The sequence below is a fragment of the Pseudoalteromonas porphyrae genome (genome assembly GCF_001298125.1).
Classification (GTDB): Bacteria; Pseudomonadota; Gammaproteobacteria; order Enterobacterales; family Alteromonadaceae; genus Pseudoalteromonas; species Pseudoalteromonas neustonica.
In genome coordinates, this window is sequence record NZ_LHPH01000006.1 from 1 (window position 1) to 57,671 (window position 57,671).

Consider the following 57,671-nt stretch of genomic DNA (forward strand, 5'->3'; position numbering starts at 1 on the left):
CAATCACCTCTAGAAAAATTAGCGCCATTTGATGATATTGCAGAGTGGCTCATACACGATAATACTATTACTGTTCCTGCTAAGATTAATTTTTTCATTTTTATTCCATTCCTTAAATTATAATAATATTAGATACTAAATTAGTATCTGTATTAGATACTAGATTGTAAATGATGGTAATTCAAATTGTTTTTTTGTCAGTGATTTTTCGAGGTAGTACCAGCTTAAATTTAGGGATAACGAAGCGACTAAAGGTAAGTAAAAACGTAAAAGCTATTAATACCAATCTGCATAAATATTTGAACAATTTAACTAATTAAATCAAGACTATAACTTCGTTAAAAAATTTTTGTTTAGAACAATTAGATATACAATTTTTTGCCTAGGGCGTGTTGACCTTTGTGGATTGAAATTTGTTCAATCTAGGGGCGATTTAATCGCGGCGCGAGGTTTGTAACCTAGCGGGCTCGATAACTGCTCCTGCGTTATTCTACTAGCTCACATCCATGTGAGAATAAGTAAAAACCGAGCAAAGCTTGTGCGTCCTGCTCACGCCCCTAGGAACAACCCTTTGGGCAGCGCATGTGCGTTATCGCCTATTCATGGGGTACAACCACATACACAGGCTCTGCCTTGCCTAAATACCAAATAGATTATTGCTGCAAAATTAATCACGAAAGGTCAACAGGCTCTAGTTATAGCGCAATTTTTTTGTCATTATATAGACTCCATATCTATCCAGATTGGTATAAGTTATTGAACCCAAATAGCAACTCAGCTATGGTTTGCTTATCAACAAGGTAAAATAAGTCATTCTAGTGGCTTATTATGAGGCTCAGGATTTATAATGAACTACGAAGAGTTTAATCAGTTTTGCAGATCCTTTCCAGCTACTACCTATATAATTCAATGGGGTAATTGCCATGTCTGGAAAGTTGACGGTAAAGTATTTGCTATAGGTGGCTGGTCAGATAATCAATCACCAGCTTTTACATTTAAAGCTTCAGAGCAAAATTTCGTTTTTCTAAGTGAAAGTGAAGGCTATAAACCAGCCCCATATTTTGCTAATCGTGGAATGAAGTGGATTCAGCAGTTTAATAATACAAACAAAGAAGATCTGCAATATTACCTTAAAGAATCATATCGCTTAGTTTCTTTAGGGTTAACTAAAAAAAGGCAGAAAGAGCTAGGTTTAAATCAAGAGGTAAGTGCATTGTGATCCGCAAAGTTAGAGGCTTCTAGTCAATAGCTTCAGTATAATAAGCATAGCGATATAAAATGTAGGATGGATTTGGTTTTTATACCAATCGTGTTGAGGTAATGACCATTTATAGCGAAAGATAAATACAGTGATAACAAGGCTGAAATTTTGACATGGTGTTGTTTTCGGCAATTGCTCCTGCATTGCTCTACCTCCTGAATCCATGCAGTCGTACATGAAAAATTACTAACGCAGTTAGCGCTTTATTTAGTCCGATAGAATGGTTAAATATTTAAGTCGATTGGTGCTAATCGTTATGTCTAAAAATAAAGCTGAGGTGCATTAAACTGGTTAGCTTGAGCGAACACCAAGTATAGTAGTTTAATTGCTCTTATCATAAAAGTCAGGATTGCCGACTTTTATGATTTATTCAAAAGCGGATTTATAATTATAAGGGCTTAGTTACCCCAAGGGTTACTTGCATTTGAGCGATTTTTACGGGTGCGAGCGCGGTCTTTCGCTTCTTTTTTAGCCTGAATACGTTTTGCATCACTAAAGCTTAGTTCACAAGGTTCACCAGGCTTATCACCTTCAGGAATAATACGATCACGGGGTGGGAGCTCATACTGTACGTCATCAGGCTTTGGTAGATTTTTTAGACGATAAAGATAAAAGTTATCAACTTTATCTTGGGCCCACTGAGTTTTTCGTAAAAACTTAACAGCAGATTTAATATCTGGATTATTTTTAAAGCAATTTAGTTGTAAATAAGCGTGTAAAAGTTCCCAACCATATTGCTCGACTAACTCTGATACAACTTGCTCCAGTTTTACACCTTGCAGTGGGTTATTTCCGAATAAATCTTCATTGCTCATAAGTACATTCTTTTCAAATATCTAATAAAGTAATTATAATTTTTATGAGCAAAATTTGATACAAGAAAATTACTAATATCTAAAATTGCGATTTTACAAACGTCAGAGGAATGGGTAAGCTTACGAAGCTTTAATAAGATTAGGCATGACGCCAACTACATCGGATGATAGATTTAAGGAATAGTATACATGGGACTTTTCAACAAAATTAAAACACAAGCTACATCAATTGGTTCAAATATCAGCGAATCAACGTCAAAATTAAGCTCAGATATGAGTACATCACTTAAAGAAAATTCAAAATTATCAGCAATTCGCTCAGAAATAACATCAATTGAAGGGCAACTCAATATTGGTTATCAAGATATTGGTAAAAAATATGTTGAGAACCTATTAGAGAATGAAGGTCAAAATATAGACGCCGCATTACAAGAATCATTGAATCGCGTAGAGCCTTTACTTGAAAAGAAACTAGAGCTTGAAGATGAAGCGATAGAAATCGAAAAAAAGCTAAAAGACCAAATTATAATCCAAGAAAAAGCACTTTTTCAAAAAGAATATGACCAAGAAAAAGAAAAGCTTGAAAAAGCAGTAAAGCTTGATGTGATTTCTGTAGATGAAATGACTGAGAGACTAGCTAAAGCACGCTTCAAATTAGATAATTTTGATACTATCCGTAAAGTTAAAAAGCAACACGAAATGAATTTGATATCAAAAGAAGAGCTTAAAGAAAAGCTAGCCGCTTTAGGTGCATAAACACGTTGAGCTAATTTATAAAAGCCGCGATTATCGTATTGCGGCTTGTTAGTGTTAGGCTTGGCAATTAACTACAACTCGACCTCGTATTGTTCCTGCCATTAAGTTATTAGCTGCTTCAATGACATCAGGTAGGCTAATTTCGGTCGATATTTTATCTAAGTAGCTACTTTCTACAAGCTCAGCTAAACGTTGCCATGCTTCTACTCTGTCAGATTTTTGGCGCATAACACTGTCAATACCCATTAATGAAATCCCGCGCAAAATAAATGGGGCTACGGACGCAGGTAAATCCATACCTTGTGCCAAACCACACGCTGTCACAACGCCGCCATATTTTAATGATGCACAAATATTAGCAAGTGTGTGGCTGCCAACAGAGTCAATAGCCGCGGCAAATCGTTCTTTAGCTAACGCCTTACCTGGAGTTGATAATTCATCACGATGAATTACTTGTTTTGCTCCAAGTTGTTTTAAGTAATCTGTTTGTTCAAGGCGCCCAGTCGCAGCAACTACGCTGTATCCTAATAGGTTTAATAGATACACGGCAAAGCTTCCTACGCCACCGTTTGCACCTGTGACGAGTACATCACCAGAGTCAGGTGTTATGCCTTGTTTTTCAAGTGCAATAATACTGAGCATAGCAGTGTATCCTGCTGTGCCTATCTGCATCGCTTGTTTAGGTGATAATTTTACGGGGAGTGGAATAAGCCACTCTGAGTTTAACGATGCTTTCTGTGCAAGCCCACCCAAGTGTTTCTCACCCACACCAAAACCGTTGAGCAAAACGAGTTGACCGTTTTGGAATTCATTAGACGTAGTTTTGGTGATTTTACCTACTAAATCAATCCCGGGGATCATTGGAAAAGTACGTACAACAGGGCCTTTTCCTGTAATGGCTAAGCCATCTTTGTAGTTAAGGGTACTAAAAAGTACGTCTAACTCAATATTATTGTTGGGTAATAGATCTGTTGTTATTGTTTGCAACGCGGCTGTATAGGTATTATCAATGTTATTAATAACAATGGCTTTAAATTCATTTTTCATGTTGAATCCTTTTAGACCGATCGTCTTTTAATTGGGAAATAAAATGCGCAATTACCTAAGCAATGCGCGTAAAAACATTTCTGTGTAGAGCGTTAGTGGGTAGGGGGTTTTGGTTAGTTTTGCACGCATTACTGCACCTTCCCAGCCTATCCAAAAATACTCACTCATTTGGTGGGTATTAACAGTGCTTGAAATGACATTATCTTGCTGGGCTTGATCTAAACAAACCTGTATAAGGCTTTGCCATGATTCGTAGCATTGTACTAGTTTAGTGTTAAATTCATTATTTAAATGGTTTAACTCTTGATTTAGGTTACCAATTAAGCAACCTCTATTATAATCGTATTTATGCATCGAACGTGCAGCACTTTGTGTGAAATTAACAATGCGCTCTAAATAAGGTGCATCACTTTGCGATAAGTAGCGATTGAGTTTGGCTATAAAGTAGCTGTTATAAGCATCAACAACCTCCAGTCCATAAGCTTCTTTACTGCTAAAATAATGGTAAAACGATCCTTTAGGCACACCTACTTTCTTTAAAATTGTATCGAGCCCTGTTGCACTAAAGCCAAATTCAGTGAGAGTTTCCACGCCTGCTGAAATCAATAATGCTTTTGTGTCGGCATTACTGCGATTAGCTTTTGGTGGGCGACCACGTCGCGGTTGCTGTTCGGTATTTTTTATCATATTCATATATTAGACCGATCGTATTTATATGTGCAAGTATTAATTTTATTCGTAAAAATATTGCGATTGTTAACTTAGTGATTATGTTTTTTTCGATAAAGTAAGAAATATAAGAACTTCTTTAGATTTAAATAGTTGAAATAAAATTGTCATAATTACATTTATTTTAGGAACTATCAGAGATATTGACTGGTCATAATTAAAGCACATGAGTACCTCTGATTGATTAGATTGCCGTAATTTATGTATGAATATAAATCGCTGAGTCAGTGGTATGACCATATTGCTTTTTAAAATGTTAATTCATTTTTGCATCAGCAGCTTAGTTAATGTCAATTTATTTAATTGCATTTGTGATTTGAATTTAACAGTTTTATTAACTATTCATTAAATGTAGATGTCATAAACGCTACAAATATATAAATATAAAAGGTGAGGATTTACCTATGAAGAGACAGAAAAGAGATCGGTTAGAAAGAGCTCATTCTCAAGGCTTTAAAGCAGGCTTAGCAGGTCGTTCAAAAGACCTTTGCCCTTATCAACAAATAGATCCTAAATCAGAATGGTTAGGTGGTTGGCGTGAGGCGATAGATAGTCGTAACTTGTATAAGACCTAAAGGTTAGATCAAATTTAAGCAAAAACGCCTCGCTAAAATAGCGAGGCGTTTTTGCAGCAATGTTTTAAAATTAAAACGCGCTAGTATCTTGAAAAAGGCCTACTTTAAGATCTTTTGCTTCATAGATTACACGGCCATCAACTTCAACGGTGCCGTCAGCCATTCCCATGAATAAACGTCGTTTAATTACGCGCTTCATCGTTAAACGATAGGTAACTTTTTTAGCGGTAGGTAACACTTGCCCAGTAAATTTAACTTCACCTACACCTAAAGCACGACCAAGACCAGGACCACCTGACCAACCAAGGAAAAAGCCAACTAATTGCCACATCGCATCTAAACCAAGGCAGCCAGGCATTACAGGGTCACCTTTAAAATGGCAATCAAAAAACCATAAGTCAGGGTTGATATCTAGCTCTGCAACTATTTCACCTTTACCGTGTTCGCCACCATCATCAGTGATCGAAATGATGCGATCCATCATTAACATGTTATCACTTGGCAAGCGGCAATTGCCTTCACCAAACATATCGCCTTGACCACATAGGATCAAATCTTCTTTTGTATAGCTATTTTTAGGTTCCATAACACTTTTTCGTCGCTTAGAAATTGCAGAGTACTTTAGCGTACACTTGTACGCTAAACAACTCTGAGCAGTTAAAAAATAGTTGATTAGCACGTAAATCAATCTAAAAAGATAAATAACATGTTAATTTCACGTTTAAAATAAAAGAATTTTTATCAAATTCTGTCATCAAGACCTCAAAAAAATAGACGAAAAATTAAGGATATGCTTAAACTTAATGTTGCATATATCTAATTACGTCTTATTTTCATTAATGCGTTAGTTAAATGGCTTTTAATTCAAACCTAAACTCGCTTCTTGAGGTGGTTTGGGTATAATTAGCCTGATTTTTTAACCAGTATAAAGGAAGTTTATGATCCTTTTTGTTAACGCACTTACAGTAATTGATTTTTCTTATCTGTGTAATAAACGAGGCGCAGTTGGCGAAAGCTGGATTGTTGATTTAACGTTGCACGGTCAATTAAATGAAGAATCGATGGTTCTCGATTTTGGTTTAGTTAAAAAACAGATCAAAGGTATTATTGATGATTGTATTGATCATAAGCTAGCGATACCGTCAATTATTCAAGGTGAAGTAGTCGCATATGATGACTATAGAACACTTGATTGTACTTTTGGTGACGGCCATCACTTAGCGATGAGTGCGCCGCATCAAGCATTTTGTATGATCGATGCACCTGTTATTAATGAGCAATCAGTCATCGACTTTTTAATCGCTACAATTATGCCGCAACTGCCTAGTAACATAGACAAAATCGAGATTGAACTAAAGCCTGAGCATAGTAAAAGCTTTTATTATCATTACAGTCATGGGCTTAAAAAGCATGACGGGAATTGCCAGCGTATTATTCATGGCCATCGGTCACAAATTGGTATTGCATTAGATGGTATGGCTATGCCTCGTTTACAAAAACAATGGGCTGATAAATGGCAAGATATCTATTTAGCGACCGCTGAAGATGAAATTAAAGCAGAGCAATTAATTCACATCACAGCAAAAAAAGATGATTTATGTTTTGCATATACGGCTGCCCAAGGTTATTTCGAAATGGTACTGAGTAAGGTTCGTTGCGATATTTTACCCGTAGATACAACCGTTGAATGTATAGCAGCTTACTTAGCTGAACAAGTTAAATTAGTACACCCTGATAATGATGTAAAGATTACGGCATATGAAGGTGTCGCTAAAGGGTCAATTTGTTATGCGTAATTTTATTTTAGTAGGCGCATTATCAACATTAAGCTTTTTTAGCCAAGCAGTCGAATTAAAAGGCCATTTAACGCAAGGTGGTTTAGTCACCGGGCAGCTTGAAGACGCTACTTTGATAAAGTTTAATGGTGAGCCATTAAAAGTAACAAAGGAGGGTTTTTTTGCATTTGGCTTTGGCCGTGATTCGCAGCTTAAGCACACTTTATCGTGGGTTGATAGCAACAGCAAGGCACACGAGCAACCTATATTGATCACCAAGCGTGATTATAATATCGATAAAATCACCGGTGTTGCTAAAAAATATGTATCGCCACCTAAAGAGGTGAGTGCACGTATCAGCCGTGAAGCTGTTGCTGTTCGTAATGCACGAAAAGTAGATTCAGAACTAACCTACTTTTTAGATCCTGTTTATAAACCTGCCGAAGGGAGGATTTCGGGTGTTTATGGTAGTCAACGTTACTTTAATGGAGAACCCCGCAGGCCTCATTTTGGCTTAGATATTGCCAATAAAACGGGTAGTCCAGTGTATGCGCCTGTAAGCGGTACTGTTGTTTTTGCTGATGTTGATTTGTATTATTCTGGCGGGACCTTAATTTTAGATCATGGGCATAGCGTTACATCAACTTATATTCATTTGAGTAAATTAGATGTAAAAGTAGGTGATAAAATTATCCGTGGGGAAAAAATAGCTGAAATAGGCGCTACAGGACGAGTGACTGGCCCGCATTTAGATTGGCGTTTTAATTGGAAGGGCGAACGCCTTGATCCAGCTCTTATGATGTTAGACACATTAGCAAACAAAAAGTAGAAACTATGACAACTGAAGTAAATCGTGAAAAGATTATTGCACAGCGAATTATTGATTCAACAACATCTGTTACTAAAACGGTATTCCCTGGACGGACAAATCACCACAATACTTTATTTGGTGGTGATGCATTAGCATGGATGGATGAAGTCGCATTTATTGCAGCGACTCGTTTTTGTCGAAAGCCACTAGTCACTATTTCATCTGATCGAGTCGACTTTAAAGAAGCAATTCCTGCAGGAACGTTTGCTGAACTAATATCAAAAGTTGTTCACGTTGGTAATACAAGCTTAAGAGTCGATGTTGAAATATTTTTAGAGACTATGCATAAAGATAACAAACACTCAGCAATTACAGGAAGTTTTACCTTTGTGGCTGTTGATGATAACCATCGTCCGACACCTGTTGTATGTGACAAAATGATTTATGGTTTCGATAAATAAAAAGTATACGAATAAGCTTAAATTGGGCTTATTCGTAACACAAATAAGAACACATCATACTTGATTTTAAATAAATAATAATAAGCACCTTTGATAATCTTTACTAAAATAATTATCAAAGGAGGGGTTATGGCAATATTTCTCGGTGGGGTTTATATTTTTGTATTGTTCTTGGCTTTTAACAAAATAGATAACTATGTGTTGGATTTAATAGCCTCTTTTAGAGGCCAGCTAATTTATTGCTTGGTCTTAATTAGTTTACTGCTATTTTTGAAGATTAAAAAAACGGCTATGGTTTTATTAAGTATTTCTTTTGTTTTGCTGTTAGCTCACTATGCACCATTTCAAAGTAAATTTAACATAACAAAAGAAGATAAAATCACGGTTAAATTAATAAACCTGCATTACTATAATCAGCATATTAAAACTGTGCTACAAGATTTTTATGAAGAAAATACATGGGACATTTTAGTTCTTCAAGAGTTTAATGATACACATCGTAGTGAATTAACTAAGTTTAATGAACAATTTTCACTCTACGGGTATGACTCAGTAGAAGGTTCCCCGTTTGGTATTGTGGTTGTTTCTAGACTGCCAATTATATTTCGATATTTAAATACACAGGAAAATCGAAAGCTTGGTTATATTAAGTTAGGTTTTTTAAAAAATGACGAAGTACTGTATGGCTTTTTTTTACATCCACCTTCACCTCGTTCAAAAAAGCTTTGGATGCAACGAAACCAGTTACTTCGTGTGTTAACTACAGCTGTTACAAGTACTGATAGTAGTTGGTTTATAACAGGGGATTTAAATACAGTTAGCTGGTCTCGTTATTTTCCAAGTGATCTCGGTGAAACATGCGTTGACGCCTACGGTATTTATTCTAGCTGGTCTCCTTTTAGTCAGTTATTTAGTGAAGTTACAGGGGTACCGATTGATCACTGTATTGTAAGTGAAAACATTAAACTTAGAGAGGTCTATTTATCAACAATAAAAGGTAGTGATCATCGTTCTTTAACATTTAAAATGATAGAAAGGTAGATAATGTTCACAGCATTTTTTTGCGTAAACAACTATTTTCAATTAACAACCTAATAAGCATCACTAATTCAAAATTATCCCATGGTTTGGATGTTATCAAATGAGCAATGTTTTGTTTAATCGCAGACTTAGATGTTTCTAAATCTGCATAGCCTGTGAGCAACATTCGTGAGCAGTCAGGTTGGATCTGTTTAAACTGCTCTAGCAAATTCAAGCCATCAATATTTGGCATAAGCAAATCAGAAATAACCAGATCTATTTCATTTTCTTTCGCATACTTAATCGCCTCTAAAGGATTAGTAAATAGAATAAGAATAAAGTCTGCTTTGAGTAAGCGATTTAAAGCTCGTAAAATCGCTTCGTCATCATCGACTATCACAATAGTATGTGACATTATTTATTTCCTACAAGGCTTTTAAGATCATAAAGTAGGTGTTTAAAATTTCGTTTATGAGGAAATAAATAAAATGCTTTTTGAGAACACATTAATGCTTTGCCTCGCTTGCCGACTTCTCTGTAAAACTCGCCATAACATTCATTAATTCTAGCTTTAACTTTAGCATTTTCTAAAAAACTTAAGTTTTTGATATTACGATTAACAATTTCAACCATCGCGGTCAGTCTGTTAAGTCTATTTGCCGTGATTGAATTACTTCTCATTAAGTAATGCATAGCACATTGTTGTGAATAGGCAACATTTCCAATATTCGCTAGTTTTAACCAGCAATCTAAATCACTTGCGCTGGTTAGTTTATTATCAAAACATCCAGCCTCTATAATTGCGCTTCGACGGACCATGACTGTTGATGTGCCGACTACGTTTGCGTACATTAATTTACTCAGCGCATCATCAAAGGTTTTGTAATCATTTATAAGAGACTTACTTTTAGAAAAATTAGCTTCAGGCCAATACTCAAAGCACTTAATAATCTCTTTGCCATCTTCTGTTATGTGCATGTAATCTGTAAACGAGAGAACACAATCAATATTTTTTTTCATATAATTAAATTGTGAAAATAACTTATCCTCACACCAATAGTCATCAGCATCCAAAAAAGCTATATATTCTGATTGTGCTTTTTCAATTGCTAAGTTTCTAGCATTAACAACTCCTTGTCTGCTTTGTTTGATCAGTACAATCTGAGGGACAGTTTTTTGTTCATGTTCTATCCAGTCAACGCTACCATCTGTTGAACCGTCGTCGATAATAATAATCTCTACTAATATGTTTTTTTGCATAACAATACTATCGATACATTTAGCTAAGTAATCTATACAATTGTAATTTGGGATTATAACGCTAACATCAGGTTTCATATCCATTCTCTCTTTAATTACCTTAAGTAATACTACGCAATTACGAAGCCAAGATTTAATGCCCATTTAAACACTGTTTTTAAGTTTTAATTTGTTAAACGCATTGCATTTTGCAAGTATTTTGCAAAGCGGTGATAATATGAGCGGTTTTAGTGGTTTTTTATAAGGCACGGATATTGCCACTTAATAGTTAATATATATTCTTTGGGAATTAACTATGAAACACATTGGCATCCTTGTACCAAGCTTTCCAATTGCATCTGAAACTTTTGTAATCACTGAAATTAACGCATTAGTAGCTACGGGTCATAAAGTGACTGTTATTACGTTTGAAAAAACAAAGCTGGTAACAGCTTTAGATATCAATGTTAATGTTGTAACAATAGATAAACCATCAATTATAAGCATCTCGAATTTTACTACAAAATTACCTACGCTTTTTAAAGCACTGAATTATTCAAATAAATTTAAATCTATTTCAACACCATCATTATTAGCTTATGGAAATGAGATTGCTCGTTTAATTAATAAATTCAATATAAACCATCTGCATTGTCACTTTATGCATGGTCCATTAGCTTATGGGATCATCGGCGCTAAAATTGCTGGGATCACTGTATCGTCTATAGGTCATGGCCACGATGTGTATGTTAATAAAGCTGATTTAGAGCAAAAAGTTGCATTGTGCGACTTCTCTGTTGCTGTATGCAAAGACATGGCTGACCAATTTAAGGAATACTCAAAAAACTCTATCAAGTTACTTCATTGTGGTATCAGCCTTGAGCAATTTAGGTTTTCACCTAGATCACTTAATGAGTCTGTTAAGTTATTATTTATTGGTCGTTTAGTGGAGAAAAAAGGCTTACAATTTTTATTACCTGCTTTAAAGCAACTGCCTAATGAATTCAATATTACATTGGATGTAGTAGGGGACGGCCCAATGTTAAATGATTTGATTTATATGGCTGAGAAACTAGGAATTCGAGATCAAATCAAATTTTTAGGCAAAAAGTCTCCTGATTGGATCGCTCAAAATACTATCCAATACTCTGCACTTATCGCTCCATTTTGCATTGCTAACAATGGCGACCGTGATACAGGTCCCGTTGTATTAAAAGAAGCTATGGCCTGCGGTGTACCTGTACTAACTACTAGCCTTATGGGGGCGAATGAAATAGTAACTAATCAAGTAGGTTATAAATGCTTACCAGGGAGTATTTCTGATATCACAAAAATGATCTATAAGTTTTACTTGCTAACACCACATCAACGCTTTGAGATGGGCCAAAATGCAAAGAAACTTGTTGCTAAACAATTTAATGCAACGCATCAGGCAAAAAAACTCTCACAATGGGTGCAAGCCCTATAGGAGAGCCTATGACAGGCTTAAAGCAAATACTATATTTTGGTATATCTGTTGTCGTTGTTAAAGGACTTGGGTTTTTATTACTGCCAGTAACGACAAGGCTTTTAGATTTAACAGAGTTTGGGGAATTAAACTTTTTGGTTTCTGTCTCCTCGGTGTGTTCACTTTTGCTATGTTTAGGTTTGCCAGAGCTTTTATTTAAACAACAGTATAATGACAACCGATTAAAGCTTGCTTTGTTTAGAGATTGTTTAGTTTTAAGCGCTGTTGTTTGTAGTTTATTTATTGTAATTGCTTTGATTTTTACACATAAAATTATTGTGCATTTACCTGCTAATGTGGCACCACTTGATTTTCAACTGTTATGTATTAACTTGTCCTTATCCGCTTTACTAGCAATACCTTATACATATTTTAGAGTTTACAATTTAGCTAAACATTATTGCGTATTAGCCGTCTGCCATGGTTTATTACAAACTGTAGTTACGATCTCATTATTACTTTTGGGAAAAGGCATCACCGGTGTCATGTTTTCAGGAATGATCAGCACGTTACTGATTTTGCTCATTGCGCTATTTTTTGTAATAAAAAAATTAACAATTACCTATGCATCCATTTCATGGCGACTCAATAAACAACATAGCGCTTTTTTATTGGCTATCATAGTATCGTCACTATGTGTGTACGCTGGCAATGGCGCTGAAAACTGGTTTATTGTTGCGCATGAGGGAGAAGCCGTCTTAGCCCAATATTATGTTGCTGTACAGTTTGCAGTTATGACTTCTTTCACGTTCGAACCAATTAGAATGTGGTGGTTTGCCAAGCGTTTTGACTTTATAAAAGAAGACAAAGTTAACTACAGTTTTAGTGCGGTGCGCAGTCTTAATATTGGTTTAGCGTTATGCGCTATTATGTTGATACTAGCTCCAATATTATTCAATCTGGTTTTACCTTCAGCATATCAAACAAACACTTGGTGGTTACCCGCCTTAATAATTATTGTTGCAATAAGGCATCATAGCGATATTTTAAATATAGGCTGTTTTATGCATAAAAATGGCTTGTACGTAACATTAATAAATGCATGTGCAGCAGTAATCGCAATGATTGGGTTATGGTTGTTGGTTGCAAATGAAGGTGTTAACGGTGCAATTTTAGCATTGTTAATAATGCAGTTATTTAAAGCAGCCAGTTTTTTTGTGATAAGCCAACGACTTGAAAAAATACAAATTAACGTCAAAGACTTAATAGTGAGTTGGATTTCACTTGCTTGTTTGTTCTGTAGCGTAGTCTTTTACCCACAATGGTTTGTTTTACATATTGGTATCCTCACTGCATTTTTAGTTTTTCTTTCATTACTCTATAAAACAGATATTCAGCGAGTAATTAAAGCTTTCCCTACAAGGCATGTTGATGCATCAATTTTATAAAAATAATAGTCATCTTATTAATGCAAGCTTAGTTACATTTTTAGTAGTTGGGTTGTATCTTCAACTGGGTCCTATTGCTGTATTTGCTTTTTTGATTCTACCTTTTGCCGCATTTACAGCAGTTAAAGTAAGTGTGGCCTTTATTATTTTATTTATTTTATTTAGTTATTTTAGACTACACGAAGCATTCCCTGTGCTAATGCCTCTGAAGATCCCCAAGCTTTTAGCATTGGCGTCTATTTTAGGGATCGTGTGGCATTTATTTATTTCAAAAAAACTTAAGCCACATTGGAGTACAACTCATCTAATTTTTGTAATTTGGTTTGTGTGGCTCACAGTGTGTGTATTTAGTGCTTCAAATAAAGGGATCGCAATAGAATATTGGTCAGGTGTATTGGTCAAAGTGCTAATTATGGTTTTCGCTATTAGTTGGTGGATGACATCTCTTTCTCATTTTAATAGTGTTCGCCTAGGTATTATGGTGTCGGGGGTTACCATAGCAATTGTTGCTTTAAGCAATAAAATCAATGGTATTGGCCTAGTAGAAGGCACTCGGGTTACGATTTCTCGCGATATTCGCTCTCAATTAGGCGACCCAAATGATTTGTCTTTAGTATTGATGTTTCCAGTCTCTTTTTTAGCCGCCGAGATGTTTAACACAAATGCACACTCGTTGCGTAGATTGCTAGCTGCAATCGGTTTGCTATTAGCAATATCAGGAGTTATAGCAACACAAAGCCGAGGAGGGTTACTCGGTATTGCTGCAATTATATGTTTTTTCTTATACCAAAAAATTAAAAATCCGCTAATCGTTGCAGGTATCGGCGTAGTGGGGATGTTGGTACTTATGATTTTTGCCGGTATTACTGATCGTCAAAGCGGAGGGGCTCAAGAAGGCGGCGTTGATGAGTCGGCAATGGGACGTATTTATGCATGGCAAGCGGCTATTAATATGGCGCTTGCTAATCCTTTAACAGGGGTTGGAGTGAATAACTTCTTTGTTAATTATTACTTTTACAGTCCGCATTGGGATGGCAAGAATCATGCAGTGCATAGTACATGGTTTCAAGTATTAGGAGAAACGGGCTTTGTCGGACTATGTATTTTCATTCTAGTTATAGTCAGCATTAATAGAAGTTTGTCGCGAGTTTTTACGCTTATAAAAATTAACCGTAACGACAACATTGCAATAAATGCTTCGGCACTAAAAGCCGGTTTAATTGGCTTTATGGTATCTGGAACCTTTTTAACTCAAGCATTTACTTGGCCTTTGTACATAATTTTAGCACTGACAATTGCATTAGAAAAGCTTGCACTTGAAAGTCAAAAGGAGTTATAGCATGATTTTAAATTTCAAAATGTGGTTAAAAAATAGTGATAGTTCATTAGCTAAGTCACTTTTTAAAATCGCAAAAACCATTCGAAATCCGCAAATGTTCGTCATTCCAGGTTTGCATTTTGCGATCTATAAATTACATAATTTTCTCATTACAGTGATGAGTGAATTAATGCGCATTTTTTATTTTACGCCACTTTTCAAAAGCCAAATTAAGGGTTCAAAACAAGGGCTCTTCCTTTATTCCGGTATGCCGCAACTACTGGGTAATATTGAAATTAGTTGCGGTAATAATAATCGTATTTCGGGAATAAGTACGTTTTGTGCAAGAGGGAGTGACGGTATGACGCCGAAACTTATTATTGGAAACAACGTTGATATTGGATGGCAAAATGCATTTTCAGTAGGTCGATTAATAGTGCTTGAAGATGATGTACGCCTAGCTGGACGTGTCTTTTTAGCTGGTTTCCCAGGGCACCCAATTGACTGTGATAAACGCGCAGCAGGCTTACCCGATGATGAGTCTCAAGTAGGTGATATAGTCATAAAACAAGGCGCATGGATCGGCACAGGCGTTACTATACTCGCTGGCGTAACAATAGGTCGCGGGGCAATAATTGGGGCAGGCAGTGTAGTGACCAAAGATGTTCCAGCAATGACTATCGCTGCGGGTAATCCAGCTAAAGTCGTAAAAAATATAGAGGGCTGATATATGAAGTTTGTTGTTTTTGGAGAAGATTGGGGGAGACACCCAAGTAGTACTCAGCACCTGTTTAAAGAATTATCTGAAAAGCATGAAGTGCATTGGATAAATTCAATCGGAATGAGGAAACCAAGCATAAAAGTTGCTGATATTAAAAGAGTTTTACAAAAGCTGATGCAACTCTGTAGCAGCAATACGAACAAAAAAAATCAAGCAACGTCTGCTGATAACGATAAGTTAATGAAAGTGTATAATTTATTTATTTTACCATGGCATGACTTTAATTTAGCGAGGATGTTTAACCGTTATTTATTTTCACGCTGTTCATTCTTAAATGAACAGCCTATTATTTATTGGTTAAGCGTACCCACTGCCATTTCTCTAATATCCCCACGAAAAGGAATCGATCGTGTTGTTTATTATTGTGGTGATGATTTTAGCGCATTAGCGGGGGTTGATCATCAAATGGTTGAGCCATTTGAATCTGCATTGATAAAAAAAGCTGATTTAATCTACGTTATTAGCGATTTTTTGGCTAATAAAATGCCCAAAGAAAAAGTAGAATTACTAACTCATGGTGTTGATTTTGATTTATTTCATAACAGAGCAGTAAAAGCAATTGAGCTCAAAGGCATAAATAAACCAAAAATAGGCTTTTATGGCTCTTTAAATGCTTGGCTAGATAAAGCGCTATTATACAAATTAGCTACCAGTCGTACTCAATATGAGCTGGTTCTTGTTGGAAATATAAGCGATGATTTTAGCGACTTGTTGGCGCTTTCCAATGTGACGCATATAAATGCTGTTGATCATGCTAGGCTTGCTCAATTTTCACAACATTGGCAAGTTTCGTTACTCCCTTTTATAGATAATGAGCAAATAAGAGCTTGTGATCCCCTCAAACTAAAGGAATACCTTGCATGTGGTACTCCGATCGTAGCCACCAGTTTTCCTGCTGTAAATAAATACCAAGAAACTATTTTAGTTGCTCATGATCATGATGGATTTATAACACGCGTTGATATAGCCGTTCAATTAAGCTGCGCAACTGAGTTCTCTTTCAGCGAGATACAGTCAAACTTAGCAAGTAACCACAGCTGGCAATCGAAAGCATCATTAGTGGAATCCCATTTAGTAAATCTCAGCGACTAAATTTGCCTGATTTAATCTGAACCTCAAATTTTACTGTTGGTGTGCTTATTCCTCTAAATTTTTCATCATTGTGGCTCACAACCTGCAGCTATTAATTTAATAGTTTGTTTTAGAGATGAGTTTCTCAAAATGCAAATAGATTCGAGAAACGAATTAGCAAAATGCGAAATATCGGTGGTAAATAGATGTTGGTAAAAGAGCAAATTAAAAGGTTACTTTATTTGGCGCTGTACGCTCTGTACACCCGCGCTAAACTATTTATGATCCCACTATGCATTGTACCTATTGTCGTTTTCGTTATGTCAGCAACTGCACAAAAGCAATACATGAATCATGCAACAATTTTAATTGAAGAATCTGCATTACTAAATCCTTATTTAGATGATTTATCTTTTTCTTTTCAATTGTCTGACCGTATGGCCGCACTTCGCACATTAGTAATAAGTCGTAAAGTCTTGATTACTGTAGCAAGGGAAACTGAACTAATTAATGAAAACTCAAAGCCAAAAGAAGTTGAAGAAATACATCAAAAATTAGCAAAAGCGCTGTCATTATCCTTAATTGGCGATGAATTAGTACGTGTTAATTTTACTTGGCATGACCAGACACAAATGAAAGCAGTACTGGAAAAAATCGTTGAGAAATTTATAGAAAGCTTGCTTGCACCAACTAAAGCCTCACTTGATACATCTGAGCAATTTTTTTATCAACAGCTAGTGAGTTTAAGAGATGAACTGGAACTATCTGAAGAGTTGCTTGCTCAATTTAAAGCTAAAAATAGCAGCACGTTACCAGCCGTTTTACACAGTAACCGTCAGACATTTGATAAATTACTATCAGATCAGCAGCAGAAATCTATCGTACTTTCAGGGGCTAAAGCTAAACTTAAAGCACTGATGAACAAAATGGGACAAGCAAATCCCATTCTTGGACGAATTGAAGAGAAAATAATTAGAACTGAATCAGAACTGAGTACATTAAGATCACGCTATACCGACAAACACAGTAAAGTTGTTGAAAAAAAAAGGGCACTTACGAATCTTAAAAACCGACAGCAGGCTTTACTTGAAACCAGTAAAGAGGTTGATATAGAGAACATCGATCAACTTTGGCAAATGGTTAATACCTTACCCACAGATAAAAATAACGAAACCAGTGTTTTAGTTTCACAACTTTTAGCACTTGAAGAGGCAAAGAATCAAGTACTTCAGCAAGAGCAGGAATTCGAGATGCTTTCTGAGCAAGTTGAACTGGTTAGCAATCGGCTATTAGTAACGAGCGATGTTGAAAAGCAATTAAGAAAATTAGAGCGTGACTATGACGTGAAGCAGTCACTTTATAAAGACATGCTGAGCCGTTACGAAATGGCCAAAGTCACGGGTAAGTTAGTTAAATATGAAGGCCCGGATAAAGTTAAAAATATCGAGCGGGCATATAGTCCTACTCAGCCAATTAATACTTCACTTATTTTATCAAGTATCGTGGGAGTGTTTCTAGGCATTTTTACAGGTATAGCGAGTGTGTTCGTTGCTGTACTTTGTGATAGTAGATTGAAGGATATACAGACAATTGAAAAGCTAGCATGTTGTGAAGTCGTTACAGTATTACCAATTATTGATAACGATTTTGAGTTTGAACACAGTGATCAAAATATGGTGAAAGAGGGTGAATTATCATGAGGGTTATGCACTTAGTACAACATCTTAAAATTGGTGGTCTTGAAAAAATGGCTGTCACTTTATTACAAAAAAGTCGTTATAGCCAAAGTAGTATTATTGTCTCTTTAGAAGGAGATAAAGACACCGCTATAGCTTCGTGGCCTGAACTTGCTGAGCTTAATCAACAAATAATCTGTTTAGACAAACAACCTGGCTTTAAACTGGATGTTGTAAACAAACTAGTTGAGTTAATTGAGCAATACAATATTAATGTTATTCATAGCCATCATATTGGACCAATGCTTTACGGAGGTCTTGCCTGTGTTTCTGCTAAGAATAACCAACTTAAGCACCTATCGACAGTACATGATGCATGGTATTTAAATAACTTTAAACAACGTTTTATTACTAAAGCGCTAAATAGTTTATCAAATGTACACTGGGTTGCCGATGCAAAAGTTGTTGCTGATGACTTCCATTCAAAAACAGCCATTAACACAGACTCAACTATTTTAAATGGCGTTGATTGCTGTAAGTTTTCATCAATTGACAGTGATCATGCACGATATGAATTCAGCTTACCTAAATTTGCAACACTCATTGGATGTTCTGCACGTTTAGAGGAAGGTAAAGGACATAAAGATCTAATCATGAGCTTGCTGGATCTTCCTAGCGATTATCATTTAGTTTTTGCCGGTGATGGGAGTTTAAAAAGCACATTAAATGCTTTGACTTTGAAAATGGGTTTACAAGAACGGGTTCACTTTCTAGGGAACGTTCAGAATATGGAAGTCTTTTATTCCAGTATTGATGTTATGTGTTTGTTTTCACAACGAGAAGGACTGCCATTATCTATATTAGAAGCTATGGCATGTGGTAAACCTATCGTTGCCTCTGATGTAGGTGGTATTCATGAAGTAGTAACTCCAGAGCAAGGTATTCTAGTGTCTGCATCAGAGCCTCATAATTTAGCTCCCGCGTTGATTAAAGCAACAACTCTAATAAGTGGTATGCCAATTCGAAATCATGTTATAGCTCTTGCAGATGCTAAGGGAATGAGTAGCCAATACGATAACTTATATGCAGGTTTGACAGTTTAAGGAATAAAAAATGGAAATATTTATGGTTATCTTCATTTTGTTGGTGAGTATCGTATTATACCACCACTTAGGCTATCCATTACTACTCAGGTTATTAAAACCAGAGCTTGCTTCGCAGCCTCAAGATAAAGCGACAGACAATACTGCGGTAAATACGGATGAATTACCCACTATTGCAATATTAATGTGTGTTTATAATGAACAGGCACATATAAGTGAAAAGCTGCATAACCTTGCTTCTTTACTTTATCCGACAACAAAATTTGATATACATGTCTATTTCGATGGTTGTACAGATAATAGCTTTGATTTAGCGCAGAAGGCTCAAGCATCTCTTTTTGATCAACAAGTAAACTGTTTTTTTCATGTAAACCCAGATAACCAAGGGAAAATTAAAGGTATTAACACCTTAATAAATATTGCTCGTTCACAATACGATATTTTATTGTTTTCAGATGTTAGTGCATTACTAAGCATTGATGCATTAAATAAAATCGCAAACCAATTTGAAGACCCTGATGTTACCGTGACCACCGGGCTATATACACTTGATGAAGCAGCGACAAATGAACAAAAAGGTTACTGGCAATATCAAAATAAACTTAAACAGATGGAATCTGAACGTGGTGCTGTAATTGGAGTGCCTGGTGCAATGTTTGCGATGAGATCTGATCATGCATTTGAGCTTGAGAATGGAACAATTAATGACGATTTTGTCTTATCTATGCGAGCTATGCAAAGTGGCGGCAAAGCAGTCATCGATAAAGATATTGTTATATATGAATTGGACTCGGATCAACAAGCACAAGACTATGCTCGTCGCGTGAGGTTGGGGGCTGGTAACTGGCAGCAAATAAAATCTTTAATGTCATTGCTCAACCCTAGGTTAGGCTGGACGTTTATTAACTTTTTTTCGCATAAAGTACTGCGCGGGGTGATGCCGCTAATCTTAGCTGCAATTTATATTACCGTTTTTTGTGCTGCAATAGTTATCCATGCACCTTGGGCTATATTAATAAGTACTGGAATAATAACGATACATAGTATTGACTTTATAAAACGCCTTTTTAATGTGCAAAAAAAAATCCCTATTGTCGACAAAGCTATCTATATCATCAATAGCTATTTTATGGCGCTCTTAGGTATTATTAAATATGAATTTGGTAGTTTTAATAAGCCATGGCGACGTGTAAATACATTATCGAAACAAAAATTTCCGGTAGTTAGAGTTATTAAGCGAGTAATTGATATCATCGGGTCAATTGTTGGGTTAGTTCTTGTGCTTCCTATTCTGCTTACTACAGCCATCGTTATTAAATCAACGTCGAAAGGGCCTGTGCTATTTAAACAATTTAGGGTTGGTGAAAGCACAGATACATTCGTCTCTTTATTCAATGTTTATAAATTTCGCTCGATGGTTGTTGATGCTGAAGCTGTAAGTGGTGCTGTCTGGGCTTCGAAAGATGACCCTCGGATAACGCCGGTTGGTCGCTTTATTCGTAAAACCCGAATTGATGAATTGCCGCAATTGTGGAATGTATTACGAGGCGATATGTCTTTAATAGGCCCAAGACCAGAAAGGCCTATATTTTACGGTAAATTAGAAAAAGAGATCCCATACTTTTGTCAACGAACATATGGCATCAAACCCGGCATATCAGGCCTTGCGCAAGTAATGAATGGTTATGATGAAACCTTAGAAGATGCAAGAAATAAAATAGGGTGGGATTATGCCTATGTACTCAGTTTATCGTCGCCAATGTCCTGGTTAAAAATGGAAATATCAATTTTAACTAAAACTTTTATCGTTGTTTTTACTGGGAAAGGGCAATAAAGCCGACAAACAAGTTCGCAAAATGCAAAGGATGACTATAGTTATGTTGCATTTTGCGTATTTATTTTCATTCCTTAATCTTTATCATCTATATATCAATAAGTTAAACATTGGCACTTAAGTTGTACTATATTTAATTAGCTAACAACATAAAGGTTAATATTATGACTTCATCAATTAATGCAAATAGCGATATTCAAATTATCGCACTCCCCACAGATTTCTCAGGCCTAACCGTCGATACATTTAAAGATCAATTTGAGCAATTAGCTCACAGTCCTGAACCGCAGATTATTTTAGACTTCTCTAAAACTGAATTTATTGATTCATCAGGTATTGGTGCGATGGTCTTTTTATATAAGCGCATTGAAAAAAATGGACAAAAACTAGCTTTGCTAAACGTATCAGGGCAACCCCATAAACTGATGAGCTTGTTACGTGTAGATAAAACAATTCCATTTATCGAGCAGTCTGACGTAATTTAAGGACAAACTATGAATTTGAAGCACATAATATGTTTAGTTTTAATAATATTAATGGGAGGCTGTGCTTCTTGGCCAGATGAAGGGCAAGGTGGATGGGCTGAAAGATATCAAAATTACCCGTTAACGGATGAACAAGAAGATAGGATCTTCCAATCAGAAGAAACCCTCGTTATTAGTGAATTTGAGCACCAAGTACTAAAACTTGATTTACTTAAAGCTCAAGGGATTCAACAATGCATGCCAGGACAATTGCTTAGAGCACAAATCTATGAAAATCGTATTAGAAGATTAGTGTCTGCACAAATGTGGCAAGACGCAGAGCATGATTTATTAATACATCATCATGCTCTAACACAGTTGAGTAATCATTTTGAAACTGTAAGCAAAATGACATCTTGTGCGGGTGTAAAAGTTGAGGCTCAAGAAAAAGCAACACGGTCAATTAGAGATCAAATTAAAAACCTACTTAACAGTGATAATCAATTTGCTGTTGATGATTTTCAAATTACGCCTAAATACATGGCCCAGCTAGCACAGGCATCAGACTTAATTAAACAAGTTAAAAATATATCACTATTACTAATTGGTCATACTGATGAATCCGGCACTCGGAATGATAATTTTGAACTGGCACTCAAAAGAGCAGAAACAGTAAAGCATTGGCTAGGTATTTATGGTGTGAATCCTGAATACATAACAACCCTAACTCAAGGTAATCTAAAGCCTTATAGTAGTGATGCTGATTCATTTGCTAAACGTCACTCTGACAGAAGAGTCGAAGCGATTGTGATTGATATTACAGCAGATGATGAATCTACCAATCCTAAAGCTAAATCTTTATCTAATTGGACCAAAATATTAAATGGTCCGAAGGAGTATTAGTATGAAGTTTATTGTGATCATTTTAACTATTCTATTGAGCTATTCTAGTGTTTGCTTAAGTAATGAAAATGCTGAAAATAACACTAGAAATATTGAAGTGGGCAATAAATTATTTTTGTATTTACCTGGAGAACCTGAATTCGAAAATGTATTTGAAGTTAATAAAGACGGCACCATTTTATTACCTGAAATTGGTAAGGTGGTTGTTATTAATAAACAAGTAAGTCAAGTTGAAGGTGAGTTAAAAACGCTCCTAAGCGATATTTATGTGGCAATGGAAGATTTTTACGTGGAAGTAAGATCTCGTGACATTATTATCAATGTATTAGGTTATGTTAATACTCCCTCACAAGTGAGTATCCCATTTGATGGAAATATTCAAATGGTTATATCTGCGGCGGGGGATTTAAAACCAGGGGCTCAGTTAGATCGTCTACAAATTCGTCGAGGTGAAGAAGTTATAGAGTTTAATTACAAAGCGTATCTTGATTCTGGTAATAGCAAATTACTGCCGAAACTTAAAAGTGCAGATACAGTATTTGTGCCAGTATCGCCATTACTTGGTAATGTACAAATTGACTTTGACGCACAAACATTAAGTGCATCTGGTGACGCAAGCGATAACAGTGCAATTACATTATTAGGAGAGGTTCATAATCCAGGAAGTTTCTCTTTCAAAGAACAGATGAGCGTACTAGACGCTTTAATGAGAGCTGAAGGGGTAACACGTTACGCTGATGTAACTAAAATCCGTGTAATTAATGATAAAACGCCCATAATTTTTGATTTAAAAGCGTATCTTGATAAACCTAATAATGACACCATGCCTAGGTTAAAATCAGGTTCCACTGTATATGTTCCTATTATGGTTGATGATGTAAATACAACTTCACGCACTGTATATATAATGGGTGAAGTACAAAAACCTGGCGCTTATGAGGCAGCTGACAGCACTAATTTTTTGGATATATTAGCTAATGCAGGTGGACCAACTCGTTTTGCTGAAACTCGACAAATTAAAATATTAACACCTGATGGGGAAAGTATTCTTTTTGACCTTCAAGGTTATAGTGAAGGCTTAACGTCAGTAACAGTACCAGATTTGAACCCAGGTGATGTAATTTTTGTTCCAGAAAAAACAGATCAAAATGAAAAAAGCTGGCTTAAAATCCCACCCAAAAGAGCAATCAAAATTATTGGTGCTATTACATCCCCAGGTCGCTATGAATGGAGCACAGAGATGGACTTCACCGATTTACTAGCGCATGCGGGGGGGCCGACTAAAGGCGCAAACATTAATGATATAAAAATTGTCCGAAATGGTGATGTGACACAGCGCTTCGATTTAGAAAAATACACAATCACAGATGGCCAATTAACATTACCTCAATTAATTGCTGGTGACACAATTATTGTTGAAGAGTTACCCGTCGATCCTGGAAACAATAAGTCACAGTGGATACGTCAAGAATCTAGCAAGTCTATTTATATAATGGGTCAAGTTGGCTCTCCGGGTCGCTACGCATTTAATGACAACATGCACTTTATTGATATTTTAGCTGCGGCGGATGGTCCAAACGCAAACGCTGATCTTCGTAACATTAGAATCACCCATCGAAATGGCAATACAGCACGTGTTAGTAAACTTGACCTAGCCCTGTATTTTGAGACTGGCGATGAAACATTGTTTCCGCACGTTTTACCAGGCGACACCATATTCGTTCCAGAAAAAGATAAAGATTGGTTGCGTACTCCCAAAGAACAAGTAGTTAGAATTATGGGGGCTGTTCAAAAACCTGGGCGTTATACTTTTAATGACACAATGAGTATTCTTGATGCACTAGCCGAAGCTGGCGGTCCTTCAAGTTCGGCATTAATTGATAAAATAGTCGTTGTAAATCACTCTTGCTGCAAGGAGCAATCTAGGGTATTTGATTTAGAAGCTTTTGTTAAAAACCCAAACTCCGTAAATTTACCTGTATTGCGAGCGGGCGATACGTTATACGTACCTGATAAAGGTCAAGACTTACTTAGCCAGTTTAGATCCAACTTTCTTGATTTTGTAACAATAATTGCATTAGTGGTTGGCCTATGAAACTAATTCCTGTTCAATATCAAGAGCTCGAAGAGGTGTGTAATGAAATTAATAGCCACCAAGCCCGATGCATAACTTTTATGTCATTATCTGGCGAAGAAGGCTCATCATCACTATGTGCAAGTATTGCAAGACGTCTTAATGCACAAGGAGCAAAAGTTTTAATCATTGATTTAAACCCGTTACATCCTTTTCAAATAGGGAACTCCTTACCATCTCTTAGCAACGAATGGTGCTTCAGCGATATTTCATGCCAACTGAACATTGTTAAGTATCAGCATGTTGACTTGTTGACGATGCAAAATTTAAGTGAAACTGAATCAGTCAAAAACAAGCAAATATTAAACGATGGAATTGATAGACTAAAACAAGAATATGACTATATTTTACTTGATATGTCACCTGCATTAAAACGAAACAGAGGGAATGTTCCATTGCATGCGCTTAGTTTATGCTCTGACTTAACACTTCTTACAGTTGCTTTAGGTGTGAATGATGAAGAATCATTATGCAGTGCTGTTAAGAATTTAAAACATGCGGCGCATAAACATATAAGAATAATTATTGGCCAGCATAAATTTGCACCACTAGGCGTTAGAATGATCGCTTCCTTAAAAGCAAGGCAGCATAAATGGCCACGACTTACACGTTTTTTAATTAATAAAATTAACCGCCAGCAATGGTTATTTCATCCCTATTGAGCCAATTATGGATACATTATATCAACGAAAGTTCACATTACAGTGGTCAGCAGTAAGCGAAATACGCCAAGTACTTAAACATGTTTTAACTGCTTTATCGGTACGTAATAGCGATATAGATTCTGCAGGTTTGGTGAGTACGGAATATTTAACAAATCTAATTCGTCATAATATGAGTGATGTAATAGAAAGCCTGACTTTAAAGATATATCGCAGCGATGATAAAAAAATTACTTTAGAGTTCATTGATAATTTAGAGCCATATGATTTATTCGCTAACAATGATTCAAACTGGGATATAGGGAGTTGGGAACTTGTTGAAGGGGGCATGGGAGTTGCTCTTATAAGGCATTACTATCCTAAAGCGTCATATCGTAATTATGAACAATACAATTATTTCTCATTTACATTACAGAATATAGATAAGCGTCCTACGCTTATTTATATAGATGATGATAAAAGCCAACTCGCTTTGTTAGAGGCCTACTTAACACCTTATTTTCAGGTTATCACCTGTCTTGATATTGAATCAGGTTGGCAAGCAATTTTAACATCGGGCGCCACTATTTTATTACTCGATCACAAGCTAAAACAAGGCACATGTGAGCCGCTGCTAAAGAAATTAAACCAATCAAATTTAAAAATGCAACTATCAGTAGTGATGCTTACAGGGGATGATAGTGAAGAAGTTATAAGAACAATTAATCACCTTGGTGTTGATGATTACTTAATTAAGCCAGTAAAAAAGATGCGCCTATTACAAAGTATTGAGCGCGTTATACATCGTTTCTCGGCTTTAAAATATTATACATCCGATAACCAAACACCAGCAGTAATTGATATTGAAAATAATAGAAAAGCCCGTGTTTTTGGTTCAATAACGACCAATAATGGGGGGGATTTTTGTATGCTACCTGAACATGAACTACAGCCAATTGTATTGGGTGATATGATGGGACATGGCCTTCAGGCACTAAAAGAAAGTTTTGCTGTTAAAGGGTTCATAAGTGGTTATTTATCTAGTAATCCATCTCTTACCTCATTATTACCAAGTTTAAACAAAGCGCTTTATGATCAAAAAATATGTAAATCAAGCATAGTTACATTACTGATCGCCTTTATTAACAATAATCGCTTTTACTGGCTAAATGCAGGCCACCCATCACCAGTTATAATTACTAAAAAAGGGGAGATAATTGATTTAAAAGGCACAGATCCATTATTAGGTTTGTCAAAAGATCATCATTATAAGTTGTTTGATTATCCCATGGACGATATTGAGCATATATTACTTTACACTGACGGGTGGCTAGAGAATAGAGAAACTCAGCAAGATGATATTACTTCACTGCGTGTAAATTTGCCTGGGGGGGAATTAGCGCATAATGAATACGCAGAACAGCTTTGGCGTAGTACACAAGTATCGTTAACAAAAGAGATAGATGATGCGTCTTTGATAGTAATTAGCTAGCATTTTACTATTAGTGTTTACAAATCTACCTAATACACACTAAGCTGTAGTAAGAGATCCTATATTCTGTAGTTGGTTGTAACCAAAAGGAAGTACTTTATGCCCCCTAAAGTTTTAATAATAGAAGATACAGAATCTTTAGCACTTATGTACCAATCTTATTTAATTCCGACAGGTGTTAATACAAAGATTGCTCATACGGGTCAACAAGCGTTGGATGCCCTCGATGAATTTCAGCCTGATTTAGTTATTTTAGATGTAATGTTACCTGATATGAATGGCTTAGATATTTTATCTTCTTTTAGTACGGAAAATTCACCTCAAGTTATTGTGTTAACTGGCCATGCGACAAAAGAAATGGCTATACAAGCGATTAAGTTAGGTGCTAGTGATTTCTTAGAGAAACCTATTGAAGCAGATCGTTTTCGAATCACAGTTAATAATGCATTAAAGTTAAAAGCATTAAAACAAACAGTCAAAACTTATAAGACAACTTATGAAAATGGAAAATATTTCGATTTAATTGGTAGCTCTCGTGTTATGCAATCTGTTTATCAGATAATTAATTCGGCATCGGTAAGTAAAGCAACGGTATTTATAACTGGCGAAAGTGGAACTGGTAAAGAATTATGCGCAAAAGCCGTACATTTAGCATCGCCTCGATCAAATAAACCTTTTGTAGCGTTGAATTGTGCTGCAATACCGAAAGATTTGATCGAAAGCGAAATTTTTGGCCATTTAAAAGGTGCATTTACCGGCGCAATATCGAATAGAGAAGGTGCAGCTGGCCAAGCGAACGGCGGAACTCTATTTTTAGATGAACTTTGCGAAATGGATATCAATCTGCAGAGTAAATTATTACGTTTTATTCAGACTGGATGCTATCAACAAGTTGGCAGTGAGAAAGAGACAAAAGTAGATGTACGTTTTGTTTGTGCAACGAATAGAGATCCATTGCTTGAAGTAGAAGCTGGGCGTTTTAGAGAGGATTTATATTATCGCTTACATGTAATTCCAATTTCATTGCCACCTTTAAGGGACCGTGAGAATGATGTAATAGAAGTTGCAGATGCATTATTTAAAAAGATCAGTAAAGAAGAAGGTCGCGTTTATAAAGGTATGTCTGCTGAAGTTAAAAGCTTATTTGAACGCTATGAGTGGCCTGGAAATGTAAGACAACTCGAAAATACTATTCGTAATATAATAGTCTTGAATAATGCCGAGTTTATTGAAATAAGTATGATCCCAATTTTTCCATCTACATCGCCTATTCATAACGCGGTTAATAAGCTTAACAGTGTTTCGCCTTTCAATCAGCATGAGCACATAAATGAAGAGCTAAACAAACCGGCAAAACTAAATGATAAAAACCAGATAGAGCCGTTATGGGTTGTGGAAAAACGCTACATCGAAACTGCAATTTCAATTTGCAATAACAATATCCCAAAGGCTGCTGCATTGTTGGATGTGAGTCCATCGACTATTTATAGAAAAATTAAAGGCTGGGAAGAGTCCGCGGTAAGCTAGTTTTATACGCCTGTTGTAATAAGTTAAATTGTAGATCGCCACAAAAGCGCGGTTTAGCTGATATTAATGCTGCGTTTTTTATTTTATTAATTTCCACTGAGCTCTGCTTGCTTATTAAGTTCAATACTCGATACATCTCTTGAACTGTATGATTCTTGAGTAAATAACCAGTAATGTTATTTTCAATAATGTTAGGTACTTCACCAACTGGCGTACTGACTACGAGAACATTATTGGCAATGGCTTCAATCAATACCATAGGTAAACCTTCTTCCAAAGAACAAATTAATAAAACATCGATAGTTTTCCATATTTTATCCTGGGGTTGTAAGCCATGGTAAGTTAGATAGCTAAGGTTCAGTTTGTCTTTCATTGGGCCTTCACCAAATAGATGAAACTGCACACCTAAGTTGTTTTTAAACATCTCTGAAAGTTGAGTAAATTTATCTGGTGCTTTTTCGTAAGATAAGCGCCCAACATAGCCAATATTCAAAATGCCGCCATTCATTTTTTGTACGTTAGATGACTTAAATTCAATAAAATTTTCGAGTAATTGTGCTTTATATATTTTGTTTTTTATAAGTGAAGATACAGCAAAATTGATGGAAAAATAGCTCATAAGGGTATCAAACTGATTATATAACCATACTTTACCTTTACCAGCTTCTCCTGCATGATAGGTAGAAACACAGCGCTTACCATGTAATTTGCAAATTAACTTACCGTATATACTCGCTTTGTAACCATGTGTATGTAAAACCGTATTTATATCTATTTGATTTACTAATCTGGCTGTCGTAGTGTAGCTGCCGTCCGAAAATGTATAGCTGATGTTAGCGTCATCTAGAAGCGCGTAAAAAGGTTCATTGTTATGATCTTGAATAAATAAAACTGTCGATGTTATCTGGTTTTTTTTTAAAAGTTTGTTAAGCTCAATTATATGGGTTTCTACACCACCTAACAGTGAAGAATCTATTAACAACAACACTTTATAATACATAACACCTCCAAGGAGTAGGAATGATCGATAACACTGTATTCTCGCAGCTCGAACAAGATGTTGGCCCTGAACTGGCAAAAAAATTATTACAAGTCTATGTTACAGAGTCTAAAAAAGTAATCGATAACCTAATAGACCCAACAAAACAGCAAGAAATAGAAATTAATGCGCACAGCTTAAAAAGCAGCAGTCTAAGCTATGGTGCGCTCGAATTAGGCAAGCTTTGCGGCCAAATTGAGGTCAAAGCAAACGAGCGACAATTCGACTCTCAATTAAGCAACCTGATTTCACAAGCTGAGCATCAAAGTATTACCACCTTTAAACACGCAGAGCGACTAATTAATGGTAGTTGATGTACTGTGATCGTGCATAGGTATCTTTAGAATCTCTGAAAATACCTGACTCAGCTGGCTAATATCATGCTGTTGGTCGTTTACTTTAATTTCTTCATTAAAATGGAGCAAAATATCGTTAATTGCTTCCGCAGAAATACTTAAGTCACAAAACTGATAATCAAGTTGGGTTTCTAGCCAGTCTACGCCATTTAATGGTATATTTTTCATAACACTTTTTTCTGTAGTGATGTTTTCAATAAATATTCTGCATGCCGATGTTTTTTTAATTGCATCGGCTATTTCAGGAATTAGCAAAGAAGGCATAACACTTGTTATTAAGCTACCTGGACCAATTAGAACAAGATCAGCTTCCATAATTGCATCTACTGAGCCTGGGGCTGCTTTTATGTTTGATGACAAACTGATGGTATTCGGTATCTCTGTAAGAGCATCTATTTCACATTCACCGACTATACGTTCACCGTTTTGTAGTGTTGCGACTAAATCTGTTGGTTGATCTGACATTGGATAAATTGTCTCAGCATTTCCTAACATTGCATTAAACCAAGCTACCGCTTCAGTTGGTGATTCTGTCAGCTGAGTCAGCCCTAATAAGGTTAAGTTACCAAGACTATGGCCATCTAATTCACCACCATCAAACCTATGTTTGAAAATAGAATGAATAAGAGACTGATCATCCGTCAATTGTAAACAACACCTACGAATATCGCCTAATGCTACACATTTTTGGGCCTCTCGTATCCGTCCAGTGCTACCACCATTGTCTGTAGTAGCAACAATTGCTGACAACTGACTGCATAATGGTCTTATTGCACTTAATACCTGCGCTAAACCATGGCCACCACCTAAACATACTATCTTCATAATTTAATCACCTTAATAATGTTGTTTATATACAGCATTATTTATTCCATGATTAAGTTACTTTGTAAGCTAATGAAAATTAAAGAACAAAATTATTAAACTTAGTGGATAAAAACAACAAGAGCATCTATATTTGCAATGTGCAATGCATATTATAAATAGGTGATAAGTGCAAATAAAAAACAACTATAGCTCAAGTAGACTCAAAGACGATTTAGCACTTTTAACAACCAGCAAGGATGAACAAGATGCATATGACAACTTAAAAAAAATTCTTTGTAATTATATAGATTATGATGAGTGTGCCATATTAGGAAAACAAGGTAACAGCTACTCTGTACTTTATAGTAATTCTACCGTTCTTAAGGTTAATGATTTAATAGATAGCTCCGAATTATTTTATCCAAAAGGATCACGAATAAAAGCTGACGCTGTGAAAGTTAATGCACTTTATGAGGTTACACATCGTGATTTTTTAGTCTTTACTTGTGTATTAAAAGAATGCTGGTATCAATTTATTGAGCTTCAGCTTATCGACATTTTATTGCAACAGTTTTTTTTATTTATAAAGCACTCTGCAAGTACAAAAGTAAAAATGGATATTTCACAATCCTTGCTTCGAGATTACTCACTACGCAGCGACTTATTTAAAGATTTTGCAAGTGAGTGGTTCTGGCGTACTGATACCAAAAATATATTTTTAAATGTACTGAGCAATGATAATTATCATAAGATTTATCATAAAAAATTTACTAATAAAACCTTTGATGGAATTGTGACTGGAAATGAAAAAAAACAGCACAAAAAATGGCTTCAGTTTAATCACTTATTAGTGTGTAAAGAGGAGTTCCTTGACTTCGAATTCGAGATAGATAGCGACCCAAATGCATGGGTTTCCTTAAGTGGAAAGCCACAATACGATCAGCAAGGAAATTACATCGGCTATTTAGGTATCGCTAAAGATATAACCGTTGCTAAAGATAGAGAGCAAGCTCTGCAGCAAGCCAAAGAAAGAGCCGAAGAAGCGAGCACAGCTAAATCTCTTTTTTTAGCTGTGATGTCTCATGAAATCAGAACACCCATGAATGCTATTTTAGGAATGCTAGAGCTGCTGTCAGATACTGAGTTGACCCAAAAACAAACACGTTGGTTAAACTACGCCAATAGTAGTGCAGACTTATTATTAGGTATTATTTCTGATGTCCTTGATTTTTCAAAGATAGAATCAGGAACCGCAGAGTTGGAGCTTAGACCTACGAATGTTGCATCATTAGCAAAAAATATTGCGGCGCAATTTTTAATTACCGAGAAATCTTCATGTATTGTTTTTAATACAGATATCTCACCTACACTACCTAAACTCGTGTTAATTGATGATATTAGATTAGGACAAATTTTATTTAATATTCTAGGCAATGCGTTTAAATTTACAAAAGTAGGTACTATTCACTTACATGCATTTTGTGCTGAGAACTATTTAAAGTTTGAGGTGAGTGATACTGGACAAGGTATTTCTAATGATAAGATAGATTCAATTTTTGATGCATTTAATCAAGCTGATAACAGCGTAAACCGAGGGCAACAGGGCATAGGCTTAGGCCTAACCATAACGAAGAGTTTGATTGAATTAATGAATGGAACTATTAATGTTGATAGTGTTTTAAATATAGGAACAACTTTTTCAATTAGCATACCTTACCAGATATATGAAGAAGTTGACCACAGCACAGATAAGGAGTTCACATTAAAGTCGCTGTCTATTTTAGTCGTCGAGGATAATACAACAAACCAAGTTCTTGTTAAGGCCTTTTTAGAAAAGTTAAATCATGATGTTACACTAGCGGATAATGGGCAAGTGGCATTAGATAAATTAAATGATCAGCAGTATGATTTAATTTTAATGGATATGATGATGCCTATCATGGATGGGATAACTGCGACAAAAATAATTCGCAATAAATTGGGGCTAAATATACCTATATTTGCCTTAACTGCCAATGCATCTAACCAAGATAAGGTGACTTGCTTAGATGCTGGAATGGATAAGGTGCTTACTAAACCTATACGCTTTCATGATTTAAATAAAGCGCTCAAGACGTACTTTACTCAGTAATATATGATAACGGTACTATTTAAGGAACTTACTATAACAACATGGCTGCAATCCAACCAAATATAAGAAGTGGAATATTAAAGTGAATGAAGGTTGGAACCACTGAATCCCAAATATGATCATGTTGTCCATCAACATTCAAACCGGATGTTGGCCCAAGTGTTGAATCTGAAGCAGGCGAGCCGGCATCGCCTAAAGCACCGGCAGTTCCCACTAATGCAGCTGTAGCCATAATTGAGAAATCTAACTCTAAGCATAAAGGAACAAATAAAGTTGCAATGATTGGCACGGTCGAAAATGAACTACCAATTCCCATTGTGATCAATAAACCAACAAATAAAATTAAAGCAGCGGCTAATGGTTTATTTCCATCTATAATAAGGGCTGCACTTTGAACTAAACTGCCAACATCCCCCGTTGCTTTCATAACAGCAGCAAAACCTTGAGCCGAAATCATAATAAAACCAATCATGGCCATCATAGCAACACCTTTACTAAATACGTCGCTATTTTGTTCCCACTTAACCACCCCGAATAAACTAAAAATCATTACACCAACAAGCCCGCCTAATATCATCGAACCACTGACATTTTGAGCCAGAAGAGAAGCTAAAACAGCAGTGACACCCACGATCAAAACTTTTTTAGGATGCTCTATAATAACGTTTACTGCATTTTCTTCATCTTGTTTATAAATACGGCGCTTTTTATAACTGAAGAACACCGCAATGAGTAAGCCAAAGAGCATACCGCAAGCCGGTATAATCATTGCCATTGGCACTTGGGTATTAATAATTTCAAGGCCATTATCTACAAGATTTTTATGCAAAATAGAATATAAATAAATACCACCAAATCCATAGGGTAGAACCATGTAAGACGTCGCTAGACCGAATGTCAAAATACATGCAATTGCGCGTCTATCTAGTTTTAATTTATTAAATACCACAATAAGGGGAGGTATCAAAATTGGGATAAAGGCTATATGAACAGGTACAAGGTTTTGTGATGATATCGCGCAGACCAATATGATAAATAAGATAAAATAGCTAAGTAGATTTTCACTTTTGCCGCTGTTATCGTTCACTTTTTGTAATAGTTTTGCTGCTAAAATCCTTGTTAATCCAGATTTAGATATTGCAACTGCAAATGCTCCGAGCATCGCATAGCTCAAAGCTATTTCTGCGCCGCCAGAGAGGCCAGCATTAAAAGCATTCAGTGTATCCGTTAACCCAAGACCCGCAGTTAGGCCTGCCACAAGAGCACTTAAAGTCATTGCAACAATCACATTCACCCGCGCTAAAGTTAGGCCTAGCATCAAAATAACGCCAATTACGACTGCATTCATTGTTTTCTCTTTGTTTTTGTTTTAATTAATTTTACCAGATCTGAGCTTCGTTTTTTACGATAAGCGCTAAATACTAATTGGCGATAACGGACATCACTATATAGTTGCTTGAACTGCTCTATATAGTTGCTTTTTTCAGGAAGTGCATATGAAGCGCGTTGTAAATACAGTAATGGGGTCTCATTTGACTCAGGTTTAATATTTTTTTTAATAAGCCATTGCTCTATTTTCAGATAATCATTAACAATAGGATGGGTGGATGACTTAGATGAATAAGGCCAACTTAAATAAATAAAATAGCCAATAAATATCAAGGTAACAGTTGCTAACGCTATCAATGCAATTTGCCAAAGCTGCTTATTACCAAAAATGTCTTTTAGGAAAGAAGATTGCTTTTGTTGATCAAAGCCTAACACCCAGCTTGTCCATTGATAATCGAGGTTTTCAAGTTTTAACCTTAACCAATTAAATCCGGCAATATTACTTAAACGCAGTAAACCAAACCCTAGATTACTGGTAAATTCATCACTAAGTGATTGATGTTGCGAGAGAGAGCCATTTAATCGTTCTGGTGAAACAACAGCAGTAGCATCAAAAATGGTCCAACGATTTTTGATATAAACTTCAACCCAAGCATGCGCATCATATTGGTAAACACTCATATAACCACTTTTTATATTATATTCACCACCTAAATAACCGGATACAACACGTGCAGGTATGCCTATAGATCTAAACATAAATGCAGCAGAACTCGCGTAATGCCCGCAAAATCCGCGCTTATTCGAGAATAAGAATTGATCGAGCGTGTTATCTCCAGTCATCGGATCCGGTGTTAAGGTATAGCTAAACCCATTACTGGAAAAGTAGTTATACATTGCACTGTAAAAGCGTTGTGGATCATTGTCATTAGCAGAAAATAAATTTTTAGCTAAAGATTGAGTCTGCTGGTTTGTATTTTCGGCTAAATCAATTTGTATATTTTGCAAGCGTTGCCAGCGAGATATAGGCATTGATGATAGTGGGGCGCTTTTAACGCTGTAATTTATACTGTTGCTTAAAAATTGGCTACGAAGTAATAGGCCATCTTCAGTAACTTTAATATCGCCGTGCTCAGAGGTCGCCACTGCTAATCCATATAACCAAGGCTGCGAAGACGGTTCTGCGAATATCTGATAGCGCTGTAATGACTCATTCGCTACATTATGCTTAATCGGTTTATGAGTTTGTGTTTGTTTTAAAGTATCAGATATCAGCCACGTTTTACCATCAAACTCATCATGGATAATTGCCCGCCAATAATAGGGGCCTTGTGGTGGCTTTTCATCATTAAATTGAGCTCTAAAAACGAGTTCATCTGAATTTGATAGCTTAGCAATATCGAAAGGATTTACGCTTTCAGACAAACCTGTTTTAGCCAATTTAGGTCCAGGCAATTGCCAAAAAGCGGGAAGTTTAGGTAAAAATAAGAGTAAAAAAACAGCGATAGGTAATGCTAAAAGCAGCAATTTAGCACTCTTTTTTGATGCTACTTTCAAGTTATGCTTAGATTCAATAAGGGCTAAGACAGAAAAATTTAGAATATAAAGTGTACTAATTATCAAGGTAGCTAAAATACTTTGTGAGAATAAATAAACGGTAGATAAACTAAAAAAGCTTAGCAATGTGATGGTTTGATAATGCTTTTTAGTTGTGGCTTGCAACAGTTTAAACAAGCTAGATAAAATGAGCATTGCGACAAAAAGCGTAACGGTATCGCTAAAACCCACATCATAAAAAAGTACAAATAAGCTCAACGCTGCAAGTATATTCGCAATAACAGCGTTAGGTTTATTTCTATTGGATAGAATGGTTACCCCATTCCAGATACATAAAGCCACTAATAATGAATTGAATACCGGTGGCAACTCCGGAAAAATAAAACATAAAACCACGCTGTAGATGACACAAAGCGATAAATTGATCGCTTTGTGATTAGGAATTATGTTCATTTTCAGCCTTCGTCAAGTTTGAAAAACGACTAAGGGCTTGTAAGCAATTTTGCATATGCTCTTTACCTTGGCTAATGGAATAGTGTGTTGAGGCTAATTGTAATCCAAAGGGCACACCTGAATCATGCGCGTTGCTAATTAAAAAACTTAATTGTTGTAGCCGAAATTCGGTACTTCCTTTAAGTTGGTTAAAATCAAAAATTTGGCTGTCGGATGAAAAGCTAACAAACTCCTTCATCATAAGCTGTTGAGTTTTTGCATAATGCTTCCAAGAAATTCGTTGCATCCCCATGCCAACTTGATGAGTGATTAAACTATCAAATTCATCAGCACCATTTAGATGTTTATTATTCCCATCATTGGGGGTTTGATTATTTGTCACTACAACGTCTTGCTGTGGCTTTTGCTGTTTGGGATAAACAAAAACATTTAACGAAACCTGCATATAACTCCAGACTGATACTAAGCCAAAAGGGTAGCGACTTAAAAACTTCAAACGATTAAGTGAGTATTCGCCTCGTGTATTAAGGCCTAAGTCTAAGTGAGTTATGCATTTTTCAGAGGTAACTTCATCAATTGTAGAAAGCAGTTTACCTTCGTAAAAAATCTGTAGCGCTTGGCAATTTTTTTCAGTATGGATTTGTAAAAGGAGTAAAGCAGAGGAGGGAGCATAACTAGAAATATTTTTTATATATTCAACGGTTAACCCTTTTGCATTACTGTAAGCCATTAATAATGAAAGTACCATAACAACGAGCATAAGATAAGCCATTGCTAGTATTAGGTTATTTTGATAATTAATACCAAGCACAAAGTTAAGTAACGTTACTAATAAAAAACCAGCCCCCATTTTAGAGGGCAAAATATAAATAGTATTATGTTTTAGTATTAAACGCTCGGTGTTGTGTTTTTTCTTTAGCAATGCTTTAAATACAACCGCTTTTAGTTTATACCAAATTGAAATACGTTGATTTTTTTTATTCTTCATAAATTAAAGTGGCACATTAACAGCATTTAATAATTGGCTAATTTGTTGATCACTCATATCATGTTGCAGACCTAAGCGGTGCTGCGCAACACTTGCAAAAATAGCTTGAACATCATCTGGTGTAACAAAATCTCGGCCATCAATAAAAGCCCATGCTTGCGATGCTTTTCCAAGTGCAATGCTGGCTCTAGGAGAAAGTGCGTTTGCAAATTTATTATCTGTTCGTGTATAAGTTACCAATGCTAAAATATAATCAACTACAGGCGCACTTATCGTCACAGCTGTTACTTGTTTTTGTATCTCTATTAACTGTTGTGGAGCAATACGTACAGGTAAGCCATCATAATCTCGATTGTTAGTACCGAGAATTAATTTACGTTCAGCTTCCTTTGGTGGGAAACCTAAGCTTATTCGCATAAAAAAACGATCTAATTGAGATTCAGGCAACGGATAAGTACCTGATTGATAAGAAGGGTTTTGAGTTGCTATAACAAAAAATGGTATGGGTAGGGCATATTTCTCACCATCAATAGTAACTTGGTTTTCTTCCATTGCTTCTAATAAAGCACTTTGTGTTTTTGGTCCAGCACGGTTGATTTCATCGGCTAAAACTACCTGGCTAAATATAGGTCCTTTATGAAAAGTAAAAACGTGTTCGTTGGCATTAAATATACTTGCACCGAGTATATCTGAGGGTAGTAAATCACTCGTGAATTGGACTCGCTGATACGATAGACCAAGTACCGTAGCAAGCGCGTGTGATAACGTTGTTTTTCCCATACCGGGTAAGTCTTCTATCAACAAATGTCCTTGGCTAAAAAGACACGTTAATGCCAATTTAATTTGTCGTTGTTTTCCAAAAATAACCTGTGATAAATCTTCAATAATTTCGTTTACAGAGCTTTGCATAATAACCTTAAATTAGTTCCAAACGTTTCATTACCGTATCTACTTTTTTAGCGTTGAAGGGTTTTGCAATAAAACCTTTTGCGCCAAGTTCCCACGTATTTTGTACATTTTCGAGACTATTGTGGCCAGAGCACATAACAACATGAGTGTGCGGATAATGATCATTTAGGTACTCAAGTATTTGTGTACCATCTGTATCTGGAAGCTCAATGTCGAGGAAAATAACATTAGGGGACTTTTCATCAATGACTGATTTTGCTGATTCAAAATCTCTACTTTCAAGGATATCTTCAAATCCTAGTTCAGTTAAAATTTGATTTAAGTAGTTACGAATATCCTGAACATCGTCAATGATTAGGATTGGTTCTAGCGGGCGCACAAATTCCATATTGTTTACTTCTTATTACGTACAGCTCAAATTGTATTTTCAATACTATGCTAAGCGATAGATAACCTCAAGAAAGATACGCTAATAAAGTAACTTTAATGAAATAGGACTAATTATAAATCAGTCCTATTTAAGTGATTATAGTAAACAGAAGTGTGAACTTATGGTCTAGAATAATAACAGTAACTAATAAATAATTTTTAGTTCAACTAATATTATAACTATTGAGTTGATGTTATTTAAAATACATTAAATGTCCGATACCGCCTAGTATTGGACATATCACTAGATAATGCATTAGTTTACAGGAGGTAATCACCAAATTATTAATACCCTATAATTTATATTATGTTAAATAAAGGAATTTACAGGATATTACTGATGATGACCCATTGTAAGGGGTTGTTCGTTTGTAGAATAATAAAGATATGGATATTTTCGCCCTTGCCTTGCGGAAACCCTCGCCGTTACTGGGTTTGTACTGATTTTGGCGTGTAAATCCTTAACTTTGAATTACGCTTGTTTTTAGACAAACCCGTTCAAAATGACCCAAAACCCGCTTATTCCTGCTCATTTTACGTTTAAAACTAGATATTTTTTGATTGTTAACGTGCTTAAAACCAAGTTTAAACGCCATAAAACCACTTATTCCTGCTTATTTGGCGTTTTAAACGGGATATTTTGAGCGTTAACATGCTTAAAACGGAGTTTAAACACCATTTAAACGCTCTTTAAATCTTCAAAACGTGGTTATTTAAACCTTTTCGGCAAATATAATCGTATTAAACTGTGGTCCTAGTTCAATTGTGACCATGTAGCCTTGATATGATAATTTTATTTGGTTGCCTATATAAGCAAACGTATTTGGTTTTTGAACTGCGTTCATTAGATCATGTATTTGTTCAAGACTAAGTTGACCCGCTAAAAGTTTTTCAATTTGAGTGCTGCCAACTGTAACGGCGCTACTATATATAGGTGCGTTTTTACGTGACAATTCATTTAATAAATTTGCAGGCAAGTGCCCTAGCGTAAATTGCTGGCCATCAGCTCTGGATTTTTTAAGCGCTAACTTTGCTGCGTGTAAATTTACCTGCTTTATATAGTACTGCTGAGATTTCAAAACGGCTTCGTTAAATTGTGGGATTGCTAATTTTTGTAAGTCCGTTGATAAATTTATAACTGATTTTCCTGCTGCTATATCTGCACCTAACCATGCTTTGCCCGGATTATAATCCCAGCCTAAATCTATGCCTGGCAATTTATTAAGTTCTTCACCTGTTGATGAATCTACAACTTTGAATGACTCCATAAATTTATTAACTTTTTCAGGTTTGCTAACTGATAAACCCATGCGTGCAATATCTCGCGCATTAAGTGATACCACCTTACACCTGCAGTTATAACCATTTGGTGGATAATGCGTATCCCAAAACGGATGATCGACTGGTAATAAAATGTAATTCCACTTGCCATGTTCAGGTCTAACGCGACTATCGCCAGCAGTTAAATATAATAAATAAGGCCTGCGCTGTTTGATCCGTTCTTGTTGTTGCCAACGGCCAGCTGCTCGCGCGGTGTTTTTATTATTTTGATAAATGACTTTTGAACGCCAGCCTCGTTTACCATTGTATGACCAGCCATGATCATCAACTATTTTGTCAAAGCGTTTTCTAAAGTCCGATATTGTCTCGCCGTCACTAATTGCAGCATCAACGGCTTTATAAAAATCATTGAGAATTGTTAGTTGTGTTGCGCCTGCAACAGTAAACGCTTTGGCATGAATTAAGCCCTGTAAGTCTTTATATGATTCACTTGTAAGCTTAATTTTGTCTTTAAAATGAGAAATGGCTTCCTTAAATTTAACAAGGTCGCCATATTGTGGAGCTGGTAATGCCATATTAATGCTCTTTTAGCGACTGTTGAATGTCTTGAATTTCGTTTCTACGCGAATTATCGCGGCTATTTCCGAAGAAAAAATTCAATATTGAGGCCACTACAGTGCCTAAAATAAAGCCTAAAATGGTGTCTGCAAAACGTGTTGCGGTCTCTGGAATGGTTAAAAATGTAATGCATCCGATGTAAATAACCGTAGAAAATGACCAAAACCACGCATAATAATAGATGAAACGTTTAGAGAATTTATCATCTTGATTGAGCGCTTTTATCTGCATATTGCGTGCGCTTTGGGTGTTTTTAAACGCTAAATCATCAAGCTCTTTTTCACGATTTAAGAGGGTTGTTCTTAACTCATTTTTTAATGATTCTGAGCTTTTAAGGCTGTTTAATGCCTCATCAGGCGAAGCCGTATTTGTTAAAGTTTGTGTTATATCGACGATTTTAGACGCTACTTTAGCGCCATTGTCGCCCCCTATCCACTTACCTATTTTAGTGTCTAAACCTGTTAGTTTTGCAAGCGCAAGTGCTATTGTTACCGGTTCCATAATTATACCTTTATATAGTTGTTGTAAGTTTTACCACCAATTTTAATAAGCTCTAAACCATCCAGTTTTTTATACTGACGAACGAGGCTTTTAGCGGTTGTAAAGTCGCATGTGTGGTATTCAGTTTTTTCGTAAAGCTCTGGCATTTCTTTTTTTGCACGGCGTTTACCCCACACTTTTTCAGCTTCTTTAATTGATTTGGCTGTGTATTTGGCGCGGGTTCGTTTGCGCCAAACATCAGGAATACACGCAGGGCGTTCGTTATCTTTAGAGTACCAATCGCCTTTAATTACATCGTCGACATACACAACTAAACTGGTTTTCGACTCAGATACACGTCCGCGTGTCACGGTTATTTCAAACTCTCCGAATTTGAAAATGGCTGAGCCAAAGTAACCAGCTAAGTGTTTTTCTAGCTCTATCCATTGCTCTTTTGTGATGGCCATAAGCGCCCCACTACAGCTTTGCAATATCGAGTGAAATTGGTTGCTCTATACCTTTATCATCTTGCTTGTAAAAGCGAATAAAACGGCAAGAATCAACCACGCCAACAGACTCAGCAATAATATTCATGGCTTTAGTCCACTTGCCTGAATCGTCTGAAATTTCGAGTTTACGCAGGGCTAAAATGCGTTGTGGATTAAGTGATCCTTGCTTATCGGTATTGAACGTTTTGCTTACAATGGCTTTAATGTTTTGATTACCGCCCTCAGTCCATTCGTCCAGACATTGATCTATTAACTGTTTAGCGAGCGCTAGTTCAGGGCCTAACTCAATACGTTCTTGGGTTTGCAGGGTTACTTTTAATTGGCTGTCAAAGGTGCGTAGTGTCACATTGCCTTTTTTACCGCCTAAGTTAACGCCATGCTCTTGGGCTAATAGCTCAATAAAATCGTCTGCTTCGGCCATTAAATCTTGCTTAAATTCAGCCAGTGTTTGTTGCATTTCAACGGCTTTATCAATGGCTTTTTTAACAAACTCATCTTTGATCAAATCGGTTTGTTTGATGTTTACAATAGCCACTAAATTGCCTTTGCCGTCTTTTAAATATCCGTCAGGAACGTTATTCATCGTCTATCTCCACAGTTTTAGAATTAGCCTCGTTCATGCCTGCCATAAACTCATACTCCATTGCCGTTTGGGCAACGTTTGCCAGTGCTGAGTCTGAAATATCAGGAAATTCTGAGGTGATTTTTTGTTTAAGTTCGTCCAGGTCTTTAGCGGCCTGAGCAAAATGAAAAAGCTTTTTAATGGTGTCGTCTGTTGCGTGATCAAACAGGTCAAACTCATCGGTAAGTTCGACGCTACCAGCTGATTTTTTGGCAAACTCGGTTTTTGCAGCAGTGGCAATACCGTGGCCTTCGTCGGGTACATCTAGCAGTTCTTCGCCATCTTTAGGCTTAGGAATACCGAGTTCGGTATACGCCCAATCAACACCAACAGGCACAATGCGGGCAGACTCACGCACACGGGTTACGGTGTCTGTGTTGATCTCACGTTTGTCTTTAAAGATGAATTTAGGCGGCTCGCCACCATCAAAATTTACTGTGTGTAACGCGTTTAAAACTTGATTACGAAAAGAAGCGACAAGCGCCCTGTCTGAGCGTTGATTATCGCCCGCACGTTTTGCATGGGTTTCACTGGCCGCGCGTGCACCGCCATTTTTTTGCTCCGTTGCTAGGGTTTGACTTGTTAGTGCTTTACTTATTTCTGCATTACAAAAGTTAACGAGCCGCTCAGGTACTGGCTCACCAGAGAGTTTACTTTCGATGATCTCAATTGTCGTATCATCAGGTATGGCTGCAATGCCGTCTTGCACTAATTTAGCTAAGCCATCGAGTAAATTATTGATGTCTTTATCTTGTGATCCAACAGGATATTTACCCACAGGGAACGGAATACCAAAGCGCTCGCACAGCTGTACAAAAAACTTAAAGCCGCCGTGCTTAAACGTCCATGGCCAAAAGCAGCTACTTAATAATGCAATACCATAGGGATTTTCGGCGCTTGGCATGTGGCGAACGCACGACCAACGGCGTTGATCGACTAGCTCGCCTTGTGGGTTTTCGCTGGTTTTTACCAGCAGTTCGTGATCACTATTAAATGCAAAGCGGCTGTTGCGCCAGGTCTCTACATAGTCAGGTTGCCAATGACCATCCTGTTTAATGTACTTGCCTAAATGGGTGACACTAAACCCGTTTAAAATAGCGCTATAGTTGTGCCAATCCATGTCGGCCCATTCGGTATGTGGGCATGGTTTTTTAGCAAAAAACGCTCTGGCGAGTTCATAGCTTTTTAAACTAGCTGCATCGTCACCGCCTGGCACAAGCTCGGTATTAAAGCTAAATAAACCGCTACGTAGTGAGCGTAATTCACCAATTACATGGGCATCGCGGGCTATTTCTTCATAAATAGCGGTGTTTTTACCCGCGCGGCGCAGGATTGGATCAGGGTTTGGTAGCTCAGTGATAAGCGACGTAAGGTTTGGATCTATCCGGTTTTGGTCAAACATACGGTTAAGCGCAGCGTATGCTGTAGATTTAATGCGTGGCTTGCTATACATGATAGCCCCTTATTTGTTTAGTGACTTTGCGGCTACTTACACGCGGTATACCGCCTGCACCGGTGCTGGCTATCATCCATAAAATAGCGAGTGCACAGCTTAAATCGTAGTGATGAGCTGTTTGTTTTTCTGGCCAGTTTTCAAGCTCGTCGAGCAGTAAACGACACCGTGAATGAAAGGCAATTTGTGCGGGGGTATTGGTTACGTAGGTTTCAAGTGATCCTATGCGTTCCTCGGCTGAAATGGTTGCGGTAACGCCACGTAAAGGCAGTGCAATGCCTTGCTCTAACCCTGTTTTAATAAACTGGCTGCGCATAAAATCAAAGGCGTTATTATTTTCAAACCCCCACACACGGCAGTTATATTCTTTTTGGGCGCGTATTAAGTCATTAAGCAAGCGGCTGGTACCACGTACTTTGCGGCTTTCGTATTCAACGTGTAGTTTTTGTAAATCTTTAGAATGAAAACCCACTAATATTGCGCTGGGATCGGCTTTTTCGGTTTTGCCCATGCTTGGGTCACACGCACCATACGGCACCCAATCGCTTAGGCGATCAACCCAAAAATCAAACTGATAAAATATGGCTTCTTCGTCGCTTTTGGCTATGCCTTGCATTTCGCGGTTAAACTCGCGCTTATTAGCTGCCCACATACACATTAAATCGTACAGCGTGCGCACACTTGGCCAGCTGGTTTTGGCGGCTTTAAGCATTTGCTTTTTGTTTTTTAACCAAAACTTAAATGACGGTTTAGCCTCGGTTGATACGGCTTCGCCTTTGGCGGCGGCGCGTTTTTCAAAGCGTTTGTCGTCATGCACCATTAGATCGCGGCATTGCTCCCATAAGTCCATGCGTTCAGGCATTTGTTTAATGGCTTTAAAGCGATGAACAATGTGCCCTGGTGCTTCTTCGGCTCGGCTTATTGGATCATCGTTATTTAAAACAGTGTTTACACCTAAGAATTTTACGGTGCCATCCGGTGGGCCAAGGTATTGCACGGCGGCTTCTAGGAAGCGCCAACGGTTATCGCGTTCTGTGGGTGATTTAGCCTCGGCATCGGTAATAATGTCATCCGATAGCAGTAATTTAGGGCGGCTGGCACCGTGGAATGTACCGCGTACTGATTGCTCAGCCCCACGGCTTTCAAAGCGTACGCCTTGTGCTGTTACAAATTCGCCTAACTTCCACACGGGTGATGAAGTGCATACTTCGGGAAAGTCTAACGCGAGGTTATTATTGTTAAGCAGCTCAGTTTTAACGACCTCTAATGTTTTGGTTGGCATTTTAGTTTCAGCGCCAAACAAGATCACAAAATCGATAAATTGTTTTATCTTCTGTAAGCCCAGTTCCTGGCATACGTCAGGGTCTTGTAACAGTGCTAACACCGCCACATACACAGGGGCAATTTTTACACCTAGGGTACTTTTACCCTCGCCACGCGGGGCAACAAACCAGTTTTTCCAACCGTTTTTAAGCTTGAGGGCTTCGGGGAACCAGTTCATAAAATAGCGTTGGAACTCTGAGGCTGTTTGATCGTCGTCAAGCCACATATGATGCGGGAAATACGTATACACAAAAAACTCGAAGTCGCCGCCAAGAACGCGTTTGCGGCGTTCTTTAATCGCTGCGGGGCTTGGATCTATATTGCGCTCTTTGGCTTCTATATCGCGGCGTAGTGAGCCGGTAATTTGCTCTATTTCAGCTAAAAACTCGCGTGAATTCATATCGGCCATTAGTCTTCTAACTCCTGATCGAGTTTAGGACCAAACGCGGTAAGTATTTCAACAAACTCAGGGGCAAATTCGGGGTATTTGGTTGATACAAACTTAGCAAGAATTTTTACTACTTCAGCGGCAATGGTGCGCTTTTCAAGCTTTTTATTACCGCCTGATACCTTCATTACTTTGCTCATCATATCGGTGAGAGAACTCAGTATTTTGGTACGCTGGTCAAGTGGCAACGCTGCGCCCTCGGCTGATTTTAACAGCTCAAAGGTTTCGTTTACTTGAATGGTGAACTCTTCAATAAAGTCGGTGGTAAACTCCCCTGCTGTGCCTTCGCTACGGCGGCTTGCTGCACGGGATAGATCCCAATCGTCGCCGTTGTCTTTGGCTTCCATTTTCCAGCGGCGTGCTGTGCCGTCGGCCACGCTGTGTTTAATGGCGGCAACACTTAACGCTAGCAGCTCGTTTACATAGCTGTGGCGTACAGCGTTTTTCTTTTCTGCAGGGTGCGCCATTAGTTCATCAACCCATTTTTTACAGCATACGCAACTAGCGACACGGCTAAACCTGCTGTACCGCCCATAGCAGCCACTTTAATGCGTTGGTTAGTCAGTTTTTCTTCAACTTTAGCTAAGCGGAGTTCTTGTTTTTCAACTGCTGAAGTTTGGCGTTTTTCACTCGCTTTAATTTCAAGCCTTAAGCCGTCGGTTATTTCTTTTTGACGCGCTTCGCTCTTTTCGATGCTTTGATGAATGTCGGCTTTAATGTCTTTTAAGTCATTTAAAATAGCCGCCTGACTGCCCTGTATTTCACCTATGGCTTGAAATAATAAGTTTTCTTGTTCTTGATTCATGGGTGGTCCTTACGGGTTAAATACTTTAATGCCCGTCCATGTAGGCGTGCGTACATCAAAGTGAAACCAATTCACTTGCCCTTCAATGGCGGTGATGTAGGGGAATTCTTGCGGGTGGGCTAATACGTAATCACGTACTTGCTGAGCGGTGTAATTTTCAAAGCTGCAATCAAACGCTTTACCTAGCTTATGCTGGCTGCGTTTTGCGCCAACATTACAATCAAGTGGGCGATAGCCACGGTATTGATTAGCGCCGCCCCAGTACCAGCTATTTACAGTGCATGGGCCAAACGTGTCGCGTAGCTTTTGCAGCATACGCAATGCGCGTTCATCAAATAGGTTGATTAAAAATAAGGGCGAATTTTTAAATAGTTCAAACGTGGCTTTTGGTACTAATTCTTGAAATGTAAAGCTTGGGGCAGTTGGTACCACCACTTTTCTTTTAAGCGCCATGCTGCTGAGTCCTCATTGTGGTTAAACGTTGTTTTGTTAGGACGTAACAGGCAGGTAAGCGGGTACTGCGCACAGGTTTGTTATTAGCTGGGTTTAGCAGCGCTTTAACGCAGGTACGCAATGCGGGCAGGTCTTTTAACGGGCAACGGCGAGATATTGCAATTTGCTCGGCTTTAGAACTGGCCTTAATAATTTGTTGAGCTAAAAACTCAATAAATGGCGCATGCACTGTATTTGTCATGCTGGTAGTAAATCAATTTAGAGGGGGGGATTCCGCTGTAAAGTTGTTTGCGGCTGGGTGAGAGAGGCTGTCTATTAGCTTAGAATAAAAAGGCTTGACGCTGCAAGCCATAAATAAAGAGATTACTTTTTTAGTGCTTTCAATGAGTTTTGGATTGTTTTTCCTAATGAGCGTAAAGCACCTTTAGTTAGTGATGGAGTCTTTCCTTCACCATACTCTGAAACAAATACATACAGTTCATTCAAAATATCACTTTCGTTGGAAAGGTAAGAATCAGCGCTGACAAACTTATACCTTTGATAAAGGTATTCACAAAAAAACTCTATATCGCTATGGTTCCAATTTTTGATGCATTCCTCCCATTGCTCGATATTCAACTCTTGCAGGATTGGTGTCATTTGATAATTGGCATTATCATAAAGTTGTGATTCTTGAAAAGAGGACTTTAATGATTTGAATAACTCGTCATATTCACTCTTAACTTGTTTTTTTTGTATATCTTTTAAATATCGTTCTGCTATTTCTGCATATGGACTATCTGCAATATTTAAGTTCACGTAACCGCGAGATGAATAAAATTGTTTTTTATCAGCTAACGATTTTGCTTTCTCGAATGTAATTTTATCGTTCTCAGGTATGTACATATTTTTTACAAGATAATCATAGTAATATAAGCATTGGAAAAACTTACTAACTTCAACTGAATGTGTAAGTAAAATGTACTTTTCAATTTCCCTTAAACCTTTGCTGAACTCGTCAGCACTTAATCTTGATATGTTATTATATAGTAAGCTATCAAGCGGTGAATTATGCTTTGGAAGTTCATGTAAATTCAAAACATCAGTTAGCTCTATATTTTTACCTACAATAAATTTAACAAAGTTCTCATTCAATTGAAGGGATTGCCTTAAACGTAAATTTAATTTCTCCTTTTCATCGGTAATATCAAGCATTTCAGGTATTTTCATATTGTCGATGTAATACTTTTTAGAAATCAACAAACCATCTCTCAGAAGCATTGTTTTTACCAAATCTAAGTTCACCTCATTATTCTTGTCACTCAAGTATTCTAAAAGTTTATCAAGTCTCTTTAATGTTCGATTTAGAATGCGTAAGTTATAAAGATTGTACATATTTATAAACGTTTCTATATCAGCTTGTGAATTGATTAATTTGTTTAATTTTGACTTTAGAATAAGGTATAAATCAGTGCTACTAGGATCATAAATTATGGTTTCAGAGAATGTTTTTTCAGTAAAGGATTTTTTAAGGTCGAGTTCTTGTTCATCAGTAACGAATATAAATTTATTTTTGCTTTGTGTAAGTGTTAAACATTCTCCAATAATATGCTTTTTTAAAGAAGAGCATTCGATACGCTCAATATCATCAATAATAAATAATTCATCAGAAATATTTTTTAGCATATAGTGTTTTACAGCACCTGCAGAGCCTTTAATAACGTTACTAATGATACTAGAGCCACCAGTCACTTTCTCTGCTGTAGCAAGTAAATGTGTTAGATGGGTTACCGCTTTTGCATCATGCTTTTCTTCTAAATATCTTTTTGCTATTAATAAATCTTTAAAGTCATCTAGTGATGTAATACCTAGTACCGATAGATATGTGATTTTATATTCGAATTTATTTTTGAGTTCAGTAGTCAAAAAATTTTCAACATAGTAAGTTTTACCAATGCCCCATTTACCAGTAAATATAATCATGGGTGGGTATGAGTCATCGTTGAATAAATCATTTATCTGAGTTGCGTAGTCTTGCATATGAAGTTCCTTTTTAATTTAATACAAACTATGTCAACTCCTATAACTTATCAAGACTTTATATGCCTCCCTATACTCATCCATCAAACCCGCTACATCTAACCCCATAACTTTTCGTTGGTTGATGTAACGGGCCAATAGATTTAGACCGTATTCGTACTGCCATCGCTTTGGCTTTTTGCCGCCGCTAAGTTGCAATGCAGTGAGCAGTACAAAGTTATTACTTTGCATGCTTGGGGATGGTTTGAATTCTTACCTCAACACCATCGGTAATGCGGATAAATTCAAACCAGCAATGAATGCACACAGTGTGATCGTTATATATCTCACCCTCTGGAGGGCGTAACGTTTTTAACGTGTGCTGGCATGCTGGGCATTGGTAATTAATAACTGCTTTGTTTCTAAGTGATGCGGCTTTAAAAAATGCCTGGCATTCAGCTTTAATGTCTTTTAAAAGCTCCATATTGCCCCCTACAAACTTAAATTTAATTGTGTTTCGTGCGCCTGTTCGTCTTGGTATGCACTGTAAATACTGCTTACTTGCTGACGGGTGATCTTAAATTGTTTAACCAGCTGCTGAATGTTGCTGCTTTTAGCGTCCAGGGCTTGGCAAATTTGTTGATTACGAATTTGCATAAGCACTTTGTGTAGCATGGGTATTTGGTAGCTTGATCCTACATTGGCGTTTATAAGCTCTTGCACTAGGGCTTTGCCAAATACCTTTACTACTTCGTGATCCTCGGTTGGCTTTTCAGGGATATAAAACATCTGCCCTTGTTGCTCGGTGAGTACCGCAATGGTTTTTTCAACCCCTAAGTGCTTAACTATGCGGCGCAGGCCATGGGGTAATGCCCGTAAATCTATGGTTGATTCGCTCATGATTGCTCCTCAAATAAATAATCTAAGCCGTTTTCGCTGTCTAGTCGGCGCTGCTCTTGGTATGCCTCTACGTCACGGCGAATGCGGCACTTTTCGCGTTCTGCTGCTTTAACTGGGCGATAGCGTACTTCCTCGGTATAAGCTGGCTTACGCGGGTTAATGGTAAAGTTTTGATACTCTTCGTAATTTGCCATTTACGCCCCCTGCTTTGTTTTATGGCGTATAAGCCACTGTTTAAGTACTTCGATAATGTGCGGCCATTGCTGGGCGCTTTGGCTTAGCTTTTTACCTTGTAAGTGCTTTTCACAAAACGTGTCGCAAGCTTGTTTTGAGTCAATGTTTACTGCGCCTGCACGGCTTAATTGCCCCCACAGGCTGTAAATCATTTTTAGCTGTGGCGGTAACTGCTTTTTACCTGCGTTTGGGTTCATTGAGCGGTAACGCGTTAGCAGCTGCTGTTGCTCAAGCTTGGTTAACCCCGTGCAAGTGTTGGTGCGCTGGTTGCTAACGTAGGCCACATTAAGTTGGTGAGTGTCTTGCTCAATACCCGCCGCCTTTTGTGCAATTTTGATTTGTTGAATTAAGTTGCTCATGCGCTTTGCTCCATGGGTATAAACTCAAACGCAATGGCGGGTTGTAAATTGATGACTTTAATACCCCAATCGCTAACGCCTTGTGTATAAACACGCGCTAGTTTTGGGTGTAAGTTATTAAAGCGAATAGCCAATTGCTCAGCCGATTTAACGCCTAAAACGTGCTGAATGGTAAACAGCTTTTCAGCTATTAGCATTGAAAATGCGGCTTTGATATTACCGTTGCAGCTGTCGATAAACTCGCCTGAACCTTCTTTATCGGCAAGTACAGCCAGCATGTGTTGTGTGCTTATGGTGTCGTTTATTGCTAAACGTGCGGTAAAGCGCTGGGTGTTTAAATTAATTGAAAATGCCATGATTAAATCCTTATTTAAAATGTGTTTAAACAGCGTTTAAACCGCTGGTTTATTAAGTACTGATGAAAAAATGCCATTGACTAACAGCTTGTCTACGGCGGTGTCTGGGTTTTTATTTGTGTGGTTAAGCAAATGCGGGAGTAGGTTTTCAACCAGCTCGCGTGCGTTACCCTCAACGCGTTTGTGCAGCCATTGCCACCACTTTGCATCGTCTTGGGCGAGTTTTACTGTGCCTTCGGTTAGCTCTAAAAACAGGGTGCGAATGTCTTCAACCGTTATTTGGCCGATAGGTTTAGGCCAAAAGCACACGCGGCTTGCTATGAGTTCGTAGCGTTCTTGGGTTTGCAGTTTGTCTACGAGTTGAATATTGCCAACCAGCGTTACACCTACAATGGCTTGGTCGCTAATAGTACGCAGTGGATCGAGTGAGTTTGGTTTGCACTTGTCGGCTTCGTCTAAAATAATGAAGCGGTCTGTGTCGCGCAGCGCCAATATAATTTTTTGCATGTTTTTATAGGCACTCGTACAACGCGATAAGCCCAGTGCTGTGGTTAATTGCTCAAGTACTTGGGTGCTGCTGGTTTGCTCACTACCTGCAATTAAAATAGCCTCTTTGTTATGGCGGCAATACTCGGTTATACCCTTGGTTTTGCCTAAGCCCGCTTGGCCTGCAAACACCGTAAAGCGCTTACGCTGGCGCGCTTGGTCACATGCCATGGCAATAAGTTTTGATGTGCTGGTAGGAATAAAACGCACATCGCCGTACACAATATTTATTTGCTTACATTCGTCACTTGGCTTGCCTTGGTCAATGTCTGCAGGGCGAATAAGTGCCCAAATGTCATGCAAGTGTTTAGTGGGTTTGGCGTTGTACTTACCATTAATTAATTGGCTGATAGATGCAGGGCTTTTACCCATACTTACCGCAATACTGGCGCTAGTAATGTTTTGCTCGCGTATTTGTGGTGATTGCAGGCGCAGGCAAATACGCGCTGCTAGCTCGCGATCAGCCCTATTGTATGACTTATTAAAGCCGTTGCGCTTTTCAACCTCAGTGATGGCTGCTTCACCAAATAACTGATGCCACATTTTGGCAATGACCTTTTCAGGGTTGATGGTACATTTGTTTGCCAGTACCTCTTTAACTGACTGCAATGCAAAGCCACAGTTTAGCTCCTCGGCGGTCATGCCTGTGGTACTAAGCTCTTGGTTAATCAGCTCAACACGCAGGGTTTGCTCGGATGTGTATGGGTGTGGTTGGCTATAGCTCATAGGTTTGTTCCTTACGTAATTTGGGTTGGTCTAATAATTCGTCTAGGTCGATTTCGTGCTGTGGCCGTGCTGGCGATACATCAAAATCAAAAATATTTACTGTGCTTTTTTGTTCGGCTATTGCCGTGATCGGGGCTGCAAACTTAGTGATTGAATCAAGATCAACTATGCGTTCGTCATTTTCTTGGGCTTGAATTTCGCGGCGCTTGGTGTCAATGCGTTTTAAGCGACCAGTGCGGCGCGCACTTTCGGCTTGCTCAATACGCGACGATGGCACGGCATGCGATTTAGCTTTTAAGTTAGCGAACATTAAAAACTCCCCGTTTAGCTTATAAAGCTTGGTGTAGCTGTCGTCGTGTAGGTCGTAGGCGGCAATGAGTTCTTGGCCGTTGTACTGGTGTAAAAAGTCGGCACTGTAGTCACGTTGATGCAAGCGAAAGCGGCCACGGCGAATGTTGACGGTTTCGCGCGGTAACATGACAAAATCACCCTCGACTGGTGGTACGCGCTCTATGTTTTCGTCCCATACTTGTTGGCGGGTTTTGCCCTTAACCTCTGGGTGTGCGCTATTGTGATAATCGTTTAAAAAGGCTTTAAATTCGGCTATCCACTCGTCTACTGTGGGTAACGCTTTTTTGCCTTGCTTGGCTTCTTTAAGTACTAGCTGTTTGTGGCGATCGTCATGGTCGCGCCCGCAATACGTGCTAAAGCGTTTACCAACGCGGTCTTCCATGTGTAAAAAGAACCGCTCTATCCACTTAACCCGTGCATTACCTGGTATGGCAAAAATAACGTCTATTTCAAACTGCGCATAAAAGCCGGTGGTGTCGTCGTTCATGAGTTTGTTTTTGTAGCCTGAACCGTTATCTAGGTAAAACATGGCGGGCACATTGTTATGCACTTTAATAGCGCGGCTTATGGCTGCTAGGGTGTCGAGTGTGCTTTCGGCGTAGCCTAATTCCCAGCCTACAATGCAGCGGCTTGCAACATCTTGAAACGCGGTTAGCTCGGCGCGGTAAGGCTTACCCGTTTTTGGGTGAGCCAGGTATACGTCGAGCGTGTGGCCATCGCCGTTATACATAACGCCAGGCTTTAAGTTGTCGGTTGAGCGCAGCAAATGATCTTTATGTTTTTCACGGTACAGTTTTGCACCCATGCGATACGGGCTTTGTGGGCCTAGCTCATGCGGGAGTGCATTTATAAAACGGCGTACTTGATGATGCTCTGCCTTGTAGCCTTCTTTGTTTAGCTGATCTGCCACTTGCGCAAAACTGGGGCTGTTTGGGCTGTGGTAAAGCTCAAGGCTACGTGCAAGCCAGCTATACTTAGTTTGTGTTTTACCTTTGTGGTTAGGTAATAGGCCATTAATACCGTTGTCTTTATAGGCATTGCACCAGTTATAAATAGTTGCGCGCCCTGGTAACTTACCTAACGCATCAATAGCCGTTGTTATTGTGCCCAGCGCCGTATTTGCACGGTATGCTTTTACCAGCACATCAAACGCTTTTTGTAAGCCACATTCTTGAATCAGTAAATGGCGTACTAACACGGCCTTACTCTGGGCTTTTTTACGGGCTGTTTCGCTGGCATTTTGCCAACTTAGCTCGTTACCTGTGCTTGGTAACTTATTGTATTTTTGAACTGCAGGATGCATTGCTCTCTCCTACTTTTTATTAGAATTAGTGCTAAAACGGTCGTTGAACATGGCTAGCATGTATTCACGGTTGGCTTGGGCGTCTTGCCATTCGTCTTCGGCAAATTGCGGTATGCACTCAGCGCCGGCTAAATGCTCGGGGCCAAACTCGCCACTTAAACGATTGAGCATGTGGGTAATGCGTTGCTGTACGCCTAGCCATAAATGCCACGTTGTTTGCGCTGCGCCTATGCGGTGGTTTAGGTCAAGGTCGCGTGTGTTACAGAGCTGCTCGGTCATGGCAATAAACTGCTCAAGGGATTGGTTAATAACCGCGTTATGAGCAAACGACTCACGGCGAACCTGTGCAACCAGCATGGGCAGCTCGTACATTTGCTTAGGGGCTTTAGTTAAGCGTTCGGTCTCTAGGGCGTTTATAAGCGTGGCCGTTTGGTCTTCAAGCTCGATGTGCTTGTCTTTTAGTTTGCGGATTTCTTTACGGAACTCACGCACTGATAAGTCATTGAGTGTGTCTAGGTCGTCGTCATCTAACGATTCAACGGTTTCAACTGGTAAACGCGCCATTTCAATTAACTTGCTTTTGTTCATGTTTAAAAGTGCAGACGTCTGCACTTTTGAATCTGGCAGCGCTAAAAACATTTTAGATACTGCCATTGCGTTAAATGCATTACGGCGAGGAATGCCAAATTCATTTAGCTTTTTATCGAATTCGCCGTATTGAAGATGTGATTTAATACTTAAGTAAAGCAGCCCGCGTTTTGCGGTATCTACAAGCGCCTGCTCTTCCATACGCACAACCAGTTGCCATGCTTCGTCAACAGAATCTGGCATTACAAGTTGTATGTGCCCTGCCATCTTTTCGATTTTGGCACTAAGCTGCTGTTGCTCTTCGGCACTAAAAACCTGAATTTCAGACGGTTCTTGGTCTTTGATAGTCATTGTTTTGGCCTTATTTATTCAGTTAGAAAATCAGAGACTTGGAATTGAGAATCTTGTGGGTCGCTAACAGTTAGCTGACTTAAAATAGATTGCTGGCTTTGTCTTTTTGCTTCAATTTCCATTTCAAGCTCAGCATGTTTTTGTAGCATTTGCGCTCGTTTATCTACGGGCAAAAATAATAAAGGAGCTAACAAAGTAGAGGCTGGCTCAATTGTTTGAAGTGCCCAACATAGTGCTGGCAATAAATGAATTGGCATTTGTTGCGGTTGGCTGGGTGCAAACCATTTGTTTAATTTTACTTGATCAACATCACTATTATCTGTGGCAGCGTAGTTCATTCGGTCTGCCAGTTGTGCGCGAGAAAAACCGCTTTTGCGCATACACACATTTACCGTTTGACAAAACTTATGGTACACGTCGCACTCTGGAGGTACATCATCATGCAATAGACTTTTTATTTGATTTGAATAGTTCATAGTAAATATTCCCTGCTAATTAACCTGTTATAACTAACGTCATTACGCCATGCTTTGTGGTGCGGGAACTGGTTGTTGATTTCGTAACGCAGTGTAAATAGCTTGCTTACGCTCTGTACGGTCTTTAGGTCCGCGCTTTGAGGTAGTTAAGTATTCATCACCAAAGGCGGATTCTAATGTTACGCCTATAGAAAGTGATATTGCTTCCGCAACTGGTTTTGATTTGGCAGAACCAAAAGCTACATTACGTACATGTGATGGCGTTAATTCCAATGCTTTAGCTATATCAGTAAACGTTACGTCGCGTTCTTTAAGGGTTTTCTTGATTTCTGCAAATGTCATTTTTTTGGAAGTCATGCTAAATTAATCCTATGTAAAATTGTTGTGTCTAATTTATATGTCATAAGTACGTTTTTTACTTTAGTGACAAATTAATAGGACGTCAACTTAATTATCCAAAATAAATGTAATATAAAAAAGGCATTGACTGACCGATATGTTTGACACTACTATTGTTGATATTGATTTCAGCGTTTTTGAACGTTTAAGTGAAATACTTGAAGTTAAAAGTGATAGAGCACTTTCACTTGAATTGGGTTTATCTCACTCAGGTGTATCTACTGCGAGAAAAAAGAACACTCTTCCGTATAGTGCTATTGTTAGTACTTGTATAAAACGGGGGATCTCTTTAGATAAAGTATTTGCTTTAAATGTTGTTAATTCTGCTGTAATCGATCACGTATCCTCGAAAGATAGTCAACCTACACTCGTTGTTGATGATTTATTGGCAGCAAATGCATTGGTTGATAAAGTTTTAGAGGAGTTACTTTTTACTAAAAACTTGCCTGCAGAACGTGAACTTAAAATTTGCAAGAAGTTAAGACCGATGCTTATTCGAAAAGCTTTTGAGCATAATATGAATGAAGTATTTGTTAAAACTATTGCAGAGGGTGCGTTGTATATGGCCTAAAGAATGGAAATTTACTATGTTAAAAAAATCATTAACGTTGTGCTTAACGTGTTTAGCACTTTCGACCTCTACTGTAAGTGCATTAGAGCCACTTAAAGATCGTGCTGTCATTCAGTATATGAATGCGGATATCCTCCTTCCAGATAACTCAACATTAAATGTAGATATGAGCTTTGATTGTGGAAGTGACTTTGCAAAAACTGCCATGATTGTAACAAGCGAAGCTGGTGCATATTTGCTCGCCAATGCATTTTCTAATATTTACGGTCCAGCCGCAGGGCAGCGAGTATTAGATACATGGAATACTAAAACATCAGAGAATGATCCACGTAAACCAACATTTCTAGTTATTACCCCTCCACCTGAAGGTACCGAAAATTGGTATAAAAGTACTATATCAAAAGGTGATAAAAAAATGTTAAATAACAGGGTGCAAATGTTAACGGGCGAAGGTGATCACGCTCCTGAGCCCATGATTATGGGGGTATGCGGATCTCGAGATCACGTTCCAACAGGTCAGCAATTAATTCACTAGGAAAAGTGTAAAACCAACACCTGTTGGTTAAATATAGGATGGACGCCATATGAATAAGTTACTATTTTTGCTCTGTATTTTTTTGAGTACTTTTAATTGTTTTGCGTTTAACATGCAGCATTTGAATGCAGCAGCTCAAGATAATAATAAGAACATATATTTCTCTTCTCATGATGGCGTTTATCGTTTTGATGGAAACCATTATCTAAATCTATCGACTATCTCATCACTACCTAGACGCTGGACAAATGATGTAATATTTCAATCTCCTGGCTATTTATATATTGCATATAATGACCAAGATGTTTGGAAGTTCGATTTGAAATTACTTAAAGCAACGCAATTAAGCGATATCGCCGCTACAAAATTATCTGTTAGTAATACGCATTTGTTTATGTTGGGCAAAGAAGAGCTAACACTATTAAACCTTGATACGTTAGAAACAACTAAACCATTGAGTAAGAAACTTAAAATGTTTGATGTTTCAGCTTCTGCAAACCATGGTTATGTAATGGCCAACGATGGGGTTTATGTTATTAATGAAGGAAGTTCACGTTTAATTGATAACTCTAATGTTAGTAAGGGTGAGTTGGTTGCAACGCCATACGGTGTTATTTACTTCTTAAATAATAAAATGGTTTCATACTCTTATTTAAATGATCTGAAAATAATAAATGAGGATATTACCAGTGCTAAGCATTTACGTTTCTCGCCTCCTTACTTCTTATATTATGTTGACCATGGTTCTATAAACCAAGCTGAAATTACTCAGCTTTCAGTTTTAAGAAAAGGTATTAATCCTAGACCGCAAGCCTATAAAGATCTATTTGTTGATGATGAGCAAAACCTTTGGACATTGGATGTTAGTCGTTTTGAAGTTGTTTCTTCGAAAGTAAAATTAGATCGTCTTGAAATAGAGTCTATTTACAATGTTATAGCTCCTGTCAACGATACAACATGGTTAGGGACAGATGATGGCCTTTATAAATATGAAAATGGTGATTACGAGCCTTTAACCGATTTGAATAAAAAAATTTCTGAACATAATTTTTCTATTACAGCTATTAATCAAACTGGTAACAAAGTCTATATCACAACAAATCTGGGGGCATATGCAATCGATTTGAGGAACAATGAAGTTGAACAGTTTTATTCTGGCTATGTCATAAATCTAAACATAATTGATCAACGTTTATATTTGTCTACTAATGATGATGGTGTTCAAATATTTAATTTAGACTTAGAGCAATTAGACTCTGGGCATATTAATAAATTTCTACCAAATAATATTGTATGGTCAGTCAAAAAACTCCTAGGTACTCTTTATGTGGCTAACGAAAAAGGACTAGTATCGTTTAATCAGCGAAATGAAGCGACTTTAGAACTAGAAAAACATGCTCCAATTGCTGATGTTCAATTGCTCGGAAATACTTTATATGCAGCAACATACGGCAATGGCTTGTTCCGAAAAGTTAACAATAAATGGGAATCTATTGTTAGCCCTTTATACATAAATGAATTGCATTCATTAAGCCAAGAACTTTACTTATCTACAAATCATGGGATTCACAAATACAGCTCTAATGATAGTTATACAACACTGTTAAGTGGCACTGGGCAGTATTCATTTACACCAAACAGCATTTTAGGTATCAGTGAT

At 37.6% G+C, this 57,671-nt stretch carries 60 protein-coding genes (1 of these 60 running past the window's edge); 26 read left to right on the top strand and 34 right to left on the bottom strand.

All coding sequences use genetic code 11. The features are described 5' to 3' along the window. Nucleotides 1-847 precede the first annotated feature (847 nt). Nucleotides 848-1,219 carry an MmcQ/YjbR family DNA-binding protein gene (locus tag ADS77_RS06695; protein ID WP_054204563.1) on the top strand — a complete coding sequence of 124 codons (372 nt, stop codon included), beginning with the start codon at nt 848-850 and terminating at the stop codon, nt 1,217-1,219. A 440-nt stretch (nt 1,220-1,659) separates the two neighbouring features. On the opposite strand, the gene ADS77_RS06700 is transcribed toward ADS77_RS06695, so the two are convergent. Further along, the gene (locus ADS77_RS06700) at nt 1,660-2,076 is read right to left on the bottom strand and encodes a VF530 family DNA-binding protein (RefSeq protein ID WP_054204564.1); all 417 of its coding nucleotides are present in this window, start codon (nt 2,074-2,076) and stop codon (nt 1,660-1,662) included. Nucleotides 2,077-2,265: 189 nt separating this feature from the next. Between ADS77_RS06700 and ADS77_RS06705 the strand changes: the two genes are divergently transcribed. Further along, complete coding sequence (locus ADS77_RS06705) at nt 2,266-2,832, top strand: hypothetical protein (protein ID WP_054453531.1); 567 nt, start codon at nt 2,266-2,268, stop codon at nt 2,830-2,832. A gap of 54 nt (nt 2,833-2,886) precedes the next feature. On the opposite strand, the gene ADS77_RS06710 is transcribed toward ADS77_RS06705, so the two are convergent. After that, nucleotides 2,887-3,879 (bottom strand): MDR family oxidoreductase, encoded by a 993-nt coding sequence (locus tag ADS77_RS06710; RefSeq protein WP_054453533.1) that lies wholly within the window; start codon nt 3,877-3,879, stop codon nt 2,887-2,889. A gap of 51 nt (nt 3,880-3,930) precedes the next feature. Next, the gene (locus ADS77_RS06715; RefSeq protein ID WP_082355623.1) at nt 3,931-4,566 is read right to left on the bottom strand and encodes a TetR/AcrR family transcriptional regulator; all 636 of its coding nucleotides are present in this window, start codon (nt 4,564-4,566) and stop codon (nt 3,931-3,933) included. A gap of 446 nt (nt 4,567-5,012) precedes the next feature. On the opposite strand from ADS77_RS06715, the gene rmf reads away from it, so the two are divergent. Next, entirely contained in the window at nt 5,013-5,183 is a 171-nt protein-coding gene (gene rmf / locus ADS77_RS06720; RefSeq protein WP_054204567.1) for a ribosome modulation factor, read from the top strand. Between the two features lie 70 nt (nt 5,184-5,253). On the opposite strand, the gene fabA is transcribed toward rmf, so the two are convergent. Next, nucleotides 5,254-5,769 (bottom strand): bifunctional 3-hydroxydecanoyl-ACP dehydratase/trans-2-decenoyl-ACP isomerase, encoded by a 516-nt coding sequence (gene fabA / locus ADS77_RS06725; RefSeq protein ID WP_054204568.1) that lies wholly within the window; start codon nt 5,767-5,769, stop codon nt 5,254-5,256. A 352-nt stretch (nt 5,770-6,121) separates the two neighbouring features. Here fabA and ADS77_RS06730 point away from each other — a divergent pair, with 352 nt between their 5' ends. From ADS77_RS06730 to ADS77_RS06745, 4 genes are all read left to right on the top strand, one after another. Further along, nucleotides 6,122-6,979, top strand: a complete 858-nt coding sequence (locus ADS77_RS06730) for a 6-carboxytetrahydropterin synthase (RefSeq protein WP_054453535.1) — start codon at nt 6,122-6,124, stop codon at nt 6,977-6,979. Then, on the top strand, nt 6,972-7,787 hold the full coding sequence (locus ADS77_RS06735) for a M23 family metallopeptidase (protein ID WP_054204570.1): 816 nt from the start codon (nt 6,972-6,974) through the stop codon (nt 7,785-7,787). The genes ADS77_RS06730 and ADS77_RS06735 overlap by 8 nt, the downstream gene beginning before the upstream one ends. A 5-nt stretch (nt 7,788-7,792) precedes the next feature. After that, nucleotides 7,793-8,230 (top strand): acyl-CoA thioesterase, encoded by a 438-nt coding sequence (locus ADS77_RS06740; RefSeq protein WP_054204571.1) that lies wholly within the window; start codon nt 7,793-7,795, stop codon nt 8,228-8,230. A gap of 129 nt (nt 8,231-8,359) precedes the next feature. Beyond that, nucleotides 8,360-9,271 carry an endonuclease/exonuclease/phosphatase family protein gene (locus ADS77_RS06745; RefSeq protein WP_054453537.1) on the top strand — a complete coding sequence of 304 codons (912 nt, stop codon included), beginning with the start codon at nt 8,360-8,362 and terminating at the stop codon, nt 9,269-9,271. Nucleotides 9,272-9,278: 7 nt separating this feature from the next. On the opposite strand, the gene ADS77_RS06750 is transcribed toward ADS77_RS06745, so the two are convergent. Together ADS77_RS06750 and ADS77_RS06755 are read right to left on the bottom strand one after the other, a co-directional pair. Then, nucleotides 9,279-9,665, bottom strand: coding sequence for a response regulator (locus ADS77_RS06750; RefSeq protein ID WP_054204573.1), 387 nt, complete (start codon nt 9,663-9,665; stop codon nt 9,279-9,281). Next, nucleotides 9,665-10,654, bottom strand: coding sequence for a glycosyltransferase family 2 protein (locus ADS77_RS06755; RefSeq protein WP_316244662.1), 990 nt, complete (start codon nt 10,652-10,654; stop codon nt 9,665-9,667). Before ADS77_RS06755 ends, ADS77_RS06750 begins: the two co-directional genes overlap by 1 nt. Before the next feature lie 151 nt (nt 10,655-10,805). On the opposite strand from ADS77_RS06755, the gene ADS77_RS06760 reads away from it, so the two are divergent. From ADS77_RS06760 to ADS77_RS06825, 14 genes are all read left to right on the top strand, one after another. Next, nucleotides 10,806-11,957 (top strand): glycosyltransferase, encoded by a 1,152-nt coding sequence (locus ADS77_RS06760; RefSeq protein WP_054204574.1) that lies wholly within the window; start codon nt 10,806-10,808, stop codon nt 11,955-11,957. A gap of 8 nt (nt 11,958-11,965) precedes the next feature. After that, on the top strand, nt 11,966-13,384 hold the full coding sequence (locus ADS77_RS06765; RefSeq protein WP_082355622.1) for a lipopolysaccharide biosynthesis protein: 1,419 nt from the start codon (nt 11,966-11,968) through the stop codon (nt 13,382-13,384). Further along, nucleotides 13,368-14,723, top strand: coding sequence for an O-antigen ligase family protein (locus ADS77_RS06770; protein WP_054453539.1), 1,356 nt, complete (start codon nt 13,368-13,370; stop codon nt 14,721-14,723). The genes ADS77_RS06765 and ADS77_RS06770 overlap by 17 nt, the downstream gene beginning before the upstream one ends. 1 nt (nt 14,724) lies before the next feature. Further along, complete coding sequence (locus ADS77_RS06775) at nt 14,725-15,429, top strand: acyltransferase (protein WP_054453541.1); 705 nt, start codon at nt 14,725-14,727, stop codon at nt 15,427-15,429. 3 nt (nt 15,430-15,432) lie between these two features. Next, a complete protein-coding gene (locus tag ADS77_RS06780; protein ID WP_054453544.1) occupies nt 15,433-16,575 on the top strand; it encodes a glycosyltransferase in 1,143 nt (380 codons plus the stop codon). A gap of 185 nt (nt 16,576-16,760) precedes the next feature. Further along, the gene (locus ADS77_RS06785; protein ID WP_054453546.1) at nt 16,761-18,254 is read left to right on the top strand and encodes a GumC family protein; all 1,494 of its coding nucleotides are present in this window, start codon (nt 16,761-16,763) and stop codon (nt 18,252-18,254) included. Nucleotides 18,255-18,259: 5 nt separating this feature from the next. After that, nucleotides 18,260-19,333, top strand: a complete 1,074-nt coding sequence (locus tag ADS77_RS06790) for a glycosyltransferase (RefSeq protein ID WP_235575727.1) — start codon at nt 18,260-18,262, stop codon at nt 19,331-19,333. 10 nt (nt 19,334-19,343) lie between these two features. Beyond that, nucleotides 19,344-21,167: a sugar transferase gene (locus ADS77_RS06795; protein ID WP_054453550.1), complete on the top strand. Its 1,824-nt coding sequence runs from the start codon at nt 19,344-19,346 to the stop codon at nt 21,165-21,167. Nucleotides 21,168-21,331: 164 nt separating this feature from the next. Then, nucleotides 21,332-21,652: an STAS domain-containing protein gene (locus ADS77_RS06800; protein WP_054453552.1), complete on the top strand. Its 321-nt coding sequence runs from the start codon at nt 21,332-21,334 to the stop codon at nt 21,650-21,652. 9 nt (nt 21,653-21,661) lie between these two features. Then, a complete protein-coding gene (locus ADS77_RS06805; RefSeq protein ID WP_235575728.1) occupies nt 21,662-22,534 on the top strand; it encodes an OmpA family protein in 873 nt (290 codons plus the stop codon). A gap of 1 nt (nt 22,535) precedes the next feature. After that, a complete protein-coding gene (locus ADS77_RS06810; RefSeq protein WP_054453554.1) occupies nt 22,536-24,629 on the top strand; it encodes an SLBB domain-containing protein in 2,094 nt (697 codons plus the stop codon). Beyond that, nucleotides 24,626-25,330, top strand: coding sequence for an AAA family ATPase (locus ADS77_RS06815; protein WP_054204584.1), 705 nt, complete (start codon nt 24,626-24,628; stop codon nt 25,328-25,330). Before ADS77_RS06810 ends, ADS77_RS06815 begins: the two co-directional genes overlap by 4 nt. Nucleotides 25,331-25,337: 7 nt before the next feature. Further along, entirely contained in the window at nt 25,338-26,801 is a 1,464-nt protein-coding gene (locus tag ADS77_RS06820) for a SpoIIE family protein phosphatase (protein ID WP_054453556.1), read from the top strand. 99 nt (nt 26,802-26,900) lie between these two features. Beyond that, nucleotides 26,901-28,328, top strand: coding sequence for a sigma-54-dependent transcriptional regulator (locus ADS77_RS06825; protein ID WP_054453558.1), 1,428 nt, complete (start codon nt 26,901-26,903; stop codon nt 28,326-28,328). Here the strand turns inward: ADS77_RS06825 and ADS77_RS06830 are convergent. After that, nucleotides 28,297-29,328, bottom strand: coding sequence for a glycosyltransferase family 4 protein (locus ADS77_RS06830; RefSeq protein WP_054453560.1), 1,032 nt, complete (start codon nt 29,326-29,328; stop codon nt 28,297-28,299). The genes ADS77_RS06825 and ADS77_RS06830 overlap by 32 nt on opposite strands. Nucleotides 29,329-29,348: 20 nt before the next feature. On the opposite strand from ADS77_RS06830, the gene ADS77_RS06835 reads away from it, so the two are divergent. Further along, on the top strand, nt 29,349-29,681 hold the full coding sequence (locus tag ADS77_RS06835) for an Hpt domain-containing protein (protein WP_054204588.1): 333 nt from the start codon (nt 29,349-29,351) through the stop codon (nt 29,679-29,681). Here the strand turns inward: ADS77_RS06835 and yvcK are convergent. After that, complete coding sequence (gene yvcK, locus ADS77_RS06840; RefSeq protein WP_054453562.1) at nt 29,664-30,548, bottom strand: uridine diphosphate-N-acetylglucosamine-binding protein YvcK; 885 nt, start codon at nt 30,546-30,548, stop codon at nt 29,664-29,666. The two genes, ADS77_RS06835 and yvcK, sit on opposite strands and share 18 nt — an antisense overlap. Before the next feature lie 169 nt (nt 30,549-30,717). On the opposite strand from yvcK, the gene ADS77_RS06845 reads away from it, so the two are divergent. Next, nucleotides 30,718-32,661 (top strand): response regulator, encoded by a 1,944-nt coding sequence (locus ADS77_RS06845; protein ID WP_054453564.1) that lies wholly within the window; start codon nt 30,718-30,720, stop codon nt 32,659-32,661. Between the two features lie 31 nt (nt 32,662-32,692). On the opposite strand, the gene ADS77_RS06850 is transcribed toward ADS77_RS06845, so the two are convergent. The 26 genes from ADS77_RS06850 to ADS77_RS06980 form a co-directional block, all read right to left on the bottom strand. Further along, nucleotides 32,693-34,009 carry a Na+/H+ antiporter family protein gene (locus ADS77_RS06850; protein WP_054453567.1) on the bottom strand — a complete coding sequence of 439 codons (1,317 nt, stop codon included), beginning with the start codon at nt 34,007-34,009 and terminating at the stop codon, nt 32,693-32,695. Beyond that, nucleotides 34,006-36,000, bottom strand: a complete 1,995-nt coding sequence (locus ADS77_RS06855) for a DUF3488 and DUF4129 domain-containing transglutaminase family protein (RefSeq protein ID WP_054453570.1) — start codon at nt 35,998-36,000, stop codon at nt 34,006-34,008. Before ADS77_RS06855 ends, ADS77_RS06850 begins: the two co-directional genes overlap by 4 nt. After that, a complete protein-coding gene (locus ADS77_RS06860) occupies nt 35,984-36,988 on the bottom strand; it encodes a DUF58 domain-containing protein (protein ID WP_054453572.1) in 1,005 nt (334 codons plus the stop codon). Before ADS77_RS06860 ends, ADS77_RS06855 begins: the two co-directional genes overlap by 17 nt. Before the next feature lie 3 nt (nt 36,989-36,991). After that, nucleotides 36,992-37,897, bottom strand: coding sequence for an AAA family ATPase (locus ADS77_RS06865; RefSeq protein ID WP_054453574.1), 906 nt, complete (start codon nt 37,895-37,897; stop codon nt 36,992-36,994). Between the two features lie 7 nt (nt 37,898-37,904). Further along, on the bottom strand, nt 37,905-38,285 hold the full coding sequence (locus tag ADS77_RS06870; RefSeq protein ID WP_054204595.1) for a response regulator: 381 nt from the start codon (nt 38,283-38,285) through the stop codon (nt 37,905-37,907). 754 nt (nt 38,286-39,039) lie between these two features. Further along, entirely contained in the window at nt 39,040-40,182 is a 1,143-nt protein-coding gene (locus tag ADS77_RS06875) for a phage minor head protein (protein ID WP_054453579.1), read from the bottom strand. 1 nt (nt 40,183) lies between these two features. Further along, nucleotides 40,184-40,726: a hypothetical protein gene (locus tag ADS77_RS06880; protein ID WP_054453581.1), complete on the bottom strand. Its 543-nt coding sequence runs from the start codon at nt 40,724-40,726 to the stop codon at nt 40,184-40,186. A gap of 2 nt (nt 40,727-40,728) precedes the next feature. Continuing rightward, nucleotides 40,729-41,172 carry a hypothetical protein gene (locus tag ADS77_RS06885; RefSeq protein ID WP_054453582.1) on the bottom strand — a complete coding sequence of 148 codons (444 nt, stop codon included), beginning with the start codon at nt 41,170-41,172 and terminating at the stop codon, nt 40,729-40,731. A 10-nt stretch (nt 41,173-41,182) separates the two neighbouring features. Beyond that, a complete protein-coding gene (locus tag ADS77_RS06890; protein WP_054453583.1) occupies nt 41,183-41,797 on the bottom strand; it encodes a DUF3164 family protein in 615 nt (204 codons plus the stop codon). Further along, nucleotides 41,790-43,289, bottom strand: coding sequence for a DUF935 family protein (locus tag ADS77_RS06895; protein WP_054453584.1), 1,500 nt, complete (start codon nt 43,287-43,289; stop codon nt 41,790-41,792). The genes ADS77_RS06890 and ADS77_RS06895 overlap by 8 nt, the downstream gene beginning before the upstream one ends. After that, nucleotides 43,282-45,021: a hypothetical protein gene (locus ADS77_RS06900; RefSeq protein WP_054453585.1), complete on the bottom strand. Its 1,740-nt coding sequence runs from the start codon at nt 45,019-45,021 to the stop codon at nt 43,282-43,284. The genes ADS77_RS06895 and ADS77_RS06900 overlap by 8 nt, the downstream gene beginning before the upstream one ends. Beyond that, nucleotides 45,021-45,527 (bottom strand): DUF1804 family protein, encoded by a 507-nt coding sequence (locus ADS77_RS06905; protein WP_054453590.1) that lies wholly within the window; start codon nt 45,525-45,527, stop codon nt 45,021-45,023. The genes ADS77_RS06900 and ADS77_RS06905 overlap by 1 nt, the downstream gene beginning before the upstream one ends. Beyond that, nucleotides 45,527-45,865: a hypothetical protein gene (locus ADS77_RS06910; RefSeq protein WP_054453593.1), complete on the bottom strand. Its 339-nt coding sequence runs from the start codon at nt 45,863-45,865 to the stop codon at nt 45,527-45,529. Before ADS77_RS06910 ends, ADS77_RS06905 begins: the two co-directional genes overlap by 1 nt. A 9-nt stretch (nt 45,866-45,874) precedes the next feature. Beyond that, nucleotides 45,875-46,318: a D-Ala-D-Ala carboxypeptidase family metallohydrolase gene (locus ADS77_RS06915; protein ID WP_054453594.1), complete on the bottom strand. Its 444-nt coding sequence runs from the start codon at nt 46,316-46,318 to the stop codon at nt 45,875-45,877. Continuing rightward, the gene (locus ADS77_RS06920; protein WP_054453596.1) at nt 46,308-46,559 is read right to left on the bottom strand and encodes a hypothetical protein; all 252 of its coding nucleotides are present in this window, start codon (nt 46,557-46,559) and stop codon (nt 46,308-46,310) included. Before ADS77_RS06920 ends, ADS77_RS06915 begins: the two co-directional genes overlap by 11 nt. 122 nt (nt 46,560-46,681) lie before the next feature. After that, complete coding sequence (locus ADS77_RS06925; RefSeq protein ID WP_054453597.1) at nt 46,682-48,337, bottom strand: hypothetical protein; 1,656 nt, start codon at nt 48,335-48,337, stop codon at nt 46,682-46,684. Nucleotides 48,338-48,557: 220 nt separating this feature from the next. Then, nucleotides 48,558-48,800 carry a hypothetical protein gene (locus ADS77_RS06935; protein WP_054453600.1) on the bottom strand — a complete coding sequence of 81 codons (243 nt, stop codon included), beginning with the start codon at nt 48,798-48,800 and terminating at the stop codon, nt 48,558-48,560. Nucleotides 48,801-48,808: 8 nt separating this feature from the next. Beyond that, nucleotides 48,809-49,216 (bottom strand): Mor transcription activator family protein, encoded by a 408-nt coding sequence (locus ADS77_RS06940; protein ID WP_054453601.1) that lies wholly within the window; start codon nt 49,214-49,216, stop codon nt 48,809-48,811. Beyond that, on the bottom strand, nt 49,213-49,410 hold the full coding sequence (locus ADS77_RS06945; RefSeq protein WP_054453603.1) for a hypothetical protein: 198 nt from the start codon (nt 49,408-49,410) through the stop codon (nt 49,213-49,215). Before ADS77_RS06945 ends, ADS77_RS06940 begins: the two co-directional genes overlap by 4 nt. After that, the gene (locus ADS77_RS06950; RefSeq protein ID WP_054453604.1) at nt 49,411-49,809 is read right to left on the bottom strand and encodes a phage protein GemA/Gp16 family protein; all 399 of its coding nucleotides are present in this window, start codon (nt 49,807-49,809) and stop codon (nt 49,411-49,413) included. Beyond that, nucleotides 49,806-50,165, bottom strand: a complete 360-nt coding sequence (locus ADS77_RS06955; RefSeq protein WP_054453605.1) for a hypothetical protein — start codon at nt 50,163-50,165, stop codon at nt 49,806-49,808. Before ADS77_RS06955 ends, ADS77_RS06950 begins: the two co-directional genes overlap by 4 nt. A 36-nt stretch (nt 50,166-50,201) precedes the next feature. After that, nucleotides 50,202-51,437 (bottom strand): AAA family ATPase, encoded by a 1,236-nt coding sequence (locus ADS77_RS06960; RefSeq protein ID WP_054453607.1) that lies wholly within the window; start codon nt 51,435-51,437, stop codon nt 50,202-50,204. Continuing rightward, nucleotides 51,427-53,091 (bottom strand): Mu transposase C-terminal domain-containing protein, encoded by a 1,665-nt coding sequence (locus ADS77_RS06965; RefSeq protein ID WP_054453608.1) that lies wholly within the window; start codon nt 53,089-53,091, stop codon nt 51,427-51,429. Before ADS77_RS06965 ends, ADS77_RS06960 begins: the two co-directional genes overlap by 11 nt. A gap of 9 nt (nt 53,092-53,100) precedes the next feature. Continuing rightward, nucleotides 53,101-54,030 (bottom strand): hypothetical protein, encoded by a 930-nt coding sequence (locus ADS77_RS06970; RefSeq protein ID WP_054453609.1) that lies wholly within the window; start codon nt 54,028-54,030, stop codon nt 53,101-53,103. A gap of 14 nt (nt 54,031-54,044) precedes the next feature. After that, entirely contained in the window at nt 54,045-54,506 is a 462-nt protein-coding gene (locus tag ADS77_RS06975) for a hypothetical protein (protein WP_054453611.1), read from the bottom strand. A 42-nt stretch (nt 54,507-54,548) separates the two neighbouring features. Next, a complete protein-coding gene (locus tag ADS77_RS06980; protein ID WP_054453613.1) occupies nt 54,549-54,863 on the bottom strand; it encodes a hypothetical protein in 315 nt (104 codons plus the stop codon). Between the two features lie 139 nt (nt 54,864-55,002). On the opposite strand from ADS77_RS06980, the gene ADS77_RS06985 reads away from it, so the two are divergent. The 3 genes in view from ADS77_RS06985 to ADS77_RS06995 are tightly spaced (at most 49 nt apart) and all read left to right on the top strand, a layout consistent with a single transcriptional unit that may run on beyond the window. Next, nucleotides 55,003-55,476, top strand: coding sequence for a helix-turn-helix domain-containing protein (locus ADS77_RS06985; protein WP_054453615.1), 474 nt, complete (start codon nt 55,003-55,005; stop codon nt 55,474-55,476). 16 nt (nt 55,477-55,492) lie between these two features. Then, nucleotides 55,493-56,011 (top strand): hypothetical protein, encoded by a 519-nt coding sequence (locus ADS77_RS06990; protein ID WP_054453616.1) that lies wholly within the window; start codon nt 55,493-55,495, stop codon nt 56,009-56,011. Between the two features lie 49 nt (nt 56,012-56,060). Further along, on the top strand, nt 56,061-57,671 hold the 5' portion of the coding sequence (locus ADS77_RS06995) for an ATP-binding protein (RefSeq protein ID WP_054453618.1). Its footprint extends 1,080 nt past the window's final position; the window shows 1,611 of its 2,691 coding nt (coding positions 1-1,611); it begins with the start codon at nt 56,061-56,063; the stop codon falls past the right edge of the window.

Bases quoted from the DNA above. Each gene is read 5' to 3' on its own strand.
- ADS77_RS06875 (WP_054453579.1), bottom strand. From the start codon at position 40,182: ATGGCATTACCAGCTCCACAATATGGCGACCTTGTTAAATTTAAGGAA.
- ADS77_RS06855 (WP_054453570.1), bottom strand. From the start codon at position 36,000: ATGAACATAATTCCTAATCACAAAGCGATCAATTTATCGCTTTGTGTC.
- ADS77_RS06945 (WP_054453603.1), bottom strand. From the start codon at position 49,410: ATGGCAAATTACGAAGAGTATCAAAACTTTACCATTAACCCGCGTAAG.
- ADS77_RS06785 (WP_054453546.1), top strand. From the start codon at position 16,761: ATGTTGGTAAAAGAGCAAATTAAAAGGTTACTTTATTTGGCGCTGTAC.
- ADS77_RS06910 (WP_054453593.1), bottom strand. From the start codon at position 45,865: ATGAATCAAGAACAAGAAAACTTATTATTTCAAGCCATAGGTGAAATA.
- ADS77_RS06900 (WP_054453585.1), bottom strand. From the start codon at position 45,021: ATGGCCGATATGAATTCACGCGAGTTTTTAGCTGAAATAGAGCAAATT.
- ADS77_RS06780 (WP_054453544.1), top strand. From the start codon at position 15,433: ATGAAGTTTGTTGTTTTTGGAGAAGATTGGGGGAGACACCCAAGTAGT.
- ADS77_RS06860 (WP_054453572.1), bottom strand. From the start codon at position 36,988: ATGAAGAATAAAAAAAATCAACGTATTTCAATTTGGTATAAACTAAAA.
- ADS77_RS06800 (WP_054453552.1), top strand. From the start codon at position 21,332: ATGACTTCATCAATTAATGCAAATAGCGATATTCAAATTATCGCACTC.
- ADS77_RS06835 (WP_054204588.1), top strand. From the start codon at position 29,349: ATGATCGATAACACTGTATTCTCGCAGCTCGAACAAGATGTTGGCCCT.
- ADS77_RS06885 (WP_054453582.1), bottom strand. From the start codon at position 41,172: ATGGCCATCACAAAAGAGCAATGGATAGAGCTAGAAAAACACTTAGCT.
- ADS77_RS06975 (WP_054453611.1), bottom strand. From the start codon at position 54,506: ATGAACTATTCAAATCAAATAAAAAGTCTATTGCATGATGATGTACCT.
- ADS77_RS06745 (WP_054453537.1), top strand. From the start codon at position 8,360: ATGGCAATATTTCTCGGTGGGGTTTATATTTTTGTATTGTTCTTGGCT.
- ADS77_RS06735 (WP_054204570.1), top strand. From the start codon at position 6,972: ATGCGTAATTTTATTTTAGTAGGCGCATTATCAACATTAAGCTTTTTT.
- ADS77_RS06775 (WP_054453541.1), top strand. From the start codon at position 14,725: ATGATTTTAAATTTCAAAATGTGGTTAAAAAATAGTGATAGTTCATTA.
- ADS77_RS06765 (WP_082355622.1), top strand. From the start codon at position 11,966: ATGACAGGCTTAAAGCAAATACTATATTTTGGTATATCTGTTGTCGTT.
- ADS77_RS06950 (WP_054453604.1), bottom strand. From the start codon at position 49,809: ATGAGCAACTTAATTCAACAAATCAAAATTGCACAAAAGGCGGCGGGT.
- rmf (WP_054204567.1), top strand. From the start codon at position 5,013: ATGAAGAGACAGAAAAGAGATCGGTTAGAAAGAGCTCATTCTCAAGGC.
- yvcK (WP_054453562.1), bottom strand. From the start codon at position 30,548: ATGAAGATAGTATGTTTAGGTGGTGGCCATGGTTTAGCGCAGGTATTA.
- ADS77_RS06935 (WP_054453600.1), bottom strand. From the start codon at position 48,800: ATGGAGCTTTTAAAAGACATTAAAGCTGAATGCCAGGCATTTTTTAAA.
- ADS77_RS06710 (WP_054453533.1), bottom strand. From the start codon at position 3,879: ATGAAAAATGAATTTAAAGCCATTGTTATTAATAACATTGATAATACC.
- ADS77_RS06770 (WP_054453539.1), top strand. From the start codon at position 13,368: ATGCATCAATTTTATAAAAATAATAGTCATCTTATTAATGCAAGCTTA.
- ADS77_RS06915 (WP_054453594.1), bottom strand. From the start codon at position 46,318: ATGGCGCTTAAAAGAAAAGTGGTGGTACCAACTGCCCCAAGCTTTACA.
- ADS77_RS06990 (WP_054453616.1), top strand. From the start codon at position 55,493: ATGTTAAAAAAATCATTAACGTTGTGCTTAACGTGTTTAGCACTTTCG.
- ADS77_RS06880 (WP_054453581.1), bottom strand. From the start codon at position 40,726: ATGGAACCGGTAACAATAGCACTTGCGCTTGCAAAACTAACAGGTTTA.
- ADS77_RS06815 (WP_054204584.1), top strand. From the start codon at position 24,626: ATGAAACTAATTCCTGTTCAATATCAAGAGCTCGAAGAGGTGTGTAAT.
- ADS77_RS06870 (WP_054204595.1), bottom strand. From the start codon at position 38,285: ATGGAATTTGTGCGCCCGCTAGAACCAATCCTAATCATTGACGATGTT.
- ADS77_RS06715 (WP_082355623.1), bottom strand. From the start codon at position 4,566: ATGATAAAAAATACCGAACAGCAACCGCGACGTGGTCGCCCACCAAAA.
- ADS77_RS06980 (WP_054453613.1), bottom strand. From the start codon at position 54,863: ATGACTTCCAAAAAAATGACATTTGCAGAAATCAAGAAAACCCTTAAA.
- ADS77_RS06750 (WP_054204573.1), bottom strand. From the start codon at position 9,665: ATGTCACATACTATTGTGATAGTCGATGATGACGAAGCGATTTTACGA.
- ADS77_RS06825 (WP_054453558.1), top strand. From the start codon at position 26,901: ATGCCCCCTAAAGTTTTAATAATAGAAGATACAGAATCTTTAGCACTT.
- ADS77_RS06820 (WP_054453556.1), top strand. From the start codon at position 25,338: ATGGATACATTATATCAACGAAAGTTCACATTACAGTGGTCAGCAGTA.
- ADS77_RS06920 (WP_054453596.1), bottom strand. From the start codon at position 46,559: ATGACAAATACAGTGCATGCGCCATTTATTGAGTTTTTAGCTCAACAA.
- ADS77_RS06890 (WP_054453583.1), bottom strand. From the start codon at position 41,797: ATGAATAACGTTCCTGACGGATATTTAAAAGACGGCAAAGGCAATTTA.
- ADS77_RS06760 (WP_054204574.1), top strand. From the start codon at position 10,806: ATGAAACACATTGGCATCCTTGTACCAAGCTTTCCAATTGCATCTGAA.
- ADS77_RS06705 (WP_054453531.1), top strand. From the start codon at position 2,266: ATGGGACTTTTCAACAAAATTAAAACACAAGCTACATCAATTGGTTCA.
- ADS77_RS06755 (WP_316244662.1), bottom strand. From the start codon at position 10,654: ATGGGCATTAAATCTTGGCTTCGTAATTGCGTAGTATTACTTAAGGTA.
- ADS77_RS06865 (WP_054453574.1), bottom strand. From the start codon at position 37,897: ATGCAAAGCTCTGTAAACGAAATTATTGAAGATTTATCACAGGTTATT.
- ADS77_RS06790 (WP_235575727.1), top strand. From the start codon at position 18,260: ATGCACTTAGTACAACATCTTAAAATTGGTGGTCTTGAAAAAATGGCT.
- ADS77_RS06805 (WP_235575728.1), top strand. From the start codon at position 21,662: ATGAATTTGAAGCACATAATATGTTTAGTTTTAATAATATTAATGGGA.
- ADS77_RS06940 (WP_054453601.1), bottom strand. From the start codon at position 49,216: ATGAGCGAATCAACCATAGATTTACGGGCATTACCCCATGGCCTGCGC.
- ADS77_RS06740 (WP_054204571.1), top strand. From the start codon at position 7,793: ATGACAACTGAAGTAAATCGTGAAAAGATTATTGCACAGCGAATTATT.
- ADS77_RS06795 (WP_054453550.1), top strand. From the start codon at position 19,344: ATGGAAATATTTATGGTTATCTTCATTTTGTTGGTGAGTATCGTATTA.
- ADS77_RS06830 (WP_054453560.1), bottom strand. From the start codon at position 29,328: ATGTATTATAAAGTGTTGTTGTTAATAGATTCTTCACTGTTAGGTGGT.
- ADS77_RS06955 (WP_054453605.1), bottom strand. From the start codon at position 50,165: ATGGCATTTTCAATTAATTTAAACACCCAGCGCTTTACCGCACGTTTA.
- fabA (WP_054204568.1), bottom strand. From the start codon at position 5,769: ATGGAACCTAAAAATAGCTATACAAAAGAAGATTTGATCCTATGTGGT.
- ADS77_RS06925 (WP_054453597.1), bottom strand. From the start codon at position 48,337: ATGCAAGACTACGCAACTCAGATAAATGATTTATTCAACGATGACTCA.
- ADS77_RS06730 (WP_054453535.1), top strand. From the start codon at position 6,122: ATGATCCTTTTTGTTAACGCACTTACAGTAATTGATTTTTCTTATCTG.
- ADS77_RS06700 (WP_054204564.1), bottom strand. From the start codon at position 2,076: ATGAGCAATGAAGATTTATTCGGAAATAACCCACTGCAAGGTGTAAAA.
- ADS77_RS06970 (WP_054453609.1), bottom strand. From the start codon at position 54,030: ATGACTATCAAAGACCAAGAACCGTCTGAAATTCAGGTTTTTAGTGCC.
- ADS77_RS06695 (WP_054204563.1), top strand. From the start codon at position 848: ATGAACTACGAAGAGTTTAATCAGTTTTGCAGATCCTTTCCAGCTACT.
- ADS77_RS06965 (WP_054453608.1), bottom strand. From the start codon at position 53,091: ATGCATCCTGCAGTTCAAAAATACAATAAGTTACCAAGCACAGGTAAC.
- ADS77_RS06985 (WP_054453615.1), top strand. From the start codon at position 55,003: ATGTTTGACACTACTATTGTTGATATTGATTTCAGCGTTTTTGAACGT.
- ADS77_RS06960 (WP_054453607.1), bottom strand. From the start codon at position 51,437: ATGAGCTATAGCCAACCACACCCATACACATCCGAGCAAACCCTGCGT.
- ADS77_RS06905 (WP_054453590.1), bottom strand. From the start codon at position 45,527: ATGGCGCACCCTGCAGAAAAGAAAAACGCTGTACGCCACAGCTATGTA.
- ADS77_RS06850 (WP_054453567.1), bottom strand. From the start codon at position 34,009: ATGAATGCAGTCGTAATTGGCGTTATTTTGATGCTAGGCCTAACTTTA.
- ADS77_RS06895 (WP_054453584.1), bottom strand. From the start codon at position 43,289: ATGTATAGCAAGCCACGCATTAAATCTACAGCATACGCTGCGCTTAAC.
- ADS77_RS06810 (WP_054453554.1), top strand. From the start codon at position 22,536: ATGAAGTTTATTGTGATCATTTTAACTATTCTATTGAGCTATTCTAGT.